This is a genomic window from Bradyrhizobium sp. MI1.11 (genome assembly GCF_055811255.1).
In genome coordinates, this window is sequence record NZ_JBVVPM010000047.1 from 1 (window position 1) to 57671 (window position 57671).

Annotated in this window: 50 protein-coding genes (1 of these 50 running past the window's edge); 18 read left to right on the forward strand and 32 right to left on the reverse strand. The window is 62.7% G+C overall.

Annotated features, from left to right (window positions below; genetic code table 11):
- Nucleotides 1-278: 278 nt before the first annotated feature.
- A complete protein-coding gene (locus AC0L30_RS32425; RefSeq protein ID WP_473406079.1) occupies nt 279-1418 on the forward strand; it encodes an MFS transporter in 1140 nt (379 codons plus the stop codon).
- Between the two features lie 6 nt (nt 1419-1424).
- Here AC0L30_RS32425 and AC0L30_RS32430 read toward each other — a convergent pair whose 3' ends face one another.
- Nucleotides 1425-2414, reverse strand: a complete 990-nt coding sequence (locus AC0L30_RS32430) for a Bug family tripartite tricarboxylate transporter substrate binding protein (protein WP_473406080.1) — start codon at nt 2412-2414, stop codon at nt 1425-1427.
- 297 nt (nt 2415-2711) lie between these two features.
- On the opposite strand from AC0L30_RS32430, the gene AC0L30_RS32435 reads away from it, so the two are divergent.
- The gene (locus AC0L30_RS32435; protein ID WP_473406081.1) at nt 2712-5549 is read left to right on the forward strand and encodes an ATP-binding protein; all 2838 of its coding nucleotides are present in this window, start codon (nt 2712-2714) and stop codon (nt 5547-5549) included.
- Between the two features lie 23 nt (nt 5550-5572).
- On the opposite strand, the gene AC0L30_RS32440 is transcribed toward AC0L30_RS32435, so the two are convergent.
- The 3 genes from AC0L30_RS32440 to AC0L30_RS32450 all read right to left on the reverse strand — a co-directional run bounded on the left by AC0L30_RS32440 (nt 5573) and on the right by AC0L30_RS32450 (nt 9234).
- Nucleotides 5573-6511 (reverse strand): aldo/keto reductase, encoded by a 939-nt coding sequence (locus AC0L30_RS32440; protein WP_473406082.1) that lies wholly within the window; start codon nt 6509-6511, stop codon nt 5573-5575.
- Between the two features lie 84 nt (nt 6512-6595).
- Nucleotides 6596-8092, reverse strand: a complete 1497-nt coding sequence (locus AC0L30_RS32445) for an MDR family MFS transporter (RefSeq protein WP_473406083.1) — start codon at nt 8090-8092, stop codon at nt 6596-6598.
- A complete protein-coding gene (locus AC0L30_RS32450; RefSeq protein ID WP_473406084.1) occupies nt 8089-9234 on the reverse strand; it encodes an HlyD family secretion protein in 1146 nt (381 codons plus the stop codon). The genes AC0L30_RS32445 and AC0L30_RS32450 overlap by 4 nt, the downstream gene beginning before the upstream one ends.
- Nucleotides 9235-9450: 216 nt before the next feature.
- On the opposite strand from AC0L30_RS32450, the gene AC0L30_RS32455 reads away from it, so the two are divergent.
- The gene (locus AC0L30_RS32455) at nt 9451-10011 is read left to right on the forward strand and encodes a TetR/AcrR family transcriptional regulator (protein WP_245286012.1); all 561 of its coding nucleotides are present in this window, start codon (nt 9451-9453) and stop codon (nt 10009-10011) included.
- A gap of 49 nt (nt 10012-10060) precedes the next feature.
- On the opposite strand, the gene msrA is transcribed toward AC0L30_RS32455, so the two are convergent.
- The 6 genes from msrA to AC0L30_RS32485 form a co-directional block, all read right to left on the reverse strand.
- Complete coding sequence (gene msrA / locus AC0L30_RS32460) at nt 10061-10576, reverse strand: peptide-methionine (S)-S-oxide reductase MsrA (RefSeq protein WP_007601292.1); 516 nt, start codon at nt 10574-10576, stop codon at nt 10061-10063.
- Between the two features lie 152 nt (nt 10577-10728).
- Nucleotides 10729-11151 carry an OsmC family protein gene (locus tag AC0L30_RS32465; protein WP_007601290.1) on the reverse strand — a complete coding sequence of 141 codons (423 nt, stop codon included), beginning with the start codon at nt 11149-11151 and terminating at the stop codon, nt 10729-10731.
- A gap of 196 nt (nt 11152-11347) precedes the next feature.
- A complete protein-coding gene (locus tag AC0L30_RS32470) occupies nt 11348-12196 on the reverse strand; it encodes an enoyl-CoA hydratase/isomerase family protein (protein WP_473406085.1) in 849 nt (282 codons plus the stop codon).
- Between the two features lie 61 nt (nt 12197-12257).
- Nucleotides 12258-13571: an epoxide hydrolase family protein gene (locus AC0L30_RS32475; RefSeq protein WP_473406086.1), complete on the reverse strand. Its 1314-nt coding sequence runs from the start codon at nt 13569-13571 to the stop codon at nt 12258-12260.
- Between the two features lie 261 nt (nt 13572-13832).
- Nucleotides 13833-14558, reverse strand: a complete 726-nt coding sequence (locus AC0L30_RS32480) for a VOC family protein (protein WP_473255836.1) — start codon at nt 14556-14558, stop codon at nt 13833-13835.
- Nucleotides 14559-14591: 33 nt separating this feature from the next.
- Complete coding sequence (locus AC0L30_RS32485; protein ID WP_007601283.1) at nt 14592-15263, reverse strand: sensor histidine kinase; 672 nt, start codon at nt 15261-15263, stop codon at nt 14592-14594.
- 331 nt (nt 15264-15594) lie between these two features.
- Between AC0L30_RS32485 and AC0L30_RS32490 the strand changes: the two genes are divergently transcribed.
- Complete coding sequence (locus AC0L30_RS32490) at nt 15595-18438, forward strand: ATP-binding protein (protein WP_473406087.1); 2844 nt, start codon at nt 15595-15597, stop codon at nt 18436-18438.
- A gap of 118 nt (nt 18439-18556) precedes the next feature.
- Nucleotides 18557-19264: a hypothetical protein gene (locus tag AC0L30_RS32495; protein WP_219683101.1), complete on the forward strand. Its 708-nt coding sequence runs from the start codon at nt 18557-18559 to the stop codon at nt 19262-19264.
- A 25-nt stretch (nt 19265-19289) separates the two neighbouring features.
- Here the strand turns inward: AC0L30_RS32495 and AC0L30_RS32500 are convergent, their stop codons facing one another.
- Nucleotides 19290-22172 (reverse strand): ATP-binding protein, encoded by a 2883-nt coding sequence (locus AC0L30_RS32500; protein WP_473406088.1) that lies wholly within the window; start codon nt 22170-22172, stop codon nt 19290-19292.
- A gap of 353 nt (nt 22173-22525) precedes the next feature.
- Here AC0L30_RS32500 and AC0L30_RS32505 point away from each other — a divergent pair, with 353 nt between their 5' ends.
- Complete coding sequence (locus AC0L30_RS32505) at nt 22526-23509, forward strand: helix-turn-helix domain-containing protein (protein WP_473406089.1); 984 nt, start codon at nt 22526-22528, stop codon at nt 23507-23509.
- A gap of 83 nt (nt 23510-23592) precedes the next feature.
- On the opposite strand, the gene AC0L30_RS32510 is transcribed toward AC0L30_RS32505, so the two are convergent.
- Nucleotides 23593-25914, reverse strand: coding sequence for a molybdopterin guanine dinucleotide-containing S/N-oxide reductase (locus AC0L30_RS32510; protein ID WP_473406090.1), 2322 nt, complete (start codon nt 25912-25914; stop codon nt 23593-23595).
- A gap of 272 nt (nt 25915-26186) precedes the next feature.
- Between AC0L30_RS32510 and AC0L30_RS32515 the strand changes: the two genes are divergently transcribed.
- Nucleotides 26187-26579, forward strand: coding sequence for a RidA family protein (locus AC0L30_RS32515; RefSeq protein ID WP_473406096.1), 393 nt, complete (start codon nt 26187-26189; stop codon nt 26577-26579).
- 81 nt (nt 26580-26660) lie between these two features.
- On the opposite strand, the gene AC0L30_RS32520 is transcribed toward AC0L30_RS32515, so the two are convergent.
- Complete coding sequence (locus AC0L30_RS32520; RefSeq protein WP_007601275.1) at nt 26661-27605, reverse strand: LysR family transcriptional regulator; 945 nt, start codon at nt 27603-27605, stop codon at nt 26661-26663.
- A 232-nt stretch (nt 27606-27837) separates the two neighbouring features.
- Here AC0L30_RS32520 and AC0L30_RS32525 point away from each other — a divergent pair, with 232 nt between their 5' ends.
- Nucleotides 27838-28773: an MBL fold metallo-hydrolase gene (locus tag AC0L30_RS32525; protein WP_007601274.1), complete on the forward strand. Its 936-nt coding sequence runs from the start codon at nt 27838-27840 to the stop codon at nt 28771-28773.
- Between the two features lie 15 nt (nt 28774-28788).
- Nucleotides 28789-29790, forward strand: a complete 1002-nt coding sequence (locus tag AC0L30_RS32530; RefSeq protein WP_007601273.1) for an alpha/beta hydrolase — start codon at nt 28789-28791, stop codon at nt 29788-29790.
- Nucleotides 29791-29840: 50 nt separating this feature from the next.
- Here AC0L30_RS32530 and AC0L30_RS32535 read toward each other — a convergent pair whose 3' ends face one another.
- From AC0L30_RS32535 to AC0L30_RS32590, 12 genes are all read right to left on the reverse strand, one after another.
- Entirely contained in the window at nt 29841-30875 is a 1035-nt protein-coding gene (locus AC0L30_RS32535) for a Gfo/Idh/MocA family protein (RefSeq protein WP_219683107.1), read from the reverse strand.
- 6 nt (nt 30876-30881) lie between these two features.
- Nucleotides 30882-31331 (reverse strand): type II 3-dehydroquinate dehydratase, encoded by a 450-nt coding sequence (gene aroQ, locus AC0L30_RS32540; protein WP_007601266.1) that lies wholly within the window; start codon nt 31329-31331, stop codon nt 30882-30884.
- Nucleotides 31332-31344: 13 nt separating this feature from the next.
- The gene (locus tag AC0L30_RS32545) at nt 31345-32091 is read right to left on the reverse strand and encodes an amino acid ABC transporter ATP-binding protein (protein WP_473406097.1); all 747 of its coding nucleotides are present in this window, start codon (nt 32089-32091) and stop codon (nt 31345-31347) included.
- A gap of 62 nt (nt 32092-32153) precedes the next feature.
- A complete protein-coding gene (locus AC0L30_RS32550) occupies nt 32154-32981 on the reverse strand; it encodes a transporter substrate-binding domain-containing protein (protein WP_007601263.1) in 828 nt (275 codons plus the stop codon).
- Between the two features lie 51 nt (nt 32982-33032).
- On the reverse strand, nt 33033-33689 hold the full coding sequence (locus tag AC0L30_RS32555; RefSeq protein WP_473406091.1) for an amino acid ABC transporter permease: 657 nt from the start codon (nt 33687-33689) through the stop codon (nt 33033-33035).
- 12 nt (nt 33690-33701) lie between these two features.
- Nucleotides 33702-34370, reverse strand: coding sequence for an amino acid ABC transporter permease (locus tag AC0L30_RS32560; RefSeq protein ID WP_007601261.1), 669 nt, complete (start codon nt 34368-34370; stop codon nt 33702-33704).
- Between the two features lie 51 nt (nt 34371-34421).
- On the reverse strand, nt 34422-35276 hold the full coding sequence (locus AC0L30_RS32565; RefSeq protein ID WP_219683113.1) for a shikimate dehydrogenase: 855 nt from the start codon (nt 35274-35276) through the stop codon (nt 34422-34424).
- A gap of 15 nt (nt 35277-35291) precedes the next feature.
- Complete coding sequence (aroE, locus tag AC0L30_RS32570; protein WP_007601259.1) at nt 35292-36119, reverse strand: shikimate dehydrogenase; 828 nt, start codon at nt 36117-36119, stop codon at nt 35292-35294.
- A 3-nt stretch (nt 36120-36122) separates the two neighbouring features.
- Entirely contained in the window at nt 36123-37349 is a 1227-nt protein-coding gene (locus AC0L30_RS32575) for a CaiB/BaiF CoA transferase family protein (protein WP_007601258.1), read from the reverse strand.
- On the reverse strand, nt 37346-37816 hold the full coding sequence (locus AC0L30_RS32580) for a MaoC family dehydratase (protein ID WP_007601256.1): 471 nt from the start codon (nt 37814-37816) through the stop codon (nt 37346-37348). Before AC0L30_RS32580 ends, AC0L30_RS32575 begins: the two co-directional genes overlap by 4 nt.
- Before the next feature lie 13 nt (nt 37817-37829).
- Nucleotides 37830-38216, reverse strand: a complete 387-nt coding sequence (locus tag AC0L30_RS32585) for a VOC family protein (RefSeq protein WP_354170479.1) — start codon at nt 38214-38216, stop codon at nt 37830-37832.
- A gap of 1 nt (nt 38217) precedes the next feature.
- Nucleotides 38218-39162 carry a ketopantoate reductase family protein gene (locus AC0L30_RS32590; RefSeq protein ID WP_007601252.1) on the reverse strand — a complete coding sequence of 315 codons (945 nt, stop codon included), beginning with the start codon at nt 39160-39162 and terminating at the stop codon, nt 38218-38220.
- 102 nt (nt 39163-39264) lie between these two features.
- Here AC0L30_RS32590 and AC0L30_RS32595 point away from each other — a divergent pair, with 102 nt between their 5' ends.
- A complete protein-coding gene (locus AC0L30_RS32595) occupies nt 39265-40248 on the forward strand; it encodes a LysR family transcriptional regulator (RefSeq protein ID WP_007601251.1) in 984 nt (327 codons plus the stop codon).
- A 746-nt stretch (nt 40249-40994) separates the two neighbouring features.
- Here the strand turns inward: AC0L30_RS32595 and AC0L30_RS32600 are convergent.
- Genes AC0L30_RS32600 through AC0L30_RS32610 form a run of 3 tightly spaced genes read right to left on the reverse strand, consistent with a single transcriptional unit; the run spans nt 40995 to nt 44743 of the window.
- Nucleotides 40995-41345, reverse strand: coding sequence for a phasin family protein (locus tag AC0L30_RS32600; protein WP_473406092.1), 351 nt, complete (start codon nt 41343-41345; stop codon nt 40995-40997).
- A 17-nt stretch (nt 41346-41362) separates the two neighbouring features.
- A complete protein-coding gene (locus AC0L30_RS32605; RefSeq protein ID WP_473406093.1) occupies nt 41363-42226 on the reverse strand; it encodes an alpha/beta fold hydrolase in 864 nt (287 codons plus the stop codon).
- Between the two features lie 9 nt (nt 42227-42235).
- Nucleotides 42236-44743 carry an alpha/beta hydrolase gene (locus AC0L30_RS32610; RefSeq protein WP_473406094.1) on the reverse strand — a complete coding sequence of 836 codons (2508 nt, stop codon included), beginning with the start codon at nt 44741-44743 and terminating at the stop codon, nt 42236-42238.
- A 133-nt stretch (nt 44744-44876) separates the two neighbouring features.
- Between AC0L30_RS32610 and AC0L30_RS32615 the strand changes: the two genes are divergently transcribed.
- The 5 genes from AC0L30_RS32615 to AC0L30_RS32635 all read left to right on the forward strand — a co-directional run bounded on the left by AC0L30_RS32615 (nt 44877) and on the right by AC0L30_RS32635 (nt 48255).
- Complete coding sequence (locus AC0L30_RS32615; RefSeq protein ID WP_007601247.1) at nt 44877-45803, forward strand: alpha/beta fold hydrolase; 927 nt, start codon at nt 44877-44879, stop codon at nt 45801-45803.
- Nucleotides 45800-46393 (forward strand): hypothetical protein, encoded by a 594-nt coding sequence (locus AC0L30_RS32620; RefSeq protein WP_007601246.1) that lies wholly within the window; start codon nt 45800-45802, stop codon nt 46391-46393. The genes AC0L30_RS32615 and AC0L30_RS32620 overlap by 4 nt, the downstream gene beginning before the upstream one ends.
- Nucleotides 46394-46482: 89 nt before the next feature.
- Nucleotides 46483-47130 (forward strand): CoA transferase subunit A, encoded by a 648-nt coding sequence (locus AC0L30_RS32625; protein WP_007601245.1) that lies wholly within the window; start codon nt 46483-46485, stop codon nt 47128-47130.
- Between the two features lie 4 nt (nt 47131-47134).
- Nucleotides 47135-47785, forward strand: a complete 651-nt coding sequence (locus AC0L30_RS32630) for a 3-oxoacid CoA-transferase subunit B (protein WP_007601244.1) — start codon at nt 47135-47137, stop codon at nt 47783-47785.
- Nucleotides 47786-47796: 11 nt separating this feature from the next.
- The gene (locus AC0L30_RS32635; protein ID WP_473406095.1) at nt 47797-48255 is read left to right on the forward strand and encodes a MaoC family dehydratase; all 459 of its coding nucleotides are present in this window, start codon (nt 47797-47799) and stop codon (nt 48253-48255) included.
- A 17-nt stretch (nt 48256-48272) separates the two neighbouring features.
- On the opposite strand, the gene fabI is transcribed toward AC0L30_RS32635, so the two are convergent.
- The 4 genes from fabI to AC0L30_RS32655 are packed head-to-tail and all read right to left on the reverse strand — an operon-like array spanning nt 48273 to nt 53489.
- The gene (gene fabI / locus AC0L30_RS32640; protein WP_007601242.1) at nt 48273-49061 is read right to left on the reverse strand and encodes an enoyl-ACP reductase FabI; all 789 of its coding nucleotides are present in this window, start codon (nt 49059-49061) and stop codon (nt 48273-48275) included.
- Nucleotides 49058-50272, reverse strand: a complete 1215-nt coding sequence (locus AC0L30_RS32645; protein ID WP_219683120.1) for an acetate/propionate family kinase — start codon at nt 50270-50272, stop codon at nt 49058-49060. Before AC0L30_RS32645 ends, fabI begins: the two co-directional genes overlap by 4 nt.
- 5 nt (nt 50273-50277) lie before the next feature.
- Nucleotides 50278-51240: a phosphate acetyltransferase gene (locus tag AC0L30_RS32650; RefSeq protein ID WP_007601240.1), complete on the reverse strand. Its 963-nt coding sequence runs from the start codon at nt 51238-51240 to the stop codon at nt 50278-50280.
- Nucleotides 51241-51263: 23 nt separating this feature from the next.
- The gene (locus AC0L30_RS32655) at nt 51264-53489 is read right to left on the reverse strand and encodes a DUF3141 domain-containing protein (protein ID WP_007601239.1); all 2226 of its coding nucleotides are present in this window, start codon (nt 53487-53489) and stop codon (nt 51264-51266) included.
- Nucleotides 53490-53755: 266 nt separating this feature from the next.
- Between AC0L30_RS32655 and AC0L30_RS32660 the strand changes: the two genes are divergently transcribed.
- The 3 genes from AC0L30_RS32660 to AC0L30_RS32670 all read left to right on the forward strand — a co-directional run.
- Nucleotides 53756-54289, forward strand: coding sequence for a GNAT family N-acetyltransferase (locus AC0L30_RS32660; RefSeq protein WP_473367543.1), 534 nt, complete (start codon nt 53756-53758; stop codon nt 54287-54289).
- Between the two features lie 1529 nt (nt 54290-55818).
- The gene (locus AC0L30_RS32665) at nt 55819-57084 is read left to right on the forward strand and encodes a glycosyltransferase family 2 protein (RefSeq protein ID WP_007601236.1); all 1266 of its coding nucleotides are present in this window, start codon (nt 55819-55821) and stop codon (nt 57082-57084) included.
- On the forward strand, nt 57081-57671 hold the 5' portion of the coding sequence (locus AC0L30_RS32670) for an HlyD family secretion protein (RefSeq protein WP_007601235.1). 462 nt of this gene lie beyond the right edge of the window; 591 of the gene's 1053 nt are visible here — the first part of the coding sequence; the start codon lies at nt 57081-57083; the stop codon falls past the right edge of the window. The genes AC0L30_RS32665 and AC0L30_RS32670 overlap by 4 nt, the downstream gene beginning before the upstream one ends.

Consider the following 57671-nt stretch of genomic DNA (forward strand, 5'->3'; position numbering starts at 1 on the left):
TTTGCGGCCAACGATTGACAGAGGAGCGACACAGGCGCGGTCCCGTAGCCCGGATGGAGCGCAAGCGTAATCCGGGACGGTGCCGAATGCCGCGCGAGCGGCCCCGGATTGCGCTGCGCTCCATCCGGGCTACGAAGCCTCACTCCTTGGTTTGCACTGGCGTTCCGTCCGCCCCACGGGCCGCCTGCGACAATCCGAGTCCGCCGCGGACATAAAGACGCGACAATTGCGAGGCTTTTCGGTTGCCCCTGCCCTGATTCCCTCTCCCCGGAGTTCCCATGTCTTCTGCCGACAGGCCGGCGACACGCCTTGCGACCAGGCTTGCCTTCCTCGTCGCGGGCTTCGGCATCGCGTGCTGGGCACCGCTGGTGCCGTTCGCGAAGGCGCGGCTCGCCGTCGACGACGGCATCCTCGGACTGCTCCTGCTCAGCCTCGGCATCGGCTCGGTCGTCGCGATGGTTCTGACCGGCGTGCTGAGCGCGCGCTATGGCAGCAAGCCGATCGTCATTGCGGGCGGGCTCGGTCTTGCCCTGGTCCTGCCTCTGCTGACAATCGCGAGCTCGTCCATGACGCTCGCGCTGGCACTCTTCGCATTTGGCGCCGCGCTCGGCTCCATCGACGTCGCCATGAACATCCACGCGGTTGAGGTGGAGCGCGCCGCAGGACGTCCGCTGATGTCCGGCTTCCACGCGCTGTTCAGCATCGGCGGCTTCGCCGGGGCCGCGCTGATGACCGCACTGCTCTCGCTGCAACTCGGCGCGCTCGCTTGCACGCTGATCTGCTCCGTCCTGATGCTGATCGCGATGCTGGCGGCGTGGCCGCGGCTGCTTCGCTCTGTGCAGGTGCAGGAGGGGCCGTTGTTCGTGCTGCCGCATGGCGCCGTGCTCCTGCTCGCGCTGCTTTGCGCCATCACCTTCCTGGTCGAAGGCGCAATGCTCGATTGGGGCGCGCTGCTCGTCATCGGCGCGGGCCTCGTCTCCGAAGCGCAAGGCGGGATCGGCTATATCGTGTTCTCGGTTGCGATGACGATCGGGCGGCTCGGCGGCGACGCCGTCGTCGCACGCATCGGAGACCGCACGACATTGTTCTGGGGCAGCCTGATTGCGATCGCGGGTTTCGTGGTCCTGCTCACGGCTCCCGTCGTGGCGGTCGCCATAGCCGGCTTCCTGCTGATCGGCCTCGGCGCATCGAACCTCGTGCCGGTGCTGTTCCGCCGGGCGGCGAGGCAGACGGTGATGCCCACGGGGCTCGCCGTTGCGGCGATCACGACCGCCGGCTATGCTGGCGTTCTCGTCGGCCCCGCCGGTGTCGGCTTCGTGGCACGCTTTGGCGGATTGCCGATGGCGTTCTGGCTCCTGGCCGCGCTGATGGGCCTCGTCACGCTGACGGCGCGCATGGTTACGCGCGCCGACGGCTGAGCGGCCTCACAAATTGCTCAGCCCGATCGATTTGATCAGGGGCGCGAGGCTTGCGGATGTGGCCTCGACGATGCGCTGGAATTTGTCCGGACTTGAATCGTTGTCCGGCTCCATGCCCTGGGCGCGATAGCTCGCCAGAAGCGCCGGTTCGGCCATGGCGAGCCGCGTCGCCTGCGCGATTCGGTCGATGATCGCATCATCGGTGTCCTTCGGCGCGAACAAACCGAACCATCCCTCATACCGGATGCCGGGCATGCCGGATTCGACGGCCGTCGGGATCTCCGGCGCGCCGCTCAGCCGCGTTTCGGTGGTGACCGCGAGCAGCCTGACTTTCCCCGCTTGAGTCAGCTGCTGCAATTGAACGGACATGACGGCAATGACGAGCGATATCTGGCCGCTGACGAGGTCGTTGGTCGCTTGCGCGATGCCCCGATAGGGCACGTGGACGATGTCCAGCGCGCCGGCCTGCTGCTTGAAGGATTCGCCGACCAGATGGTTTCCGGTGGCGATCCCCGGCGTGCCATAGGACAGCTTTCCCGGATTGGCTTTCGCATAGGCGATCAACTCGCGCAGGTTTGCGGCGGGCACCGAAGGATTGACGGCGAAAACCAGCGCGCTGTTGATCAGCCGGTAGATGGCGCGGAAATCGCCAACCGAATATCCGGGATTCGCCGACGTCATGGGAATGATGACCTGCGTGCTGCCGTTACCGAGCAGCAGCGAATAGCCGTCGGGCTCCTCGCGTGCGACCGCCGCGGTCCCGATGGCGCCGCCCGCACCGCCGATATATTCGACGAAGGTCGGCCCCAGCAGCGACGGCATCCTGTCAACCCAGGGGCGCGCGATCTGGTCACCGGATCCGCCGGGTCCGTAGGGAATCACCAGGCGAATGGGACGAGACGGATAGTCGGCGGCTTGTCCGCTGCGGGGAAGCGCGGGGAGCGCCGCTGCGCTTGTCAACGCGTGCACGAATTGTCGCCGCGTGAAAGAGGCCATGCTGGAAATTCCGGAAGTCGGCAATCGATGTGGTGGCGGGACCGGCTCCCGGACCATGCCATCGCAGCAATCCGGCATCGCAGTCAATGCTCCATCCGGACGAGCCTCGGCGTCATCGCATTGTCACATCGGCCTAACTCTTTACTTTCCAAGCATTATTCGGGCGAGCGAGCCGACCCAAGCCGTCCACGCAGGGCTGCCAGCCCTGCCCACTGCTTTCGGCCAGTTTACTGTACGCCTCGTTCTGGTAGACCAAAAAGTAATACCTTTTGACTCCCTTCGAGGGGGCGATGGCGCGTGCCAGATCGTAGCGAAGACTCGGCCATTTCCTTTGGGCCATTTCGACTGTTTCCGAAGTCCCGGCTCTTGGAGAAGGAGGGGGCGCCGCTTCATGTCGGCGGCCGCGCGCTCGACATTCTCATCTTCCTTGCCGGACGCCCCGGAGAAGTCGTCGACAAGAGAGAGCTGGTCAAGCGCATCTGGGCCGGCGTCAATGTCGACGAGGGCAGTCTGCGCTTCCATGTCGCGGCGCTGCGCAAAGCGCTCGGCGATACCGGCAAGTCGGCCCGTTACGTCGTTAACGTGCCGGGCCGCGGCTATTGCTTTGTCGCCTCGTTCGCTCAAGCAGCTGCGCCAGCCGCCCCGCTCGCGGCCGAAACCGCCCCTCCCCGCTCCCTGCCCGCTCAGCTAACCAGGATGGTCGGCCGGGAAGATGTCATCGAGAAGATCTCGAACGGACTTTCCCTCTATCGCTTCATGACCGTCGTCGGCCCGGGCGGCATCGGCAAGACCTCGGTCGCCGTCACCGTCGGGCATCGCCGCTCCCAGGATTTCGGCGGGCGAGTCTTCTTTGTCGATTTCGGTCCGCTGAGGGATGCCAGTCACATCGCGACCACCATTGCTTCGGCGCTCGGACTGACCATCAGCGCGGAAGATCCGACGCCGGCCCTTCTGACTTTCCTCAAGATCGGCCCGGCCCTGCTGATCTTCGACAGTTGCGAACATGTGCTGGATCAATTGGCGCCTCTCGTCGAGCACATCGTTCGCGAAGCACCGCAGCTTCGTGTTCTCGCAACCAGCCGCGAGTCGTTCCGGAGCGAAGGCGAGCGGATTTTCCGGCTGTTCCCACTGGATTGTCCGCCCGAGCGCGAAGGGCTTGCTGTCGACGAGGTTCTTGCCTATCCCGCGGCTCAACTCTTTGTGGACCGCATTGCGCAGAGCTCGGGACCGTTTCAGCTCAGCGCAGAAGAGGCGCCCCTCGTCGCGAGCATCTGCCGGCGCCTCGACGGCATCGCGCTGGCGATCGAGCTCGCGGCGGGCCGCGTCAATGCTTACGGCATCGCCGGCACGGCATCCCTGCTCGACAGCCGCTTTTCGCTGCAATGGCGCGGCCGGCGCACCGCCGTGCCGCGGCACCAGACGCTCGCTGCGGCGCTCGACTGGAGCTACGACCTTCTGCCTCCCGTGGAGAGCGCCACGCTGCGACGCTTGTCGGTCTTTGCCGGGCCTTTCGCGCCGGAGGCGGCGGCAGCGGTCGCGTCCGGTGACGGCCTCAACGCATCCGAGACCCTCGAAGCAATCGACAGCCTGGTGACCAAGTCGCTGATCTCGCCGTCCGGCTCGCGGACGCTGCGCTATCGGCTGCTCGACACCACGCGCACCTATGCATACGGAAAACTCAACGAGCTCGGCGAAGCCAGGCAGTTCGCGCGGCGTCATGCCGAGCATTTTCGCGATTTATTCCAGCGCGCGGAGGCGGATATTTCGACGCCGCTGCCCGAATGGCTGAGCATCTATGGCGCGGAGCTGGACAATGTGCGCGCGGCGTTGGACTGGGCCTTCGGGCCCGACGGCGAGGCGACACTCGGCATCGCGCTGACGGCGGCCGCGATCACGCTGTGGGTGCGTCTTTCACTGTTCGCGGAATGCCGTGAGCGCAGCAGAACGGCACTCGCAGCGCTCGGAGACACCGCCGACGATGACCGCATCCGCATGCAGCTCCTGTCGGCACTCGGCTGGTCGCTGATGTATGGCGAGGGCCGCGCGCGCGAGGCGCGGCCGATCCTCGAGACGACCCTCGAGCTGGCTGACAGGCTCGACGACAAGGATTTCCGGCTGCGCGCGCTCTGGGGCTTGTGCATCGACCAGTTCAACAACGGACAGTTCGGCAAGGCCCGTGCGCTCGCCGATCGCTTTGCGAACGCAGCGGCGAACTCGTCCGACAGGACCGACGTCATGCTGGGCGACCGCCTGATGGCCGTAGCGCTGCACTATCTCGGGGATCAGAACGAAGCTCGGCTACGCATCGACCGGGTCAATGCATCGCTGCATGTGTTGGCGGAGAAGCCGAAAATCTTCCCGCTCGATCTGAGAATCTCGACCCAATATTTTCGAGCTCGCATCCTGTGGCTTCAGGGCCTGGCCGATCAGGCTCAGGCCCTCACCGCCAGGAACATCGAGGAAGGCCGCGCCAATGGCCACGCGCTGACCTTCTGCAGCGTACTCGGACAAGCCGCCTGTCCGATCGCATTCTGGTCCGGCGATTTCGACGCCGCGGAGCGTCACGGCGCCGAGCTGCTCGAACACACCGAGCGCCACGCGATCCGGCTGTGGGGCCTGTGGGCTAGGGCCTTCAACGCCGCAGTCATGGTCAAACGCGGCGACTCGACCGGCCTTCCGCTGCTGCGCGAGGAGCTCAATCGCGCCGGCGATGCGCGCTTCCTGCCGCGTTTTCTGCCCCTGCTCGGCGAGCTCGCCGCGTGTTCCGGAGAGGCCGACCAGGTCGATCGCGGCCTCGACGTGATCGAGGATGTCCTGACCCGCTGCAACGACCGGCAGGAGCTCTGGTATCTGCCGGAGCTGATCCGCATCAAGGGAGAGTTGATGCTCAGGAGCACCCGGCATTCAGGAGACGCCGAGCCGCGCTTTCGCGAGGCCATGGACATTGCCGGCCAGCAAGGCGCGCGCTTCTGGGAGCTGCGAAGCGCGGTCAGCCTGGCGCGGTACATGATCGGCGCTGGCCAGACCAAGGAGGCCTTGGCAATTCTGGAACGCGCATGCCGGCCGTTCACCGAAGGTGCCGGCATCGCCGAAATCCGCAGCGCCCACGATTTGATCGAGCAGCTCCGAGCTTGACGAGTCGGCTGGCCGGCGCCGATTCATCCGGCGCGCGGAATGAATCCGGGCACGCCGGTCTCGACGACCGTGTTGAACCTGATGTTTGTCGTGATCTCGTCCCTCATCTCTCGCATGGCGTCTTTGGGCAAAGCCGAAATATCGAAGTTCTCCTGGATGCGCCGGGGATTGGTCGAAGTCGTCAGGAAAGCGGTGCCGCGCTGGACGGCCCACGCCAGCGCAATTTGGGCCGGTGTCTTGTGCAAACGCTCCGCGATGGCAGTGATCACCGGATCGGCCAGGACGTTCGGCTTCATCGCGTGCCCCAGCGCTGCAAACGCCTGCAAGACGATCCCGTGCTCTCGACAGAAGTCGAGCAGGTCCCACTCGGGAAGATACGGATGCGATTCGACTTGCACCATGGCGGGCCTGATCCGCGCGACCGAAACGATCTCGCGCAGCTTGTCCAGGGTGATGTCCGACAGACCGATCGACTTGCAGTGCCCCTCGTCGACCAGGCGCTCCAGCGCCCCCCACGTCTCCGCCAGCGTAACCCCTGAATCATAGATGACCCGACCGTGCTCATCTCTCGGATCCTGTTCGTCGCCGGGTTGAACGGCAAAGGGCGTATGGATGATGTAGCAATCGATCTCGTCGACTTGCAGCCGCCGGCGACTGGCGTCGAAGGCAGGCCTGACCCGTTCCGGCCGATGATTGGTGTTCCATAGCTTCGTCGTAACAAACAGGTCCTTGCGCTGAAGCATTCCCTCCTTGAACGTCTCCTGCAGCGCATCGCCGACCGCTTCCTCGTTGCGATAGCGCTCCGCGCAATCAAGGTGTCGAAATCCGGCCTCCAATGCAGCCTTGGTGGCCTGCCTGGTCACGAGCGGATCCGGAATGAGCGTGCCAAATCCCACCGCGGGAATCGTCCCGGATTGATGAGTTGGAATCCTCGTATAACGAAGCGTATCTGACGAAGTCATGCTCATACTCCTTTGTTTGTCCTCGGCTCCCTCAAAAGCGAGGGACGAGGTATTCGATGCGATGTCATTCCACGGCTCCAGGCGTTAACCGGTCGGCCGCGGCTTACGGAGAAAAAACACGAGCGGAATCACGACGAGCATGGCGAGCATCAGGATCTCGAACTGGTCGATGACCGCGACGGTCGCCGCCTGACGCGTGACCATGCCGTTGAGGGCGGCAAGGCTTGGCTTCGCGATCGGCCCCCCGACGAATGCAGCGACTCGGTAGGGCGTGAGGTTCTTTGCGAGTGCGACGTGCACAGCCTGCGTGTTGGCGTAGAAGAAGAGCTGGACCACCGCGATACCGATGGTGCTGCCATAGAGGCGCGACAGGTTGATCAGCGCGCTGCCTTCCGGGCGGAGCTTCGGATCGAGCGTGCCGAACGCGGCCCTGGCGAGCGCGGGCAGCAACATGCCGAGGCCCGCTCCCTGGAGCAGGCCGGCCTCGACCACCGGCCGCCAATCCATCGCCGGTGAATAGCCAAGCATCAGCCAGTTGGCATAGACCACCAGCGTCATTCCACCCACGAGGAACGGCCGGTAGTCGATCTGCGCCGGGACCAGGCTCGTCAGCACCAGCGCTCCCACCAGCGCGACGCCGCGCGGAACGGTCATGTATCCGGTGGTGTCAACGGGGTAGTTGAGCAATTCCTCCAGCATCGGGGACGTCAGGGCCAAGGTCGGCAGCAGCACGAAGCCAACCGCGAAGGAGATGACCGTCGAGAGCACGAGATTGCGGTCCCTGAACAGCGCCGTGCGGAGAAAGTGCTCCTTTGTCGTCATGACGTGCACGACGAAGAGATAGAAGCCGAGCACGGAGGCGCCCGCCTCGATCCAGATTTCCGTCGAGGCAAACCATTCGAGGCGCTCCCCGCGATCGAGCAACATCTGCAACCCTATCATGCCGACGGAGAACGTCGTCAGGCCGAAGAAGTCGAAGGGCTGGCTCCGCTCCGCCCGCTTCTCGCCGAGCAGCTGAGCCATCGTCAGGAAAATGAAGCCCGTCATCGGCAGGCTGAAATAGAAGATCGCGGGCCAGCCGTAATATTCGCTGAGCCAGCCGCCAATGGCCGGGCCGCTGCTGATGCCGAGCAGGGAGCAGACGGTCCAGGCCAAGTTCATGCGCGCAGGTCGCGCCGGCGGTGTCGCCTCGAGCAGGATCGCCAGCGAGAGCGGCGCCAGCGGTCCGCTCGCCGCGCCCTGGAGGATTCGCGCCAGCACGAACTGAATCGACGTCGTCGCCAGCGTGTCGAGGGCGAGACCCAAGACGAAGATCGTGACAGCGGCCTGATAGACCACTTTGCGGCCGTAGCGTCCCGCCAGCCATTGCGTGATCGACATGGTCACGGCGCTCGCCGCGATATAGGAGGAAAACACCCAGCCGACCTCGTCATTGGCCATCAAGAGCGTCGCTTGAATATGGGGTAGCGCCGCGTTCGGTATCGAAATGTTGACGGCCTGCATGTAGGTCGCCATGAGTGCGGCCGCGGCGATCGCGTGATGACCGCCGGGCGCCGTGGTCGATGGAAGGGGCGTACTCATTTGCCCTCCGTTGCAGGCGCCGGTTGGAGCAGATGCGGCCAGCTGCGGCGATGGCCTGTATCGACCCGCGCCGTCACGCTGATGCCCGAGAACAATGGCCGGTTCGGATCGAGATCGTCGAGTTCCAGGCGCACCGGCAATCGCTGCACGACCTTGACCCAGTTTCCCGTCGCATTCTCGGGCGGCAGGAGCGAGAAGTCAGAGCCGGTCCCCGGACTCATGCTGACGATGTGCGCCTTGAACTTGCGATCCGGATAGGCATCGACGTCGATCGTCGCCTCCTGGCCCGGGCGCATGTGGGTCAAGCCGGTCTCGCGGAAATTCGCCTCGACCCAGACGTGCCGGCTCGACAGCAGCGAGAACGTCGTTGCCCCGGCATTGACGAAGCCGCCGATCTGGAGATCGTCCACCTTGGTCACGATGCCGTCGTCCGGCGCCGTCACGGTGGCGTAGGAGAGATCCAGCCGCGCACGGTCGAGCTGTGCCCTGGCCGCGCGAACGGTCGGATGACGGTCGACATCGATATCGGCATCGCCGTTGAGGGCAACGATCGTGTTGGCGATCTGCTGTTCGATCGACGCCATGCGGTGGCGAGCGACCTTCATGTCCGTCTCGGCCCGCTCATACACCGCGCGTGGCGTGAAGTCGGAGGCAACCAGCATCTTCTTGCGATCGAACTCGCGCTCGTCGAAGGTAGCCGTCTCTTTGGCCGACTGCAGCTCCGCCTGCTGCTGACGATGGGTCGCCTTGAGGGACTCGATCTGGAGCCGCGCACTTCCGAGGCGCGCCTCGGCCTGGTCGACGGCAATTTGATAAGGCTCCGGGTCGATGCGAAACAGCACCTGCCCCCGCCGGACGCGCTCGTTGTCGCGCACGGCTATCTCGACCGCCTGGCCGGAAACGCGCGCGTTGACGGTCACCTTGGCGGCACGCACGAAGGCGTCGTCGGTCGAGACATATTGCTCCTGCGCCAGATAGATGAAGGCGCCAACCACGGCCACCGCCATCGGCAGCGCGAGCATCAGCGGCCGTCGCAGCCGCTTGCCGAGCCCTGCCCCAAACCATTGCGCGGCAGCCTCGCTCGGGCGGAAGCTGCTGCCATCGCCGAGCCCGCCGGCGATTGGCGCGAAATCGAAACGCATCGGAAGATCCTCGGGTTCAATCTATTTAATAACGATCGTTACAAATATTGCACTCCAACGCGGCGATCAAGGCTGCGACCCTTGATTTTTATAACGATCCATACAAATATACGTGTAGAACAGGGCAACCGGGGTTCTGACGATATGGCACGGAAAAAGAGCGAAACGAGCCCGGCGCGCCGGGGACGGCCACCGGCCTACGACGCAGAGACCGCCTTGAAGCGGGCAACGGAGACGTTCTGGAGGACGGGCTATTCCGGTACCTCCCTGGACAAGGTCGCTGCCGCGACCGGGATGAGTCCGCCGAGCCTCTACGCGGTGTTCGGCAACAAGCATGCGCTCTACCTCGAGGCGCTCGCGCGTTATTGGGAGATCAGCCTTGCCGCGACGCGTGAGGCTCTCGCCGGGGACCATCCCTTGGACGAAGCGCTGATGCTGGCCTATGACGCGGCGCTGTCGATTTACTTTTCCGGCAAGGGAGCCGCGCGCGGCTGCTTCGTGGTGGGGACGGCGGTGACCGAAGTCGCCGAAGATGCCGCGATCCGGAGCAGCGTCGCGGCGGGACTGCGGATGATAGATGCCGATTTCGAAGCCCGCTTCCGCCTTGCGCAGGACAAGGGCGAGTTGAAGCGCGACGCCGATCCAGCGGCGCTTGCCATTCTCGCTTCAGCCACGATGCACACCATCGCCATTCGCGCCCGTGCCGGCGCCCGCCGCTCCGAGCTGAGGGAGATGGCCCGAAAAGCGGTCGATGTGCTCTGCGGATGCCGGCGGTGATCTCGCGGATTTCGGGCATGGCTCTCCCCGACAATAACGACGACCAGCTCTAGCCTGCCGCTGCAGCCCCGCGCCGCGGCAGTTTCCAGTCGGGGCGGATGAAGTGGCAGGTGTACCCGTCCGGATAGCGTTCGAGATAATCCTGGTGCTCCGGCTCGGCTTCCCAGAACTCGCCCGCGGGCGCGACCTCGGTCACGACCTTGCCAGGCCAGAGACCGGACGCCTCGACGTCTGCAATCGTATCCTTTGCGATGCGCTTCTGTTCGTCGCTGGTATAAAAGATCGCCGAGCGATAGCTCGTGCCCAAATCATTGCCCTGGCGGTTGAGCGTGGTCGGATCGTGGATCTGGAAGAAGAACTCCAGCATGGTCCGAAAGCTGGTCTTGGCGGGATCGAAGGTGATCTCGATCGCTTCGGCATGACCTTCATGATTGCGGTAGGTGGCATTCTTCACAGCGCCGCCGGTGTAGCCGACGCGGGTCGAGATCACGCCCGGCTGCCTGCGGATCAGATCCTGCATGCCCCAGAAGCAGCCTCCGGCTAAAACTGCGCGTTCCGTTGTCATATCTCCACTCCCAATTGATCCGTCTGTCCGTTCTGAATCCGTCGCATCCTATGCTTTTGGCGGCTCAGCCGAAAGCCAGGCATTTGTCCATCCAGCTCCTCTCGCGAGACGCAAGCTTCCAGAACCGGATGGAGACACAATGAGAGCGCGCCCTACGTCAGTTTAGCGTCAAGCGTGATTGCGGCGTTGAGCACTTTCGACACCGGGCAGTTCTTCTCGGCCTCGCCCGCGATGCGGGCAAAGCCGGCATCGTCGAGGTTCGGCACCTTGGCACGCAAGGTCAGCGCCGATTTGCTGATCTTGAAACCCTTGCCTTCCGGTTCGAGCGTGACCGCGGCTTCCGTCGAGAGTTCGTCCGGCGTGAAGCCGGCGAGCTGCAGGCCGAAGGCCAGCGCCATGGTAAAGCAACCGGCATGGGCCGCAGCGATCAACTCCTCGGGATTGGTGCCCTTCTCGTTCTCGAAGCGGGTCTTGAAGGAATAGGGCGTCGCAGCGAGCACGCCGGATTCGCTCGATAGCTGACCGGTCCCGTCCCGACCGGTGCCCTTCCAGACTGCTGTTGCCTTGCGGATCATCTCAATTCTCCTGGTTGATTTTTTAGCACCGGCGCTCGGTACCGAAGGAAAGCGACATTGGCACGACCGCTTGTCGCCAATTCCAACCGGCCGAGCGCCGCAGCGGTTCCGTCAAGTCCCGTTCCGAACGGGACTTGATTCTTGCTTTGACGCGTTTTCTTCACGCGAACCGGTATCCACTTTGCTCGAAAACGCTCTAGTTACCGATCTGTCCGACGTGGAAGCCGAGCCGGTTCTCGACGTCACCGGCGCGGTGGAAGCCGCGCGACATCAGCGCCTTGATGCGGGTCTGGCTCGCGGGGCGGCTGAGCGAGGCCAGGAACGCGTCCCATTCCGGCTTGATCTCGACATCCGGCGGCAGGCTCGCGACGTCGACGAGGCGCTTGGTCTCGGCAATCGCCTCCTTGTCGAAGGACGCGATGCGCATGGCCAGCGCCTCGACGAAGCCGTCGAGCTCGGCATCCGGCAGCGACCGGTTCACATAGCCGTAACGTTCGGCGAGATCACCGTGGATGTCATCGGCGCCGAGCAGAACTTCGAGCGCGCGGCCGCGGCCCATCAGGCGCGGCAACCGCGCCATCGGCCCGCCGCCGGGCACCAGGCCCGCACCGACTTCCCATTGCGACAGTATCGCCTTTTCGCGGCTGGCAAAGCGCATGTCGCTCGCGAGCGCCAGCTCGCTGCCGACGCCGGTCGCGCGGCCCCGGATCGAGGCAATCGAGACAACCGGCGCGCGGCTGAGACGCACCAGCATGTCGGGCAGTGCCTGCAGGCCGGTCGGCCCGGGCGGGATACGAAGCGAATCCTCCAGCGGCGCGAGGAAGTCGTAATGCGTGATGAAGAAGCCTTCCACGGCGCTGTCGAACACCACGACCTTCACCTCAGGATCGGTCTCGATCGCCGTGACGACGTCGTCGAGAAGCGGAAGCTGCTTGGGGCCGAAGATATTGACCGGGGGCATGTCGAAGGCGACACGCCAATACGACGGCAGCCGACGTTCCAGGCGGATTTGGTCGGTCGTGAAGGTGCGTTCGGGGCGGTTCATGATTGCATTCCTGTCTGTGGGGAAAAATGAGAACGCGCGGAAGTGCGCGTCCCCGCAGGTCTCAGATCGACTGACGCAGCGGTCGGAAGGCGGTGCGCATTTCCGCGCAGAACAGCGCGGGCTGCTCCCAGGCGGCGAAGTGGCCGCCCTTGTCGAGGCGATTGTAGTGCATCAGCTTCGGATAGGCCTTCTCGGTCCAGCTGCGCGGCGCGGCGTAGATCTCGTCCGGGAAGACGCTGACGGCGACCGGGATCTTGATGTGCTTGGGCTCGAAGAACACCAGCTTGTTCTCCCAGTACAGCCGCGCCGAGGACACCGCGGTGTTGGTGAGCCAATAGAGCGTGATGTTGTCGATCACGTCATCGCGCGACAGCCCTTCCGTCTTGCCGTCGAACACCCGGGCGATCATCGCGGTGCTGCGCGCATCGTGGTCGAGCATCCAGGACGCGAGGCCCGCCGGCGAATCCACCAGGCCATAGAGCGTCTGCGGCCGGTTCGACATCTCGATGGCGTAGCCGAGACCGTGCTTGTAGAAGTCATCGAGCTGATCGTAAGCGTAGCGCTCATCGGCCGAGAGGTTCGACGGCCGCGATCCGCCGGGCTGAAGCGCCTTGGCGATGTCGTCCGGAACGGTCGCGGGCATGTTGGTATGGATGCCGAGCAGCTCGGGCGGCGCAATCACTGCCATCTGCTCCGTCACGGCATTGCCCCAATCGCCGCCTTGCGCGACATAGCGGTTGTAGCCGAGCCGCTTCATCAGCACGATCCAGGCGCGCGCGACGCGCTGGGGATCCCAGCCCAGCTCCGTCGGCTTGCCGGAGAAGCCGTGGCCGGGCAGCGACGGGATCACGAGATCAAAGGCGTCCGCCGCCGTCGCGCCGTGTGCGGTGGGGTCGGTGAGCGGGCCGACGATTTTCATCTGCTCGATGATCGAACCGGGCCAGCCATGCGTGACGATCATCGGCAGCGCGTTTTCGTGACGCGAGCGAACGTGAATGAAGTGGATGTCGACGCCGTCGATCTCGGTGACGAATTGCGGCAAGGCATTCAGCCGCGCCTCCATCTTGCGCCAGTCGTAGTCGTTCTGCCAGTAGTTCACGAGTTGCTGCACCGTCGTCAGCTGCACGCCCTGCGATTGATCGACAACGATCTCACGATCCGGCCAGCGCGTCGCCCCGAGGCGGCGGCGAAGATCGACCAGATCCTGCTCGGGCACGCTGACGTGGAACGGGCGAACCGCCCCACTCACGCCAGCCTTGGCGGAATGCAGCGGCAACAGGCTCGATACGCTTGCGGCAACCGCGGTCATCGCGGCCTGGCTCAACAGTTGACGGCGGTCTGGATTGAGAATGTCGATACGTGCTTGCGTGGTCATGTTCGATCTCCCTGGCTTTGGTCGGTGACGCTGACCGAATTCGACATCAACGCCTCGGTTCGTCATGCAGAGAGATTGGCGCAGGCCCTGGCAATTTGCTCGTTATGGGTTGTTAGACCGCGTTAGCCGTTGCGAGCCGCGCGACGCCGAGCAGAGCAAGCGGCGATCCACGATGGTCGCCGCCAAAGCAACACGGCGCGCGATGAGCTCAGTCATCGCGCGCCGCGTCGGCTTGCATCAGTCGAGAAGCCGCCGTCCAGCTCAGGATGGCAGCGGCTGGCCCGCCTGCTCGCGGACGATATAATCGGCGTACCAATCGGCCCAGTTCTCATCGTGCCCGCCGGTCCGCTTTTCGTGCTCGCCATGTGCCGCCGCCGCGCGGCGCAGTGCTGCGGCCAACGCAGCCTGCGAAGCGAATGTCGTGCCGTCGCCCGCGATCCGTCCCGGCAATCGCGTGGTGACCTCCTGGAACAACCAGCCATTGCCGTCGGGATCGCTGAACGAGGCAAATGAGCCGTAGCTGCCGCGCTTCGGGTCAGCACCGCTAACCCGAACGCTGCCGGAGAGATAAGGCTCGTCGGTTCCGGCGTGGACATCGCCGGCACCATGGAATGGAGCGCTGACCTCGATGCCGCGGCCGAGCAGATCCTTTCGCGCCGCCTCCAGATCGGAGACGATCAGGTACAAGCCTCGCGCCGAGCCCGGCGCTGCCGCGGTCACGTTCCTGCCGAAGATCACCGAGCAGGCCGAGCCTGGCGGCGTGAACTGGATCACGCGCCAGTCATTGCCGGAGGCAAAATCGGCGTCAAGTCGCCAACCGAGACGCGCGTAGAAGGCCTTGGCGCGATCGACATCGGACACGGGGATCACGATCACCTCGAGCCTCTGATCAATTCTAGACGATGTCGAAGACTTGCTCGCAGACTTGTTGGAAGGGTTCTTAGAAGACTTGGCCGCGGCGTCGCGGTCGATTTCGGTAGTGGCCATGTCGAACTCCCTGGGTTGGATCGAAGACGAACTTCAAGCAGCTGCGATCGGCATCACGATCGTTACACGTGTGCCGTCTTCTCCCGCCTCGCCCTGCAGCCGGGCGCGAATGCTGCGTGCGAGTCCTTCGAGAATCCGGCTGCCTGTGCCCTGAAGCGGCCCGGTCGCGCCGATCCCGTTGTCTAATACCGTGCAGAACCAGGCGCCGTCACGATTGGCTATCTCGATGCGGATCATTGCATCATTCCTGTTCGGGAAGGCGTGCTTGGCCGCATTCGTCACCAGCTCCGTCAGCATCAGCGCGAGCCGATGGCATTGCGATGCCGGTAGGGTCCCGTTTTCGATCGCCGCCTCGCAGCGGATGCCCGCGGGCTCCAGCACGGCCTCGGAAATCGCTCCGCACAAATTTTCGAAGAAGGCCGCCACCGGGATCGCCGTATGATCGTCATTGTCGGACAAGAGTTGATAGAGCCTGCCGAAGGCGACGATGCGCCGCTCGAGCCGGTCCGCGGCAAGCGACACGTCCCTAGTGCCTGCCCGGGTGAAATCGCGGCGGACTGACGCACCCAGTATCGTCAGCGTGTTCTTCATCCGATGGTGGGATTCCCGCAGCACGAGCTGCCAGTCACGCGACTGATCGTCTAAACTGGCCACAAGCTGAGATCGAACGACGTCGTCATTCGGCCGAGCGTTGATACCGGACATCGTCGCCTCCCCGTTGGAATTAACGTCAAACTCGGAACGGATACTGGATGCAGTTCGCGTGCATTGCTCGTTAGACGTTGCAAGATTTTGTTATGATGAGGGTGCGACGACCGGGACTCCAAGCCGTGAGCTGGGCGGTCAAGCACGCCGCCGGGCTGCCCCTATCGCTTCGCAAGATGCTCGCGTTTGAGTACAATTTGCGACGGATCGTCGCGCGCGACGGCCAATTGCCGGCGCCCCACGCGATTTCGCCACTTTCGGCCAGTTTACTCGGGGTTCCCTTCTGCTAAATCAAAGTGCAGAGTTCAGCTCTCACTGGAATGATTGGCCCGTGCCGGACACTAACGACCAGGAGTCGGCCATTGCTTTCGGGCCATTCCGGCTGTTCGCAAAGACGCGGCTGCTCGAGAAGGACGGCGCCCCGGTTCACCTCGGCGGCCGTGCGCTCGATATTCTCGTTTTTCTGGCCGAGCGCGCCGGGGAGGTTGTGGACAAGCGTGAGTTGATCCGGCGCGTCTGGGCCGACGTGAATGTGGACGAAGGCAGCCTGCGCTTTCACATCACGACACTGCGCAAGGCCTTGGGCGATCCGGGCGAAGGCTCCCGCTACGTCGTCAACGTCCCCGGGCGGGGTTATTGCTTCACGGCCGCGCTGCTCCGGGCTGCCCCATCGGAGAACCGGACCAGCCTGCCCGTCGCTGCGCCGCGCTCGCTGCCCTCGCCGCTCGCGAAGATGATCGGGCGGGACGATGCGGTCGCGAGAATTTCCGCCGAGCTTGCCTTGCATCGCTTCGTCACGATCGTCGGCCCCGGCGGGATCGGCAAGACTTCGGTCGCACTGGCGGTGGCGCATGGCGAACTCCAGGCCTTCGACGGCCAGGTGTGTTTTGTCGATTTCGGCGCACTCAGGGAGACGCGGCTCGTTGCGGGAACGATTGCGGCCGCGCTGGGCCTTACAGTCAATTCCGACGACCCGATGCCGGGGTTGCTGACATTCCTGCGCAGCCGGCGGATGCTGCTGGTCTTCGACAGTTGCGAGCACATCCTCGACGATCTCGCCCCCCTGGCCGAACGCATCGTCCGGGAAGCGGGCGGGCTGCATATTCTCGCCACCAGCCGCGAATCCTTCCGCGCCGACGGTGAGCGTGTCCATCGGCTGTTTCCACTGGATTGCCCGCCACAGCGCGACGGGCTCGGCATCGCCGACATCCTTGCCTATCCCGCAACTCAGCTCTTCGTGGAACGCATTGCAGAGAGCCTGAGCGAATTCGAGCTCAGCGAAGAGGATGCGCCGCTCGTCGCCGAGATCTGCCGTCGGCTGGACGGCATCGCGCTCGCGATCGAGCTCGCGGCCGGGCGTGTGAACGCCTACGGCATTGCCGGGACCGCCTCGCTGCTCGACAGCCGTTTCTCGCTGCTATGGCGCGGTCGGCGCACCGCTGTGCCGCGGCACCACACCCTGAGTGCGGCGCTCGCCTGGAGCTATGATTTGCTGCCGGCAACCGAAAGCGCAACGCTGCGCGGATTGTCGGCATTCGTCGGACCGTTCACGCTGGAAGCCGCGCTTGCGGTCGCGTCCTGTCAGGGAATTGGCGAGGCAGAAGCCGCCGAGGCGATCTCCAATCTGCTTTCCAAATCGCTGATCGCGACCTCGCCTGCGGAGCGGCGGCTGCGCTATCGCCTGCTGGATACGACGCGTGCCTTCGTAGCGGACAAGCTCGTCGAGAACGGCGAAGCGGACCGCGTCGCACGCGCCCACGCCGAATATTTCCGCGATTTCCTGCGCGACATCGCGCTCAAATCCACGGGCATGCAGACGGCCGGCGGCTTCCTTCCCTATGCCGACCACCTGCCCAATGTTCGGGCCGCGCTGACCTGGAGCTTTTCGGACGGCGGGGACCGAACGATCGGCGTGGATCTTGCGGCGTCAGCGGCCCAGTTCTTCCTTGAGCTGACATTGCTGACGGAATGCTACCGCTGGACCCAGCAGGCGCTGGCGTCCCTCGACGCGAGCGCAGTGGATGGCCGCAATGAAATGATCCTGCACGCCGCGCTCGGCGTCTCCGCGATGTTCACGCAGGGCAATACCGAAGCGGTCCGCTCGGCGTTCACGCGCAGTCTCCAGCTTGCCCGAGAGCTCCAGGATCTGCACTGGCAGCTCTGGCTGCTGCGCGGATTACACATCTACCTGACCAGGGTCGGGGATTTTCACGGAGCACTCGGAACCGGCGAACAGGGCGAGAGCGTCGCGCGGAAGCTGAACGATCCCGCCAGCACGCTGAACGTCGAATGGATGCTGGGCGTCGCCCATCATTTAATCGGCAACCAGGACAAGGCGGTGCAGCTCTGCGAGAGCGCGATGTTGCATAATCCCGGCTCGCGGCGGCTGAATATCGGGCATCTCGGCTATGACGACCGCATCGTCGCACTGGTGGCGCTCGCGCGCGGGCTTTGGCTCACCGGCCGGCCCGATCGTGCGATCGAGGCGTCCCGATACACCATTCGCGAAGCCGAGCTGCTCGAGCAACCGCTCACTCTCGGTATTTCCTTGATCTGGACCATCTACGTGTTCCTCTGGGTCGGCGACCTGGCGAATGCGGAAATCCTGATCGAGCGGCTGATCGATCATTCGGCGCGGCACTTCCTCGGGCCCTATCATGCGGTCGGCATCGGCCAGAAGGGTGAGCTGCTGCTTCGCCGCGGCGACGTCACCGCCAGCATCGAGCACCTCCGCCGCAGCCAGGCCACGCTGTACGCGACGCGACACCGGATCATGACGACGGTGTTTGCGACCGCGCTCGCGGAGGGACTCGTGGCGCAGAACCAGGCCGACGAAGCCTTGCAGACCATCAATGATGCCATCGCAGAGATCCCCGATCATGGCGAATCCTTCGACATGCCCGAGATGCTGAGGGTCAAGGGCGATATCCTCGCCCGATCGGGCAATGCCGCGGAGGCCGAAAGCTGCTTCCGGGACTCGCTCGATCTGTCACGCCGCCAATGTGCGCTCGGCTGGGAGCTGCGGGGGGCAATCAGTCTCGGCCGGTTCTGGCGCCAGGCCGGAAAAGCCGGAGACGCGCGCGCCCTGATCGCCCCTCTCGTCACGCGGTACCAGGAGGGCTTCCAGACCCGTGATCTCGTCGCAGCCAGGGAGCTCCTTGCGGCGCTGAATTGAGTGTATCTTCAACGGGATACCGCAAGAATTTCCGCTCGCAACTCCTAACAACTTCTAACACGCCAAGCCGCATCCGCCCCGCCATGGTGCTGGCACTTCACGGTGGATATGGCGGGACATGGCGCTTCTTGACGATGTAATTGATGCCAGCGGCGGAATGGCCCGCTGGAATAGCTTGAGCCGGTTCACACTTCACCTCTCCGTTGCCGGAACGCTGTTCTCCAGCACCGGACATGCCAGCGAATTCAAGGACGTGACGGCGGAGGGCTCGACCCGCACGCAGTCGGTCCGCTTCACCGGCATCACCGGAGGGGAACATTCCGGCTCGTTTCAGCCGGACGCGATCACGATCGAAAGCCTCGAGGGTGAGGTCCTCAGGACCTGGCGCAATCCAAGCGTTGCGTTCACCGAGGCCGGTTCGCCTACGCTGGCGGACGAACTGCATCTCGTCTTCTTCTGCGGCGTCGCGATCTGGAATTATCTGACCAATCCATTCCTGCTCGCCCATCCCGACGTGGTGGTGGAGGAGCTGCCACCGTGGCAGGAGAACAACGAGTCATGGCGGCGGTTGCGGGCGCAGTTCCCTCCGGGCCTGATCACGCTCGCGCCCGAGCAGATCTTCTATTTCGACGATAACGCGTTGCAACGTCGGACCGATCACGATCTGTTCGGGATGAAGGTCGCGCACTACTCCTGGGCCCATGACAGCTTCGGCGGCATCGTGGTGCCGACGCTCCGACGCGCGCAGACGCTGCGGCCCGACGGAACAGTGGTCGCCAAGCCCGTACTGATGGACGTCGAGATCTTTGACGCCGTCTTCGAGTAGCGGCCCGCGCGATTCGCTTCGAACTTCACCGGGCCGCCGGCTCGTTCAGCATGCGCCGTGCTGCAATGAGATCGGCGGTCTCGAACCCCTCCGTGAACCGGGCATAGGTTTGAGCGAGCTGTTCGAGCGGATTTTGCACACGCTGCCGGACTCGAAGCCGCGCCAGCGACATCTCGGCTCGCAGCCGCCAGGACAACGCGCCCTGCTGTTCGGAGAGCGAGATCGATGCGACAAGATCCGCCTCGGCCGCGTCGGGATTGCCGCCATGGGCCTCCAGCTCTCCCCGCAGACGGAGCAGCTCGGGCATGTCGAAGGCGCCGCCTTCCTGCTCGACCCGCAGAATGGTTTCGTGAAGAACCTGAATGCCTTCCGTCAATTGTCCCAACGTGACCAAGCCTCGAGACAGGTCCGCGGCGAACGCTGAGGCGTAGAGCTCGTAGCGATCGGCATGCAGGCGGGGAAGCGCGCTCCGCAACAGGTCGACGCCGTCGGCGATCTCGCCCCGAGCGATCATGCTCTGCGCTCGAAAACCCGTCGCGACGGCTTCGTAGGGCCCGAGTCCGTGCATGCTCGCATGCGCGGCCAGACGACCGATCATGGCCTCGACCGACGACCAATCGCCAAGCCAGCCGAACACCGAAGCGGACCAGCATAATGCGATACAGTGCATGACCACGTCATGCGGCGCTGAAGCGCCGACCAGCGGCCGGATGCATTCAAGCGCACGATCGGGAAAGCCGCGCAGCCATAGCACGCGCGCAAGCGGAATCTGCGGTGTGCGTGAATAGGCGAAATGCCCGGGTTGGGTCCCGCGGAGCGCAGCGTCGTCGCGCAGGCCCTGGTCGAGATGGGCTTGCGCCGCGGCCTGGTCTCCGGCGAGGTGATATGACACGCCGAGCAGCGCTTTGCTCCCGGCGATCCCCGCGGTATCGCCGATGACGCGGGCAATCCGCTCGGCGTGAAGCGCAGTCGGCACGAGATGCCGATAGCGACCGGTCCGGCGGTAGAACATGTTGAGCCGGGACAACAACCTGAATGTGTTGGCGTGATCGGAAAGCGCTTCCGCTATTTCCAGCCCGCGCCTGAGCGCCGCTTCCGCCTGCTCGCTGTTGCGCTCGGTGAACATCAAGGCGTGACCGAGCGTCGACTGAAGTTCGAGCTCCCATGCGCCGCCCCGGTCGGCCTCGTCGAGCATTGCGAGGGCGCGATCGGACCAGATGCGCGCCTCGTTGAGCAAATTGAGTTCGACGAAGAGCCTTGTGCAGCTGCCGGCGAGCGGCACGCGCAAGCCGGCGCCCTCGTCGTTGGCATAAGCCCATTGCAGCGCAGCCCGGGCATCGGCGAGCAGGCTCGCGCGTTCCTGCAAACGTGAGGCATGATTGCTGCCCTCATCCTTCATGCCCGCTTCGAGCGTGCATTGGACATAGAGAGCGTGACGGCGCGCGATCTCGGCCAGCTGTCCGCCATCGGCCAGTTTCTGCAGGGCATAGGCGCGCGTTGCGTCGAGCAGGCGATAGCGCCGCGATGCGCCGTCCGGCTGGGTAGAAATCAGCGACTTCACCACGAGTTGCTCCAGGGCCTCGACGGCGCGATCCTCCGGCATCTCTGCCCCGGCCGCGACCGCTATCACACCCTTCAACGTGAAGTGACCTGCGAAGACGGCGAGGCGCTGAAATACGATCCGCTCGCTCTCGCCGATCAGACCGAAACTCCAGTCGAGCGTCGCACCGAGCGTCTGCTGCCGCGGCGGCGCCGTTCGCCGCCCGCGCCATTCGAGCTGCAACCGATTGTCGAGCAGTGCCGCCATCTCGCGCAGTCCATAGAGACCGACGCGTGCGGCAGCCAGCTCGATCGCCAGTGCGATGCCGTCGAGCTTGCCGCAAATCCGGGCCAGGACTTCGGCATCCTCGTCGGTGATGTCGTCGCGATGCCCGGCCGCGACGGCGCGATCGACGAACAGGCGCACAGCGGGATAAGCCAGCACCTCGCCGGCGCTGAGGCGGGTGCCCTGCGGCGGACCAGGAAGCGAAACGAGCTCGAAAATCTGCTCGCCTTCCACCAGCAGCGACTCGCGGCTGGTTGCGAGGATGACGATGCCGGGCGCCTCCCGGTAGATGTTTTCTGCAAGCCGCGCGACCTCCTCGATGACGTGCTCGCAGCTGTCGAGCACGAGAAGCAGCCGGCGGCCCCGCAGGAAATTGACGATGCTGGCCGAGGGATCATCATGGTGCACGACGAGGCCCAAGGCGGCGGCAACCGTGCTCGCGACCAGGGCCGCGTCCTTGAGCGGACCGAATTCGAGAAAATGGACATTGCCGTCGAAGCTATCGCACATCTCATGCGCGAGCGCGGTCGCAACAGTCGTCTTGCCGATGCCGCCCGGCCCTCGCAACGTGACGAAGCGATCGCGGAGCAAGCGGGCCGCCAACTCGGTTACAGCGTCTTCCCGCCCGACCATCCGATCCAATCGGCGCGGCAGCGGCGGTGCCGGCGCGGTCCTTCCGGGCGCATGCGACGGCGGCGCAGCCAGCTCCGCGCGCTCGCCACGCCGCACGGGCGCCACAAAGCAATAGCCCCGGCCCGGGATGTTGGTGATGTAGCGGGCACCATCCTTTCCGTCGCCGAGCACCTTGCGCAGCTCCGCGACATGGACGCGCAGGCTGACCTCCTCGACGGAAAGTCCGGACCACGCATAGCCGAGAATTTCGTCCTTCGGGACCACTTCGCCGGCGCGACTGACCAGCAGGCGCAAAATATCCGTCGCGCGGCTGCCGAGCCTGACCGGCAAGCCATCCCTCTCCAGCAGCCGCGACCGAAGCGAAAATGGCCCGAACGCGACGGCATCGAAATCTGGGATCGCCGCGGCGTCGCTGCTGCGGGGGCCATGTCCTGCCGAGAGCTCGGTCACTTCTGACTCATCCTGACGGCCGCTCCATCGAAATGCGGCGCGACTATACCCCGCGCCAGTGCGAGGTCCAGCGATGGCAAACCACGGAACTCACGCCGCCGCGTCGATCTCCACGCGATGTCCGGCGCTCTCCTATGTCGGGCCGGGGATGCGCAAATATCTGATAAATTGTACAAAAAGGACGCTTCCTGAGACGGGATGCCGCACCTGATGCGCTCCCACAAAAACTAACACATCCTAATCACCACTAACGAGCTTGCAGGTCAGCTCACGCCTATCCTCTCAACATGGAAAGCAGGGCTTTGCGCGTTTGCTGGTTGCAAACAGCGGAGAACGCCCGGAGAGGACGAACGATGTTGACCAATTTGCAGGCAAGTGATGCCTGGATTGAATTTCCGGGCGCCTCGGGGGATTGCGAGATACCTCAGGCAACACAAGCGATCATTCGCGAGCGTCAATGGCGTCAGGTCGATCCGCGCGCGGGGGTGGCCGCCAAGGACATCGCGATCTCGCGATGGGAAGACCCGCGGAGCACCTCGTCGCACGAAGCGACGACCCCTGAGGATCGCTATTTCGTCGGCATCGCCCTCAAGACCACGCGCGCGAAACTGACCCGGGATCGCCAGGTCATTTTCGACGGGACCATGCCCGCGGGCACACTGTATCTCACCGCGCCGTCGAAGCCCCTCGCCGTGCAATTCCAGTCGCCATGCGCCTTCTTGCACTTTTACATCTCCGCGGATCAATTTCCGGCACAATTTTCCGGGACCGAGGGATTGAATGACCTCGTCCTGTTGCGCGATCCGCTCGCAGCCGAGCTTGCCAAGGCGCTGATCGAACTTGGCGACGCCGCGGACCACGAGTTCACGCGCTGCATCGGCCAGACCCTTGCGATGCATCTCGCACGTCTGGAATTGCCACGCGCCAGGGTCAATGCCTTGCCGAAATGGCGGCTGCGGCGGGTCGAGCAATATGTCGCCGATCATTTCCACCGCTGCATTAGCCTGTCCGAACTCGCCAATGTCGCCGGCCTGTCCAGAATGCACTTTGCGGCGCAATTCCGCGCCGCGACCGGTTACCGGCCCCGAGAATATCTGCTCAATCACCGGATCGAGCACGCCAAGACGCTGCTGGCCACCACCGAACGGCCGCTGGCGGAGATTGCGCTTGCGGTCGGCTTCAGCACGCAGGCGCATTTTTCGACCGTCTTCAAGCGCATCAGCGATCAATCCCCGGCACGCTGGCGCCTCGCCAGCAAGGGCGAACGGCGAGATGTGCAAGCACTCCCGCCGCGTCATCCTTTGACGGAGAGGGACTGGATCAGCGCAGCCGCGTAAGCATCCGCTCGCGCCCTCATCCTCCCGGGCCTGCGAGCCACTCGGGGCCGTCCCTGCCCCCACACAGGACGGCCCCTTTTTTTCTACACCGGATCGAAAGCCCGGATCGGCGGCAGATTGCCGGTGAACTTCTCGACCTCGACTGTCGTGAGCTGGCCGGTGCAGCCCTGCGCAAAGGACGAGGTGCCGACGTCGCGGGTCAGCACGTTCGGATTGCCGTGCACGCAGAGCGGCGCGTCGTCTTCGGGGTCCATCGGGTCGTACCAGGCGCCGGTCGGGAGCTGGACCACGCCGGGCGCGATACCGTCGGTGACGTGGACCGCGGCAAGACAGGCACCGCGCGCGTTGAACAGCCGGATGATGTCGCCGTCCTTGATCCCGCGCGCGTCAGCGTCCCCTGGGTTCATGCGCGCGACCTCGCGGCCGCGATGCTTGGCGGCGAGCGAATGTCCACCGAAATCGAGCTGGCTATGCAGACGCGTCACCGGCTGGTTGGCGACCAGAAAACACGGCGCCCCCGGCTTGGGCATGTCGGACTTCTCCAGCCAGACCGGATGGCCCGGACAATCCGCATCGCCATGACCTGCGATCTTGGCGGAGAATATCTCGATGCGGCCGCTCGGCGTCGGCAAAGCGTGATTGACGGGATCGTCGCGGAAGCGGCGCAGCCGGCCGCCGTCGTCAGGCTGCTGCGGCACGACCAGGCTGCCGCGCCGCCAGAACTCTTCGAAGCTCGGCGCCTCCAAACCGCGCGCTTCGAGCGAGGCGCGGGTCGGCTCATAAAGATGTTCCAGCCACTGCCGTGACGTCCGCCCCTCGGTGAAGGGTTCGCGCGCGCCGAGACGGTCGGCGAGATCGGCAAAGATCTCGTAGTCGTCGCGCGCAAGGCCGAACGGCTCGGCGATGCGGTGCATCGCGACCATGAGGGGATCGTTGCTGGAATAGCCGATGTCTTCGCGTTCGAGCGTCATCGTCGAGGGCAGCACGATGTCGGCATGCCGGGCCGTAGCAGTCCATGCGAGCTCGTGCACGACCAGCGTGTCGACTTTCGCAAACGCCTTGCGCAGGCGATTGATGTCCTGGTGGTGATGGAAGGGATTGCCGCCGGCCCAGTAGACGAGGCGGATATCCGGATAGGTGCGCGTCTCGCCGTTGTAGCGATAGGTGCCGCCGGGATTGAGCAGCATGTCGGCGATGCGCGCCACCGGAATGAAATCGCGGACAGCGTTGCGGCCCTGCCCCAATGTCGGCCCGGGCACGTCGTTGACGCGGCGGCCGTAATAGCCGATCGCCCCCAACGAATAGGCGTAGCCGCCGCCGGAGAGGCCGATCTGGCCGAGCGCTGCCGCCAGCACCATGCCCATCCACACCGGCTGCTCGCCATGCTCGGCGCGCTGGAGCGAATGGGAGACAGTAATGAGCGCACGCTTGCCGGCGAGCCGGCGCGCAAGTGTGCGGATCGTATTTGCGTCGACGCCGCAGATCGCTGCGGCCCATTCGGCGTGCTTGGGTTGGCCGTCGCTCTCGCCTGTGAGATAGCGCAGGAAGACGGGCCATCCCTCGGTGTAGCGATCGAGGAAAGCCTGGTCGTGCAGGTTTTCCGCGACCAGCGTATGAACGATGCCGAGCATCAGCGCGGTGTCGGTGCCGGGCACGCACGTCATCCATTCGGCGCCGGCCTCGACGGGCAGGTCTTCGCGCAGTGGGCTGACCAGGACGAACTCGCAGCCGCGGCGGCGCGCAGCTTCCATCGCGCCGCGCTCGACATGCTTGCTGATCGAGCCGCCTGCGACCATCGAGTTCTTCAGCGCCATGCCGCCGAACGCCAGCACGATGTCGGTATCGGCCGCGATCTGCTCCCAGGTGACGTTGCGCTTGGTGATGTCCTCGTAGCCTGCCAAGATCTGCGGCAGCAGCACCGAGGACGCGCCGGAGGAATAGGAGTTCACCGAGCGCACATAGCCGCCCAAGGCGATGTTGAGGAAGCGATGCACCTGGCTCTGGGCGTGGTGGAAGCGGCCCGCGCTCGACCAGCCATAGGAGCCGCCGAACACCGCGCCGGGGCCGCGCGTCTCACGGATGCGTGCCAGCTCGTCGCCGAGCAGATCGAGCGCCTTCTCCCAGCTAATGGAGACGAATTCGTCGCGGCCGCGGCGATCGTCCGGACCGGGACCGCGTTCGAGCCAGCCGCGGCGGATCGCAGGTTGGGTGATGCGCGCCTGATGGCGCAGCGCGCCGGGAAAATTCCCGATGATGCCGTTCGGATCGGGATCGCCCGCATAGGCCCTGACCTCGAGCCCGGCCTCGCCTTGACGTGCCGAGAACACGCCCCAATGCGAGGTGTGCGGCTTGAAGCCGTCGGACAGGTCGAGGCCGGGGTCGGGGAAGCCAATCGTATCGTCCATCGTCACATTCCTTGTTCCGGTCGCGGCACTGTCGCGGCCGCACCGATGATCCGGGTCGCAGTATAGCGATCCGCGCTTCGATGTCGTCGGGTCAGGGCCGGCGAAAATGCCGGGCGCTCGTGCAAAGACAGATTGACGGGTCGACCGGCGGCGATCTTTCGTCCAATTTGTACTTTTATTTTCAACGCTTTAGTCGGTTGCATTCAGATCCGCGCGGTCGGTCTTTCGGTAAGACTTGGCGCGAGATCTCTTGCAACGACACTGACATTGAAATGTGCGATATGCCGCCCGTCACACACAACATCGGTCCCATCATGATCAAGCGCGAATTGCCCTACGAAGGTCTGCTCCACGAAGTGGTCGAGCACAATGGCGTGCTTTACATCGGTGGAATCGTCCCCGAGGACACGAGCCTCGACATGTCGGGCCAGGCCAACGACGTCCTCGGGCAGTTGGCGCAGTTACTCAAGACCCTCGGATCCGATCTGAGCAACGTCTTGCAGGTGACCATCTACATGGCGAGCCTCAAGGAAAAGGCAGAGTTCAATGCGGCCTGGAAGGCGCATTTTGCAGAGGCTCATCTGCCGGCGCGCGCGGCAATCGGCGTGGCCGATCTCGGTCCTGGCGTCAAACTCGAGATCACGGCCATCGCCGCTCGACAATAGTGGCACGGAATCCGCTGATCGAGAGGTCCCGACGATCATCAAGCCTAGATGCGCGACGTGGTGCGGTTGAGGCAAGTCGAATCAGGAGGCGGCCGCTTGGTACAGGCACTCACGTAACCAAGCATGAGCTCCGTCCTCCTGATTGCGCGGATGCCACAGCGCAACGATGCGCGCCGGCGGCAGATCGAGCGGCGGCGATGTAAGATCGAGCTCGTGGGAAAATCGCATCAGAAAGCGTCGCGGAAGGGTGCAGATGCAGTCGCTGTGGGCAAGGATGACCGGCGCCAGCGCATAGGTTTGAATCGAGACGGCGACGCGTCGGGAACGGCCTAGCCCGGCGAGTGCGTCGTCGACCAGACCAGAAAAGCCGCCACCGTCGGCGGAGATCAACAGATGGTCGAGCGCGCAAAAACGATCGAGATCAAGCGGCCCGTGGCCGCGCGGGTGACCTTTGCGCTGCGCGGAGAGGAAGCTGTCCTCGAAAAGCGGGCGCTGCATCAGATCGCCGTGTGCCCCATCAGCCCCCGTCACCAGAATGTCGATCTCGCCCCGTTCAAGCCGATCGACAACGTCGCGCGTCGGATGGACGAAGGCTAGCCGCGCCCGTGCGGCCGTGGAGGTCAACCGCGCGACGAATCCGGGCGCCAGCGTCACGGCTGGATTCTCGTGGATGGCAACGACAAAGGTGCGCTGGCTGTGGACCGGGTCGAATACGGCCGGTCCCTCGACCATGCGACGGAGCTTGCCGAGCACGTCTGCCAGCTCCGCCTGCAGCTCCACCGCTCTCGTCGTCGGCACCACGCCGCGGCCCGCCGCCGCGGGCACGAACAAGGGGTCGGCAAAGACCTGTCGCAGACGGTTCAATCGAGCCGATAGCGCGGGCTGACCGATGTTCAGGCGCGACGCCGCGCGCGTGACGTTCCGCTCGCGCAGCAGAGCCTCCAGGGCGAGCAATAGGCCGAGGTCGATCTCGGCGAGATCGGTGTCGTCGGCCAGCCGACCTGGACCGTGTTCCGCATCCGGCATCGGTCCTCCTCCGTTCAAAGCACATGATCGCGGCCGAACGAGCCGCGATGAGAGAGGTAGAGCCAAAATGGCGGTCTGAAAAGCTGGGCTGACCGCCTTTCGATATCGACGTCGTCGATGGGACCTATCGAGCCCACGGCCCTCCCGGCGGCGTGGTGCGCTTCGTACTTCCCGGTCACCGCGGCGCTGGCAATCAGGCCGGCTCAGCCACGACCTGGAGTGGAGGACCTTGATGACGCAAGCGACGAAAACCTATCGCGTTGGCGATGCAGCCGTCACGCGGATCGATGAATTGCGGCTTGCCGCATTCAAGTTCGGCGCCCTCTATCCTGACGCCGAACCGGATGCGCTTGAGCGCCATCGCGACCGGCTCGAGGCGGGCTCGTTCGATCCTGCAACCGGCACCTTCATTCAAAGCATTCACAGCTGGCTGGTCAAAACCCCGCACCACACGATCCTGATCGACACGGCGACCGGCAACGACAAGAACAGGCCCGACATCCCGCCGCTGCATCGTCTGAACGAGCCGTTCCTGGCGCGGCTGGCGGCGGCGGGCGTCACCCCGGAACAGGTGGACTACGTTCTGCTCACGCACGTCCATGCCGACCACGTCGGCTGGAACACGCGCCTGGTCAACGGTCGCTGGATTCCGACATTCCCGAACGCAACCTACGTCTTCTCCGGGATCGAGCAGGCCTATGGCGAGAGCCTCGCGGCGGGCACGGAGCCCACAGGGGCAGCCCGCCCCGACCCGGCGCTCGGCCCGGCGGCGCGCAAGCCGGCCGACCGCGTCTATGACGACAGTGTGCGGCCGGTGATCGAGGCCGGCCTTGCCAAGCTCATCGCAGTGAATGGCGACGAGCTCCTTGAGGGCATCTCTTTCATCCCGACTCCCGGCCACAGCATCGATCACGCGTCGATCCGTCTCGTATCCCGCGGCGAGCAGGCGCTTTTTGCCGGCGACGTGATGCACCATCCACTGCAGGTGTATGAGCCTTCGCTCAATTCCTGCTTCTGCGAATTCCCTGAGGCCGCCTCGCGCTCTCGCGCCGCCGTCCTCGAGGACGCAGCCGAGCTTGGCGCAACCGTCTTCACCACCCATTTCGCACAATCGTCCGTCGGGCGCATCGACTGCCGCGGCGATCGCTTCGCCTGGCAATTCGTCTGATAAAGGAGACCGATCATGGACCAGCAAACTTACGCGCAGGCAGACGGATCCGACATCGTGGTCGAGGATCTCATGATCCCGAGCGACACGGCCGGCATCTCGCTTCACTTGCGCAACAAGCGAACAGCGGCGCTCAAGACGTTTTCCGCCGAGCGAACCATCCTGATGATGCACGGCGCGACCTATTCGTCGGAAAGCCTGTTCGATGTGCCGCTCGATGGCATCTCCTTCATGGATTATCTCGCCGGGCACGGCTACGACGTCTTTGCACTCGACGTGCGCGGCTATGGCGGATCGACGCGTCCGCCCCAAATGGACGCGCCGCCGGAGGATTCTGAGCCGATTGTGCGCACGGAAGTCGGCGTGCGTGACCTCGCCAGCGCAGTCCAATACATCCTGAAGCAGCGCAACATCACGCGGCTCAATCTGGTCGCGATGTCCTGGGGCGGCTCTGTGGCCGGTGCCTACACGGTAAGCAATAACGATAAGATCGTAAAGCTGGCGCTCGTCGCGCCACTGTGGTTGCTGAAGGGCCCGGCTCCGATCGATGCGGGCGGCCGCCTCGGGGCCTATCGCCACGTCCCTGTTCTGGACTTCAGGGAGCGCTGGCTTTCGGCAGCACCGGAAGCAGCGCGATCAAGTCTCATCCCGGAAGGTGGGTTCGAACTCTGGGCGGACATCTCGCTCGCAACAGACCCACAGGCCAGCGCAGGAGCTCGTCCGCTCATGCGTGCCGTGAACGGCCCGATCCTGGACATCCGCGAGTACTGGGCCGCCGGCAAGGCCCTTTACGAGCCCAGCGAGATTCGCGTGCCGGTGTTTCTGGTCCACGCCGAATGGGACCGCGACGTGCCCATCGGCTCGGCACAGGACCTCTTCCTCTCACTGAAACAGGCGCGATATCGGCGATGGGTCGAGATCGGCGAAGGCACGCACATGGTTCTGCTGGAGAAGAACCGGTTGCAGGCGTTCGACGCGATCAACCAGTTTCTCTCGGAACAGTATGAGCATGACTAGCGCGATCTTCGCGCGGATCCCGCCGCGAGAACACAGGCGCCTCGCCCGAATCAAACCGACACGAGATCTCCGGTTTCCGCTGCGCGCTTGACCGCGTCGATCACCCTGAGCGTTTTTAGCCCTTCGTGCCCACTCACCACAGGCGTGGCCGTGCCGCAGATAACACCACAGAAATTTGCGATCTGCAGGCCAAGCGGGTCTTCCTTCTCATATCTTAGCTGCTCGCGCTCAATCGGCGCCCACCAACTGGCCTTGCTCGGATGATGCCATAAATCGAGTTGCGGAATAGCCAGCGATGCCCGCGTGCCGCCGATCTGGTAACACGCCTCCTGCGTACGACTGTAGGCTGGGTTCTCACCGGCGGTGAATTCCCAGCTCCAAGGCGACTGGATGGTATCGGAGACATTGACCGTTCCCAGCGCGCCGGAGGCGAAATGCAGGATCACCACCGCGGTCTCTTCAACGCCATTTCCGCGCAGCCGATTGGATTGGGCAGCCTGCACCGCGACGATATCGCCGCACAGATACCGCAACAGGTCGATATCGTGGATGAGATTCAGGAAAATGGGGCCCGCTCCTTTCTCGCGGCGCCAGGACACTTCAAAATAATCGTCCGGCTTGATCAACCAGAACATGCCATGCACCGATACGATCTGACCGAGCCCGCCACTATCGATCTCCGCCTTGGCGCGTTGGATCATCGGGCTGTGGCGGCGGTGGTGGCCGGTTAGCAACGGCACGCCCGCCCGGTCGGAGGCTTCGACCAACGCCTGTGCAGCAACGACATCATCCGCTAACGGTTTCTCGATCAGCGCCGGGATGCCCGCAGCGATACAATCCATGCCGTTCGCCACGTGCATCTGGTTGGGGGTGGCGACGACCACCCCGTCGGGCCGACTTTCGGAGAGCATGTCCCGAAAGGACGGAAACCAGTTCACGTTCAGCGAAACCGCCAACTCTCGTGCTGCCGGCGTCGGATCGACGATCGACGACAGCACCGCCTCCGGCCGCGCGAGAATATGTTCAATATGTCGCTTGCCGATGAGACCCGCTCCCATGACCGTCAGGCGGATGGGTGCACTCATGCGATTCTATACCTTCTTCTCATCGAGCAGCTTGGCCACGCGACGCAAGCCGAGCAGATAACCCTGAGTGCCGAAGCCTGCAATAACGCCATCAGCTCGTTTGGAAACGAACGAGTGGTGGCGGAATTCCTCGCGCTTGTGCACATTGGAAATGTGCACCTCGATCACTGTCCCCTCGAACGTGTTCAAAGCATCCAGGATGGCGACTGACGTATGGGTGAAAGCCGCGGGATTCATCACGACGCCGACAGCCGTCTCGCGTGCCTCGTGGATCCAATCGATCAACTCGTATTCTCTGTTCGACTGGTGAAAGCGTAGCTCCAGAGCGAGCTCCGTGGCTAGCCCCCGACAATCTCGCTCCACATCCGCAAGCGTCTCGTGGCCATAGATGTGGGGCTGACGCTTGCCGAGCAAATTGAGATTTGGCCCGTTGAGGACGTAGACAAGACGACTCATGGAATAACTCCGTTCAGTGATGGGCTAGGATCTCGCCAAGGAACTGCTTGGTGCGAGCGTGCTGCGGATTGCGGAAGAAAGCGTCGGGCACACCTTCTTCGATGATCTGCCCTTCAGCCATGAAGATGACGCGGTCGGCGACCTGGCGGGCAAAACCCATCTCGTGGGTGACGCAAATCATGGTCATGCCGTCGTTGGCGAGACCGATCATCGTGTCGAGCACTTCCTTGACCATTTCCGGATCGAGAGCCGAGGTCGGTTCATCAAACAGCATGACCTTGGGCTGCATGCAGAGAGCACGCGCGATCGCAACACGTTGCTGCTGACCGCCCGAGAGTTGAGCCGGATACTTCTCGGCCTGCTCACCAATGCGCACCCGCTCGAGATATTTTCGCGCGGTCGCCTCCGCATCGGTCTTGCCGATGCGGCGCGCGCGAATGGGCGCGAGCATGCAGTTCTGCAAGACCGTCATATGCGGAAAAAGGTTGAAGCTCTGAAAGACCATGCCGACATCCTGACGCACGACATCGATGGCCTTGATGCTGTCGTCCAGCCGATGACCGTTCACCACGATACTGCCCTGCTGGATCGCCTCCAGGCGGTTGATACAGCGTATCAGCGTCGACTTGCCCGAACCGGAAGGACCGCAGAGCACGATCTTTTCACCTCGGCGCACAGTGAGATCAACGTTGCGGAGAGCCTGGAACCCGCCGTACCATTTCTGCACGCCCTTCATTTCGATCAGGATCTGGTCCTGCATGGATTCGACCTCCGTTATCGGACGACGGCCAACGCGCCCAGCGCGTCGGCCGCTTGCAGTGACTATTGAACTGTGAACGGAACTCCGGGGACTGAGTCGGGGAAGATTGGCACGGGCGCCTTCATCCACTTGGCGTAGAAACCGGCCAATTTGCCATTGGACTTGATCTGGTCGATGAATTTGTTCGCCGTCTCGTTCCACTCCTTCTCTCCCAGGCGCGTGCAGGCCCCGTTGTACAAGGCGGTGAAGTGAAGCTTGGGCTCGAACCCAAGTTCCGGCTTTGCAGCGTTCAGACGCTGCGGGTAGAAACTGTTTGCGCCGACCGCCTGCACCTGACCCGAGAGCAGCGCCTGGATCGTGGCGGCGTCATCATCAAACCTGCGGATTTCGGCGCCCGCAGGAGCATTATTGGTGACTTGGGTGTCCTGCGTGGAGGAGCGTGGGACGCCGATAACGTACTTCCCCATATCGGCATTACTGTTGATCGGAGTTGCCTGGGCAGCGACCAGTGTAATCTCATTGGCAACATACGGTTTGGAATATTGTACCGCCTTCGCGCGCTCGGGCAGCATGGCCATGGTCGCGAACAGAATGTCCACCCGGCCTGTGGTCAGCGCCGGAATACGGTTGGCCACCGCCAGCGGGACGAACTCGGCCTTCACGCCGAGATATTCAGCGAAGGCGCGCCCCATGTCGGCATCGATCCCATCCTGCTTTCCCGAGCTATCGACATAGCCCCAGGGCGGATTATCGCCCTGAATGCCGATGACGACGACGCCCTTCTTCTTCACGTCCTCCAGCGTGCCCGCCTGCGAGCCGCCTGCGACAACGATGGCCGCGAGCGTCAGCAGCGCAATGCCGAGCTGGCGACGATTGAGCGAAAACAACATGAGTATCTCCTCCTGGTGATGGCTGTGTTTGATTGAGTAGGTGCGCCGAACCTACCTTTGACCGGCCAGGGCGAGCCTGGCCTCCACCCGACTGCCCCACCATGAGAGTGGCCAGCAGAGGATGAAATACATTGCGCCGACCACACCGAAGACGAGCAACGGCTGGTAGGTCTGGTTCGATACGATTTGACCGGCGCGGGCGAGTTCGATGAAGCCGACGATGGCAACGAGCGAGGTGCCCTTGATGAGCTGCACGAGATAGCCGATGGTCGCCGGCAGCGCGATGCGAATGGCTTGCGGCAGCACGATGTCGCGCATGCGCGCGGAATAATGCAGACCGAGCGCCATTGCGGCCTCGGTCTGACCGCGAGGCACGGCCTGGATTGCGCCGCGCCAGATCTCGCCGAGAAAAGCCGAGGCGTTGACGGTGAACCCGATCGCGACCGCAACGAATGCCGACAGCTTCAATCCGAGGAGCGCCAAGCCGTAGTACACCACGAACAGTTGCAGCAGCAGCGGTGTCCCCTGGAAGATTCCGATATAGATCCGGACTATCCATTCCACACTCGTGCGACCGCAGGTGCGCAACAGTGCGACGACCAGGCCGGCGGTACAGCCACCGACGAATGCAACCAGCGTCAGGAGTACCGTCCATTGCAGACCACGCAGGAGGAAGCCGAACTCGGGAAGGCCGAAATGCGGTGTCATGATCTGTGCTCCTCAGCGCGTCGGATATGAGAAGAAGCGGTGAGAGATGATTGCGAAGCCCGCCATCAGCAGCCAGGAGATCGCGAGGTAGAGGAAAGTGACGAAGAAATAGACCTCGAAGCTGCGGAATGTGTCGCTTTCGATGCGCTGCGCAACCGACGTCAATTCATAGGCGGACACAGCCGAACAGATCGACGAGGTCAGCGTCAGCATGATGAACTGTCCCGTGAGCGAGGGATAGATCGCGCGAAGCGCGGGCTTGAGTACGATGGAACGGAATACCTGCCCTTTGTGCAGTCCGAGCGCGTAGCCGGCCTCGATTTGCCCTTTGTGAATCGATTGCACGCCGCCGCGGATGATCTCGATGGCGTATGCCCCTCCGTTCACACCGAGCGCAATAATGGCGGTGGCAGTCGGATTGAGCTTTACCCCGACGAGTGGCAGTGCAAAGAACAGAAAGAAGATCTGCACCAGGAACGGCGTGTTGCGCACGATTTCGACGAAGCCGATCACGATGGCGCGCAACCAGGCCGCCTTCGCATCGCGGGCTGCGACGCCCGCGACGCCGATGATCATTGCGAGCGTCATGCCAGCAAGCGCCAACCCCAACGTCCCCACGCAACCCCACAGCAACGCGGGCATTGCGTGCCAAACCACCGAGAAATCGAGCGTGTAGCCCATCTTGCGTTTCCTCTCGGGCGTTGTGCGTACCGCTCGCCCATCGGCCGGATGTCATCCTCCCAGGGATGCGAAAGTTGCGAAGAAGACGTCTGGATCAGGCGAGACGCCCGTGAACAGGCGGAATGCTTCGGTGCCCTGGAAGATTGCCATTCCGCCACCATCGACGGTGCGGCAGCCGAGGGTACGCGCCGCGCGCAGCAGCGCGGTCTCCAGCGGGAAGTAGATGATCTCAGCGACCCAGAGACCGGAACAGAGCATTGCCAGCGGCAGCGGCGTTCCCGGATACTTGTCCATGCCAATGGGCGTCGCGTTTACAATTCCGTCTGCGGCAGCCACGGCCGCTGCGACATCCCGGCCGACCCTCAAGCGCCCTTTGACAAATCGAGAGGACAAGCCGTCGACCACGCTCTGCGCCTTGGCCAAGTCGACGTCTATGATGGTCAGTTCCTGCACGCCAAGCTTCATGAGCGCGAAAGCAACCGCCGCGCCCGCGCCGCCTGCGCCGAATTGCACGACACGACCGAGTGGTGCACCTTGCATGCTGCGGCGAAAATTCTCGGCAAAGCCGAACCAGTCCGTGTTATGGCCGGTCATCCGGCCCTTTCTGACGACCACGGTGTTCACAGCGCCAAGCGCCTCCGCGTCGGGCGAAAGCTCGTCCAACAGTGGAAGGATCGCCTGCTTACAGGGATGGGTCACGTTCAATCCGTCAAAGCCCATCCGCCTTGCGGCCGTGAGCAATTCCGGTAACGCTTCGACCCCGAGGTTCAACTCGACCAGATCGATCTTCTTGTAGAGATAGCGGATGCCAGCGGCGTCTGCGGCCGCTTCGTGCATGGGCGGCGTGCGAGACGCCGAGATGCCGCTGCCGATCAGGCCGACGAGAAAACTGGGTTTGGGATGCATTGTCGGCGTCGTCCGTCAGCTCAATGGGACAGTCAATTCGGCGATGATCTGGGCCGTGCTCGGTCGGACGCCACGCCACCAGACAAAGGCTTCCGCCGCCTGCTCGACCAGCATGCCGACGCCGTCAGCCAACTTGGCCACGCCTTCAGTGCGGGCCGCTTGCAGAAAGGGAGTCAATCCTTTGCCATAGGCAAGTTCGTACGCCAGCTCCGCGCCCTGGAAGACATTGCTCGGAAGCGGCGGCATTTCACCTCGCAGGCTGGCAGAAGTCGCGTTGACCACGACGTCATAGCCCTCGGCAAGGTCGGCCAGTTCAGCGTAGCCGCTCACGATCAGGGGACCACAGCCGGCAAACTCTTCGGCCAATGCCACGGCTTTGGACAGCGTTCGATTGACGAGAACCAGCTCGGACGGTTGCTGGCGCAGAAACGGCAGTAACGCGCCACGTGCCGCTCCCCCAGCGCCGAGCATCAGGACGCGCCGGCCAACCATTTTGACGCCGAGATTGGCAGTGATGTCACGCGCCAGGCCGATTCCGTCGAAATTCTCGGCAATGATCCGATCGCCCTCGAACTTCAGGCAGTTTGCGGCACCTGCGCGTTGGGCGCTCTCTGAGAGCTCATTTGCATAAGCGAAGGCATCGAGCTTGAACGGGGCGGTGATGTTCAGCCCCTTGGCGCCCTCCGTCCGGAATTGATCAACCCGTGCGCTGAAGCCATCGATGGGCCCCTCGATCGCCTCATAGACGAGATCCTGTCCCATCATTTTGGCGAAAGTGCCATGGATGAAAGGTGACTTGCTGAAGCCGATCGGATTGCCAATCACCGCATAGCGATCGCTCATCGCTCACTCCTGCACTGCAGCTTCGTTGTAGAGCACGCCGTCGCGCACCATCGCGTCGACGGCTTCGGCCGACAGTCCCAGCGAGACAGCAATGCGACGATTGTCCTGTCCAAGCAGTGGCGCCGGAGTGCGCACCGTGGTGTCGCAATCGGAAAACCGGAACGGCAGGTTCGGCAGCGTTACCTTGCCGAGCACCGGATGCTCCTGCTCGACCAGCATGCCGCGCGCATGGATCTGCGGATCCCTCACGACCTCTTCGATGGTCTGCACGGGAGCGGACGGCACACCTGCTTCCTCGAGTGCCGCAAGACACGCATCTCGAGACGGCTGCGATAGCGTCCAATTGCGCACAATCTCCATGGCTTCAGCATAATGGGCGTTCCGCGCGGCGGGCTTGGCGAAACGCTCGTCCAATGCCAGCGTGTCTCCTCCAATCAGGCTCGCCAATCGTCGCCACGCATCATCGACTTGCGCAGCGATGACAAGATTGCCGTCCTTGGCCGGAAAGACGCCGTAAACTGTCGAATCCGGCTGTCCGCTGCCGGTTTGCTTCGGCAGGTCAGCGCCGCCCGAGAGGAAGTAACGCTGAACCGCATAGTCGTGCATCGAGACCATGCAATCGTACAGCGCCAGATCGATATGTTGGCCGCGCCCGGACGACGCACGGCCAACCAGCGCCGCATTGATAGCAGCGACGCCATGAATGCCAGTGTACATATCGGCCAGCGGCATCCGCAGCAGCGGCGGCGGTTCGCCGGGATTGCCCAGTTGCGCCAGCGCACCCGACATCGCCTCTGCGATCAGGCCGAAGCCCGGACGATCGGCATAGGGACCGGTATGGCCATAGGCGGAGACCGAGCAATAGATCAGCCTCGGATTCCGCGCTGATAGTGCTTTGTAACCGAGACCGAGACGTTCGAGTGCGCCGGGTCGGTAATTCTCGATGAAGACATCGGCCGTGTCGACCAGCTTCATCATCATGTCGAGACCACGCTCGTCGCGCAGGTCGATGCAAAGTCCCTGCTTCCCCATATTCTGCTGCAGGAAGTAGCCGGATTGTCCGTCCTTGAAATATCCATGGGCCCGGCCTGCGTCGCCCCCCTTTGGGCGCTCCACCTTGATGACCTCCGCGCCCATCGCGGCGAGGCAACGGCCCATGAACGGGCCGGCCAGGAAATGGCTGTAGTCGATGACGCGAATGCCTTTGAGCGGCAGATCTTGCGCGGTCATGCCTGCTCTCCTGCAGCGCTGGTCTTCGGGCGCATCGGGATCATCAGCCGATGCTCACCTAGCTGAACGACCTCGCCGCGCTGATTGATGAGTTCCGAAGGCAGCACAACGATGCCCCACCCATCCCTCTTTGTGCCGCGCATTGAACCAACGCGGAACTTCACATGCACGGTGTCCCCGAGCTTGATCGGCAGCTTGAAATCCCATGTCCAGCCCAGCGACATTCCCGGGAGGAACCGGTAGGCGGCACGCGTTTTCAATCCGTCAGCGAGCGACAGACCAAACAACCCATGCGCGACGCGGGTGCCGAACGGCGTTGTCTTCGCGTACTCCTCGTCGACATGGACCGGCGTGAAATCGCCCGTCAGTTCGGCATAGGCATTCACCATTGCTTCGGTGACCGTCACCGAGGGGGTTACGCATTCATCGCCGACCTTGGCATCGTCCCAGTAGCGCTCATCTGTCATGTCGCGTCTTCCTCTAGGCACGGGGATTGATCGCCAGGGCGGCTTCCACGGCGCCTGCGCTGGCTTGCAAGATTTCGACGTTGAGCCCGCCCGGCAGCTCGAGCCAGTTCGGCCCGGCGGGCAACGCTTTGGCGCCCCAGGCGGCGGCACGGGTGAGCACACCCTCGTAATCGTCGACCATGATGCCGAGATGGGCGAGACGCCCCTCTGGTCCGACGAAATTCGGATCTTCGATGAGTTGCACGCTTCCGAGCACCCAAACCTGACGCGGGCGCGTACCATCGGCGGGTTGCTCATCGCGAATGGCGAGACCAAGCACCTCACGAAAGAAGTCGACGTGACGATCAACGTCCGGCACGCGGATCGCGACGTGTTCGACATAAGCGCGGGGCAATGACATCTCAGGACTTTCCAGGATAGTCGCTGCGGGCGTATTCGATGCCCTTGACCAGCGCGACGAGGGTGGAATTGACGGGGGTCGGCACGCTGAGCTTGGCGCCCCAGCGCACGACGGAGCCGTGGATGTAGTCAACCTCGGTGAGATTGCCGGACTGCAAACTCTGCAACATCGACGTCTTGAACTCGGGCGGCAGTCCAGCGGACGCCATCGACCAGGCGCGTCGCGGATCGGTAATCGAGATCTTCACGCCAGCAGCTTGCGCGACCGAGATGCCCTCCGAGATTGCGGCCAGCGCGCAATCTTCCAGAACCGGCAGCGAATACAGGCCGCCATAAGTCAGCCCGGTCACGGCGGTAATTCCTCCTCCGGCGACGTTGATGAACAACTTGTCCCACATCGTGCCCAAGATGTTGTCGCTGAGCAGCGTGAGAATGCCGGCGCGATTAAAGGTCTCGGAGATTCGCTGCGCACGTTCTGTCAAGCGCCCATCAAGCTCGCCGATGATGGTCTCCTTGCCGATGACCCCGGAACGAACATGACCAGGGCCGAGCAGCACACCGCCGACGTAGGTCTTGCCCGCCACGACCCGGTCACGACCAACCTCCTCCGACAGGATGTCCTCGTGACCAAGACCGTTCTGAAGCGACATCACGACCGTCCGCGGCCCGATGATCGGCGCCGCGGCACGGATGGCATCCCGCGTGTGGTAGGATTTGACGAGGATAATGACGAGGTCCGCTTCTACGCCGACCTGAGCCGCGGAGGTGCAAGCAGTGACCTTCACGACGGTCTCGGCGCCATCTTCGAGTATTCGCAGGCCACCGGCATTGATTGCGCCGACATGAGCCTGGAACGGATCGATCAGCCAGACCTCGGCCCCGCCGCGCGCCAACGTACCGCCGATGGTCGAGCCCAAGGCTCCCGCTCCGATAAAGCAGATCCTCATCCGAACGCTTCTCCCGCGCCATTCTCGGCGTTGGAAGCATCGTAGCTGGCGGCTCGATATTTATATATGTTATGATTCTTATATCCGTTATTGTGAATCGCAATGAAGCACCAGGATCACACCGAGACCAACCTGCTGGACCCGCGCCTTCTCAGGCTCTTCGATGCATTGTTCACCACTGGCAGCGTCACCAGGGCAGCCGAAAAGCTCGGCCAAAGTCAGCCGACCATCTCGATCTGGCTGGCCCGCCTGCGTGCGGAACTGGACGATCCGCTCTTCATCCGGTCAGCGAAGGGCATGCTGCCGACGCCGCGCGCCGAGGCTCTCATCGGCACCGCGAGGCAGGCGCTGGAAATGCTGCGTCGCCTTGCCGAGCTTCGCACCGATTTCGATCCGACAACCGCAAAGCGCCGTTTTGCCATCTGCATGACGGACGGAAGCCACGTCACGCTGCTTCCGTCCATTCTCGCCCACGTCCGCCGCGTTGCCCCAGGCGTTCGTATCGAGGCGACACAGATTGGCGCCGACACTCCACGCATGCTGCAATCCGGTGAAGCCGACATGGCGCTCGGCTACATCTCGGATCTCGATGCTGGACACTTCCAACAGGCGCTGTTTCCGCAGGATTGGGTCTGCCTCGCGAACGCAAAACATGCTCGGATCCGCGACCGCATCACGGCAAAGGATTTCAGGCGTGAGGCTCACGTCCTCATTCGCTCCGGCACTGGACATCAGTTGCTCGCGGGCGCGCTGCAGGAGCAGAAGATAGTCCTCGACGTTGCACTGGAGTTGCCCGGCTTTTTGGGGCTACCCGCAATCGTCGGAACGACTGACCTGCTTGCTACCCTGCCAAGGCACATCGGCGAAACCCTGGCTCACTATTACGGACTGCGCGTGCTCAACTGCCCGCTGCCGATTGCCGGCTTCACGGTGAAGCAATATTGGCACGCCCGCTTCCATCACGACCCGGCAAGCCAATGGCTGCGTGGCCTCTGCGCGGAGCTTTTTCAACAGCAGGAAGTACGCGGTCTGCATCGTTCCGGTCGGCCGAAGAAACGAGTGCCTCGCGATTTGCAGTCGCAATGAGCTTGTTGAGATCGGCTTTCGGGTAACTTGCCCTACGACCGAAGCTTAACGCCCGGCTCTGCGCACCATGTCGAATGGGGTGAGATACAGGACAAAGGAAACTTCACCCGCAGCGATCTGCCCGTGCGCCGTCCCGCCACGAAAGATATCGCGCGAGACCCGTTCTATTCTCGGCCACCATTTCGCGAAGGTATTGGGAAGCAAGAACTCTTATTTGGTGGACGCACCAGGGCTCGAACCTGGGACCCGCTGATTAAGAGTCAGCCACGGGTCAAATACAATCAATGACTTATGGATCGCACTGCTGCGCTTATCCGACCGCAAATGGGCATTTGTCGCACACCACATTCCACTCCCACCTACAGGATTGGAGCCGGTCGAGATCCCTTGACGAACCTAAGAGCTGATCCGGTTCGGCTGGAATCGCAATCGCGCCAGCGGATTTACCGCCGCGCCAGATCGGTGGCGTTGCGATGCGTCGGGGGTTCGAGTCAGGAGGCCGCTACCGCTTTTCCCCACATGACGCCAATCTGCGATATTTCCTCCGATCGTCCGCCTAAACGGTGGGTTAGATCAGGGTAGGTGCTCGCGCACGGGCAAGGCCTTCCGTCATGAGACGGCGGAACCTCGGAAAACCCCCAAATGCAGAGCTGCCTGGTGGGGTTTCATCACGTCACTCATTGATCCTAGTTGCTCAATAAACAATTCCCAGCTTTGCAAGCGACAGCGTCCGCGACGAGCGTGGCTCAATTCTTTGGTGCAAACGCTTCGGTCGCCGCCTTCATGGCAGACTCGCTCATGCTTTTGCTTTGCTCGGTGAGCAATCGCATTTGCGCCTGGAAAAAATCAGATTGAATCTCGAGCGCGTCCTGCATGTCCTTGGCCTGCATGAGTTTGTCGCCGAGGCCGAACGTCGCCATGACGTTGCGTTGCATGTAGCCGCAGAACTCCTTGGCGTGGTTTGCTATCGGCAGCTTCGAGGCGTTCAGTCCCATTTCCAGCTGCTCGAAATACTCCGCGTTGGCCTTACGCAGGCGAAGAAGCGTCTCGGCGAGCATGGTGCGGATATCCGCTGCGGATGGATTGATATCGGCCATGGTGTCATTCCTCCTTGTTATGCCGCAAGTCCCCCGAACCACGCACCAAAATAGCCGGCGTAGAGCGCGGGCATTTCGAGATTCATCGAATGTCCGATACCGGGCACGACGACGAGGCGGCAGTCCGGCATTGCCGCGGCCATCGCATGAAGATCCGCGGGAGGGATCCAGCCGTCCCGTTCGCCCCACAATACCAGGTGCGAATGCCCGATCTCCGGCATGCGGCTCTCCAATTCCCGACTCTCCCGCTCGCGCGTGAGATTGACGGGCGTCCCGATCCAGATCCCTTCGGAGACGCCGAAGGTTTGTTCGATGATCCGGTCGAACAGCGCCTGGATGTCCGCGCCCCCTGGACGGAATTGCGGGACCTTATTCGGCGCCATGCTTTCCGGCACGAACAGCGATGAGGCCGCGGTCGCCATCACCGACCGGGTCACCTCCTTGCTCGCCATCATGGCGCGGAACAGCCCGATCTGGTCGGCATTAAAAGCCATGCCGAGCGGCGTGACCGGATCAAGCGCAAATACCCGCCCGAATCGCCGTGGCTGCATCAGGAGCATGCGGGCCGCGATGATGCCGCCGGTTGAATGCGTTGCAAGATGGCAGTAGTTGATGTCCAGGGTATCGAGCGCAGCCAGCATGTCCTTTGCGTGCTGCTGCATCGTGTAGTTGGTGTAGTCAACCGCAGGTTTCGGCCGGTCGCTGTCGCCGCAGCCGCGCCAGTCAATGCCGATGACGCGAAGACCAGAAGGAAACAGCGGCGCAGCGAGTTCGATCCAGTCCTTGCTGGCGAGATTGCCGTGGATGAAGACGACGGTAATGTCGCCTTTGCCCCACTCTCGCCAGCCCAGCTGGATTTCGCCCGCCTGCACCATCGGCATGGACCGGTCCTACTTGTTCAGGCCGGCGGTGGGCGCGGCGCCGGCCGGCGTCGGTGCCACCGCCAAAGCAGAAGCCACCGAGCCCTTGATCATACGATCGGTTCCGACCGGCGACGACGTGTCGACGCTTCCGCGCGTCACGAAATCCACCACATCCACCGGGTATTCAACCGGGTTATCCGTGTGGATGAAGTGCCCGGTCTCCGGATAAATCTTGAGGATCGGCCGGTTGCCCGCATTGGTCATGCGTGTCATGAAGGGCGTGATGGCATCGCGTCCGAGATCCGTCAGTCCATTGAACGCCGGCGTCGGGATGAACGGCTCCTTGTCGCCGAAGGCGAGAAAGATCGGAGCCTTGATCTGCGTGAGCCGCTCGTACAGGTTTTTCGGATCATCCTGCTGGAGCTCCGCTCCGATCGTGTAGACGTCGTAGATGAACACGTTGCACCACTGCTCGAGCTCCTTCGGATTGCCTTTAGTCAGCCCAACGCGCTGCTCGGTGTGGAAGCGGGCATATTCGCTGTCGCTGAAGAAATAGCCGCTCTTCGCCGCAGACACCGCGCCAGTCTCCGGATCGCGTTTCTTGAAATAGAAGAAGTCGCGGATGTTCTGCTCGTCACGCGCCTTCTCGGCGGCCAGAATGCCGGTCTGGTCCCAGGTCGCCCTCCACTTGTCGAAGTCATGATCGAAGGCCGGGTCGAACAGCGGCGCCTTTTTGCCCTTGGCGATGGTGATCTCGCGAGGATATTCCTCGAGACCTGATGGCGCCTCCAGCGCGAGACCCTGCACTGCATCCGGCCAGGTCAGGGCATAACCCATCACGAACTGACCGCCGAGCGAATGGCCGAGATAATACGCCTTCTTGACGCCGAGCTGGTTGACGACGAGATCGTAGATGACCTCGCGCATGTCCTGCATGGTGCGCGCCGGACTCTTGTCGAGATTGCCGGGTCCGGACATACCGTAATGCGGCAGGTCGGGCACGATCACGCGCAAGCCGCTACGCAGCGCATACTGCATGATGTTGCCGTAGTGCCCGCCGAACGCGCCTTTGCCATGGACGATCACAAGGATCTTCGGATCCTTCTCCGTGCCGGCGTATTCATCCATGTAGCCGATCTGCCAGGAATTTCCGCCCTTGTCTTTGGCATTGGCGTATTTGACCGGATAGGGATAGGTCACGAACTCTTTCCAGAACGACTTTTTGGGGTCGATGTTCTCGGCGACGCCGGGCACGCGATAATTCTTGTCAACGAATTTCTGCGCGCGGTCGAGGCTCGCCACATCATCCATGAAGGCAACGAACTTCGGGTCGTTCTTGCGCTGGTTGATGATCGGAAACACACCATAATGTGCGACCGGGCTTTCCTGAGCGATAAGGTCCGCACCGGGTACACGGTCGACAGCCTTCTGAGCCAACTTGAAGTTCAGCCACAGGTCGTTGGTAATGTGCATCACCAGCGTGCGCGCCTGGATCCGGCCGAGATAAGCATTGATGTTGTGGGTCTCGCCGACACGGTTGCGCCAGACCAGGTCGACCGCATCGTAAAGCTTGGCACGGTTGACGACGTTCAAAGCCGCCTTTTCGTTCGGGGGGTCCCAATAAAAAATTTCGGGCTGGACGGCGCCCCAATTCTGGGTCGTACGGAACGCAAAGTCATAGCCGGTCATGCCGAGGATCGACCAGCCGAACGCCACGCCCGGCATCGGATGCTTCTCTTTGGGCAGCTTGTAATAATCACCATTCGTTTCCTGCCACACCGGATCGGATTCGATCGCCGCGGTCATCATCTGGAATGTCCAGTTGCCGACAGGATCTTCCCCATCCGACTGCGTGGTGCCACCGATCGGCATCATTGCGCCGATATATTCGGGATGCATCACGCCCCAGACATAGGTCTGCGTGCCGCCCATGGAAACGCCGGACACTAGGGCCACGCGCGCGACCTTCAGCCCGTCGCGCAGCATGCGATAATTGGCCTGGACCATGTCATAGTAGCTGTACTGCGGAAACTTTACGCCGAGACCGTCCGAAGGTTTGCTGGCGCCCCAGGTTCCGAGCGGATCGACCATGATGACATAATAACGATCCGTATCGATGGGACGGCCGGGACCAATAATTGGCACGGTGCCTGACAAGGCTGCTCCTTTGACCCACTGCTCGTACATGTCGGTGGCATCGCCGGAATAATATGAGTTGATGACGACGGCATTGGTGATCTCACCGGCGGCGTTGCGCCGCGGCGTACCGACCGCGATATAGGCGGTGTGCAATTTCCCGACGCCCAAAGATTCGAGCGTGACGCCGCCCTCGCCGCCATTCTCCCACTTCGAGGGATCGGCCAGATCGTACTTGCCCCCAAGTCGAAAATTCGCGATCTCGTAGGTCTTCTTCAGCCCGTCATGCTGCATCTGCGACGAGCGGCGCGTGAAGGGCTGCGCAACCGCGAGCGATGTCCCGATCAACAGCAACAGCAGGCTGATGAGATATCGCCGCATGACATGTCTCCCGACCATGGCGAATTCCTCCGGCAGGCTTTGATTTTGCCAAACGCTAGGAGAGGACGCGGCGCGACCCTTGATCTAGCGCAAGGGAATTCGCACTGCCCGCGCGAGTGTCTTGGCACCGAATTACATGCCGGACGCCGCGATGCCTTTCCTCACGCACGGCTCCTACCGGATCCGGTATGAGCTCGACGGTCCTGTGACGGCGCCAGCCTACGTGCTGGTCAATGGACTGACTCAATACTCCGAACTGTGGACCGCTTACCGAGACGCGCTAATCGCACGGGGATTTCGCGTTGCGACATTCGATCTGCTCGGCCAGGGCGCCTCCGACAAGCCGACGCTCTTCATCAATCAGGACGACCATGTCCTTGCGCTGCATCGCCTGATCGAAATGCTCGGTGAAGGTCCGGTCTTCCTCAGTGGAATCAGCTTCGGTGGCCTGATCGCGCTGCGCTACGCGATCGAGCATTGGAGGCGCCTCTCGGGTCTGGTGCCAATGAGTTGCTTTGCCGAGCTTTCGCCTCAACTTCTCCTGATCGGCAACGCACTACGCACCGGCCTAATTCTGGGTGGAACCGGCTATCTCCAGGATCTGCTGCTGCCGATGAATCTGTCCGATGAATGGTTGAAGCCGCTGTTGGATAAGCTCGACGGTGTCAAGCGGCAGGGCTGGCTGGTCAATGACCTCTACGCGCTGCAGAACCTGATGGAGTCGTTCCTCGACTTCCAGCCGCTGACGCCGCAACTCGCCTCGATCGCCGTCCCAACCATGATCCTGAACGGAGAGTTCGACTTCCTGACGCCGCGCGCCCTACACGAGACGCTGCGAGTCGGAATCCCCAACAGCGCGCTCGTGATCATCCCGGGCGCCTATCACGCTTTCACGTTGGAAAAGGGTGCGCTCACAGCCGACCTGCTCGCGCGCTTCGCCGATGACGTGCTGGCCGGACGCTGGCAAGGTAACAAAGCGGTCTGGATTGCGCCCGAAGACCCTGGTGGTGAGCTCACTCCATTTCCCGCCAGCTACGACCATCTGCGTGCCATCCCCGTCCAGAGGACCCGGGCATGAGCGGACTTCTCGGACCACTCGACTCCGAAGGCCGAGTGCCGCACAGCCAGCAGACTCGCGTCGCCGCTTTCCTGATCTCGGCCCATGGCGCTCTCGCAAGGCAATTCGCCCTCGCCCTGCCGGCGAAGTTCGAGGCCGGCTGGCAGACAGAATTGAACGCTCAGTTCTACCGAGAGAGCGAGATCGTGTCGCTTCTGATGCGCGCAACCACATGGGTGCCGGACCTCGCCCTGGGCTATATGGCCATATCCTGGGAGGCCGCCTGGCTTCCGACGCCGAACGAAGGCATTGCCGATCGCATTCTTTGGCAAGCAGTCCACCTCGCCACGCTCGCGCATGCCGTCCACGCCGGGATCCGGCCAGCGGCGTTACTACCGCTTGAGGCAAACCCGAATGACCCCTTCGTGATGGCGCTACGCCGCATCGAGTTCGAGAGCGGACGTCTGTTGCAGGCGCAAATCCTGTTCCTGAAAGGTCCCGACCTGTTACCCTTCCGTGGCACCGTCAGCACAGTCCTGGAAAGCCGACACACCGAACTGCGCAAGCTCTGGCACGACGCGCTCGCGAGCGTGGGAATCGTCCGCGAATGATGCGGAGCCTTGACGCAGATCAAAGCAGCGCGATTTCCGCCCTCCAGCATTCATCGACGCCCTGCACGCGCCGACCGGAGTTCTCCCTCATGAAGGCCATCTCCCTCGAAGAAGCCGTCGCAATGATCCCGGTCGGCGCGAGTGTCATGGTCGGCGGATTCATGGGTGTCGGAACACCGGAGCGCCTGCTCGACGAGGTGGTGCGGCAGAAGAAGGGCGGTCTGTCGCTGATCTGCAATGATGCGGCGATCCCCGGCAAGGGCGTCGGCAAGCTGTTCGATGCTGCGCTGGTCGCGCGATTGACCGCAACGCATATCGGTCTCAATGCGAAGGCACAGCAGCAGATGCTGGCAAACCAGATCACCGTCGATCTGGTACCCCAGGGAACCTTCGTCGAGCGCATTCGTGCGGGTGGATGCGGGCTAGGTGGAGTTCTGACGCCAACCGGCGTCGGCACGCTGGTTGCGCAGGGCAAGCGCGAGATCGAAGTCGACGGAAAGCCTTTTCTGCTGGAGACAGCCTTGCGTGCACAGTTTGCGCTAGTGCACGCCTTCCTTGCCGACTACCTCGGCAACTTGGCGTACGCACTGACCTCGCGCAACTTCAATCCAGTCATGGCGATGGCCGCCGACACCGTGATCGTCACCGCGGAGAACATTGTGCCAATCGGCGTGATCGCGCCCGACCACGTCGTGACCCCGGCGCCGCTCGTCGACTACCTCATTACAAACGGGTGACGACATGGATCCGCAGATCATCATCGCCCGGCGCGTCGCCAAGGAGCTTCGGAGCGGCGACCTCGTCAATCTCGGCATCGGTATCCCGACGCTCGTCGCGAACTACGTTCCAACGGACCTGAAGGTATTCTTCCAGTCGGAAAACGGCCTGATCGGAACGGGGCCTATCCCCGAGCAAGGCCTGGCGCATCCGACGCTAACGGACGCAGGGGGGCGCCCGATTAGCGCGCTGCCCGGGGCCTCGACCTTCGACAGCGCGATGTCGTTCGGACTGATCCGCGGCGGCCATGTCGACGTCACGGTGCTTGGCGGCCTTCAAGTCGATGCCCATGGCCATCTCGCCAACTGGATGATCCCGGGCAAGATGGTTCCCGGCATGGGCGGCGCCATGGATCTCGTGAGCGGCGCGAAGCGGGTCATCGTCGCCATGCAGCACGCAGCAAAGGGCAAGTCGAAGATTGTTGCGAAATGCAGCTTGCCGCTCACCTCGGCGCGGCCAGTGAATCTAGTCGTCACCGACATGGCTGTGATCGGCTTTGCCGATGGCACGGCGACGCTTCTTGAGACCGCGCCGGGCGTCACGATCGGCGAAGTGATGGCTGCGACTGAAGCCGACCTTCTCGTCGGCGACCATGTCCCGGAGATGATGATCTGAAGGTGAAGGACATGCGGATATTCGGCAATTTTGATGAGATAAGATCTGCGGTCGGTACCGAAATCGGCGCTAGCGACTGGATCGAGGTAACGCAGGACCGGATCAACAAGTTTGCGGAAGCGACCTGCGATGAACAGTGGATCCATGTCGACCAGGAGCGCGCGAGGAAAGAAATGCCCGGCGGCACCACCATCGCCCATGGCATGCTGTCCCTGGCGCTGGCACCGATGTTCATCCGCTCGGTGATGGGGTTAAAAGGCCTCCGAAACACCCTGAACTACGGCGCCGACAGGATCAGGTACCTTTCGTCGGTCCCGGCGGGCTCAAAGCTGCGTGGCCGCGTCAGCGTTGCTGAGACGGAGGATGTCCCTCCCGACGGGCTGCGCGTGAACTATCATCTGGTCATCGAGATCGAAGGCGGCAATCGACCGGCCTGCGTGGCCGAGCTAATCGCCCTGCACTATCGCTGAGTCGCATCCCGTCCCCTTCAGTCGATGATGTGATAACCACCATCAATATAAAGAACGCTTCCTGTAATGAGCTTGGCGCCGTCGAGCGCGAGAAATGCCGTGGCGTTGCCGACGTCTTCAATGCTGACCAGGCTGCGCGACGGGGCCTTGGATTGCGCCTTGTCCATCAGTTCGTCGAACTCTGGAATGCCTGATGCCGCTCGCGTAGCCAGCGGCCCGGGCGAAATCGCGTGCACGCGGATGCCCTTCGGCCCAAGCTCGGCGGCGATGTAGCGGACGGAGGCTTCGAGCGCCGCCTTGGCCACACCCATCACATTGTAGTTTTCGACCACCATCTGGCTGCCGTAATAGGTCATCGTGAACATGGTGCCGCCGTTCTTCATCAGCGGCTCGGCCAAATGCGCCATGCGCATGAAGGACCAGCAGGAGACCTCCATCGTCTTCAGGAAGCCGTCGCGACCGACGTCCACCACACGTCCGTGCAAGGCTTCCTTCGGTGAGAATGCGATCGAGTGCAGCAGGAAATCGAGCTGGCCCCAGTCCCTCTCGACCCGGGCAAATACTTCTTCGGTCTGCCCCTCCGTCATTACATCGAGTGGCATGAAAATAGACGCCTCAAGTGCCTGGGCAAGAGGCTCGACGTGCTTCTTCGCGCGGTCGTTCAGGTAAGTGACGGCTAGATCGGCACCAAGCGCACGAAAGGCCTTGGCGCATCCCCATGCGATCGACTGGTCGTTGGCGATGCCCACGACGAGGCCTTTTTTCCCCTTCAGGGCAATCTTGGTATCCGGAAATACGGGAATCATGATGCCCTCTCCTGTCTTTGATCGGTCGATGTTCTGTTCATCAGCACTGAGAGAGTGTGCTGCGCGATCATCAGCTCCTCGTCGGTCGGCACCACATAGACTGGAATGCGACTGTCGGGACCCGAGATCAGCTGTGAGTGGCGCGTATTCTCGGCTTGATTGAGGGTGACGCCCAGCCACGCAAGCTGGCCAGCGACATGCGCGCGAATTGTTGCGGAGTTTTCGCCGATACCAGCCGTAAACACAAAGGCGTCCAGCCCCTGCAGCGCTGCGGCAAGCATGCCGGCACTGAGGCCTATGCGATAGCAGAAATATTCGACGGCCAGTCTGGCTCTCGGATCGTCACTGCTCTCCAGCACGCGCATATCGTTGCTGACGCCGGATAACCCCTTCAAGCCGCAATCGCGGTAAAGGAAGTTCTGGATGTTGGAGGCAGACATCCCCTTCTCGGAAATGAGATAGAGCACCACCCCAGGGTCGATCTGACCAGGGCGGGTTCCCATCGGAAGCCCGTCGAGAGCGGTGAAGCCCATAGTGCTTTCGACGCTTCGTCCCACGCTGAGAGCGCACATCGAGGCGCCGCTTCCGAGGTGAGCGACGATAATCCGCCCATTCGCAACTTTCGGCGCGACCTTTGGCAAGGTCTTCGCAATGTACTCGTAAGAGAGACCGTGAAAGCCGTAGCGGCGCACGCCCTCGGCATAAAGATGATGTGGAATCGCATAATGATCGGCCACCGCGCTATGTGTGCGATGAAATGCGGTATCGAAACAGGCGACCTGCGGAAGCTCCGGGAAATTGCCGAGAATCGAGCGGATCGGCGCCAGATTATGGGGTTGATGCAGCGGCGCGAGCGCGATGTACCGCTCCAGCCGGGTCACGACACCATGATCGAGCTGGATCGGCCGATCGTAGTCCGGGCCACCGTGAACGACGCGATGACCGACCGCGATCGGGTGAATGCGTTGCTCGTCCCGCAACCAGGCGCCGGCAATGTCCATCGCGGCCGGAACATCCGGCACCGCCTCGATCGGATAGGCGCGATCCGCAACCGGATCGCCGGTGGAGCCACTCGCGCGCAAACGCGGGCGGCTGCCGATCCCATCCATCTGCCCTTTCAGCTGTCGCCGCAATATTCCGTCCCCCTCGATCGAGTAGACCTGGAACTTGACGCTGGAGGAGCCGGCATTGACCACAAGGATGGTGTCCATGGCGTTCACGCGGCAATCGTTGGAGCACGCCGGCGCCGGGCATGGGCATACAGCGCTGCGACCGCGCACGAGGCCATCCGCGCACGCGCCGAATCCGCGCGTGAGGTCAGGACGACCGGGACCCGGGCTCCGAGCACGATGCCCGCGCCGTCCGCCTTGGCGAAATAGGCGAGGTTCTTTGCCAGCATGTTGCCGGCCTCCAGGTCGGGAACGACGAGGATCTGCGCGCGACCGGCGACCTCGGACTTGATCCCCTTGATGCGCGCCGCCTCCAGGTCGATGGCGTTGTCGAAAGCCAGCGGTCCGTCGAGGATCCCTCCGGTGATCTGCCCGCGATCCGCCATCTTGCAGAGTGCTGCCGCCTCGATCGTAGACGGAATTTTCGAGGTCACGGTTTCAACCGCCGACAGGATTGCCACGCGCGGTGACTTGCCGAATCCAGCTTCCACGTAAAGATCGATCGCGTTCTGGATGATGTCGCGTTTGGCGTCCAGATCAGGGAAGATGTTGATGGCCGCGTCCGTCACGAAGATGGTCTCGGCATAGGCCGGCACGTCCATCACGAAGACGTGGCTGATACGGCGGTCGGTGCGCAGGCCTCCGGCCTTCGCGGTGACCGCGCGCATCAATTCGTCGGTGTGCAAGCTGCCTTTCATCAACAGCTCACCTCGGCCGGCGTGGATCAGCTCTACCGCCTTTGCAGCGGCTTCATCGCTATGCGCTGCGTCAACGAGCTCGAAGGCCGCGATGTCGAGACCATGCCTGGCGGCCGTATCCCGGATCTTCCTTTCAGGTCCGACCAGGAGCGGCCGGATGATGCCGGCCTGTGCACTATCGACAGCGCCGCGCAATGAGCTTTCATCGCAGGGATGCACGACGATGGTTGGGGCCGGCGGCACGGCCTGCGCGGCCGCTATCAGACGGTCGTACTTGCTCGGGGACTGTGCCTGCGACGTGTCGGCTGACATGAGCCGGTTCCTTCCAGACAGCGTTACGATGCCTTCGCCTTGGGGTCGAAAGGGGCAACGTTCGACGCCCTCCCCGACGTTTCGGCGTCGAGACCGAACAGCTGCGCAACACGCTGCAGGCGGCTGGCGCGCTCGCCTGTGATGTCCTCGCTGGCCGACAGCACCTCGCTCATCGTCGTGAAAGCCGCGCGGCGCTGATTGACATCGTCGGGAAGCAACTTCGGGATAACGGCCAGCGCCGCCTCGCGATCGAGCAGCAGCATGAAGAACTGCTCGCGAACCAGCATCTTAAATTCGGCAAGCGCTAATCGCGCTCCGCTGTTGTCGTGACGAGCCTGACGCAACGCCTCGATGCTGCGTTCATCCACCATTCCTCTCGCCGAGCCGATATAAAGCAGGGCACGGATGGCCGCCTCGCGAAGCCCGCCTTCGCCAATCCTGGATCGGAGCTCGGCGATCCGTTTGTCGAGCATGGCACGGTGTTCGGCCGGCATCTCGCGCCCGCGCGACGGTTCAGCTTTCGGATCTATGCCGACCGCCGCCTGTAGCGCCGGGGAGCCGTAGACGTTGAGGAAGATCGCCTCGCTCATCGCTTCCTGCGAATCGCGCCAGCTGTCCAGCGCATGAACGATCTGCTTAGAGACCTGCTCCTGAAATGCCAGGAACGGATTGTCGTTCGAAACCGGCTTGCGGTTCTCTTCTAGCCCTTCCGCTGCCGATTTCACCGCCGTCATCCATGGATTCTGACTGCTGAAGGCCTCATACTGCGTCCGCAGCGGGTGCAGGTTACGCATCAAATCTGCCGTCTGCGGCGCCACCATGCCCTTGATCCAGGGCTGCACGAACTTGCGATAGGCGGCAAGATTAAGCTCCGAGACGCGTTTGGCCGCGGCAAAGCGCCGCTCGTCCTCAGGCGAATTGCCGCCCATGGCACGAATATCCTCGAGCGTTCGGGCCTCGCAGCGCATCACCCATTGGCCAACAACGAGATCGGAACTGGTGGTTTCCTCGTCCTTGGCTTCGAACGTCGCTTCGTAAAGGCCGGGCGGTAGTACATCGATCAGATCGATGTTGCTGGAAAATTCAGCGTGCTCCTTCTTGGCGACGCCGCCCGAGACGAAGATGCCGAGATGGCCGACGCTCTCGTGAACGGTATAGACGATCGTTTGCCCATAGGCCCTGATGTCATCCACGTCGGCGTAGCATTCGAGGATCCAACCCAGCGCCTGCTGCGGCGGAGTGATGTTGTCGCCCTTGGAGCAGAACACCACGATCGGCGAACTGATGTTGCGCAGGTCTACCTTCTGCCCGTCGGATAGGGTGATATTGCCAGCGGCCAAGTTGTTGCCAACGAAGAGTTCGTCGACAATGAACTGAATCTCCTCGGCGTTGAGATTGACGTGCCCACCCCACCAGCGCTCGAACTCGAGGTAGCGATCGGCTTCGGTATCCACCTTCGAATAGACATTGTACTGCTTGGTCCAGAGCGTGTTCGACGGGTTTTGGCCTTCGAAGTTCTGGACCAGCCAGGCACCATCGAACTTCCCACCGCCGAGATCGCTAACGAGCGCAGTTAGCCAGCTTCCGCCCAGCAGGCCGCCCGAATATCGCATCGGATTTTTACCATGCACGCCGGCCCAGTACGCGAGCGGGGCTCCGGCGATGATCAGTGGACCGAACAGATCCGGCCGAACCGAAGCCAGGATCATGACCGCCCATCCGGCTTGGCAATTGCCTATGACGCAGGGTTTCCCGTCAGCGTCCGGATGGAGACTGATCACCTTTTCGATGAACAGTGCCTCGGCACGCGCGATACGCTCGATCGTCTGGCCCGGCACCGGCTCCGGCAGGAAGCCGATGAAGTAGCAGGGATGTCCCGCCTTCATCGCGACGCCGATCTCGCTGTCGGCCTTGAACCCGCCGATCCCTGGACCGTGCCCGGCGCGTGGATCAATCACGATGAACGGCCGCCGTGTGGAATCGATCTCGACGCCGGCTGGCGGGATAATGCGGACAAGCGCGTAATTGACGGGTTCGTCCAACTTGCGGCCATCAATGATCAGTTCGGCCGCATATTGCAGAACGTGTGGCGCGGTTTGGGCGACGTGCTCCCGATATTGGTCGCCGCGCCGGCGCATCACATCGAGAAAGAGTATGCTCCGTTGCCCCGCATCGACCATGTATTCAACGGCCGAGGCGACGAGACCGGACATCGAACCGCCGGGCGTTCCAGGCACTTCCATCTGCATGCTCCGACCTCAATGTCGTATGAATGCATCCAAAGCCCGCCGCAACTGCAGGCCTTTGATATAGGTCAATGCTGGACGGCGAGTACGCCGACCCAGTCGTGTCACGTCGGTCCTCCCGCCGGAATGTGTCGAGCTGACTGCCGAGATTCAGGCCGCCCGCTTTTTTGCGAGGTCCCTTGATACAAATCAAACGGGCAGCCGACCGCCCCATTCATAGACGAGCCTCAGGCCGACGTGTTTTCCGGCCGCCTGAGCCGAGACCTCGCATGCCGGACATCGCTAAATACAGCGCGACGGAACCCTTGCGGGACGGCAGCACGTCCGAAATCCGAGCGCTGCGGCCGGCCGACGAGACGGCCGTCCTCGACGCGCTGGATCAGACCAGCAAGCAGTCGTTGCAGCGCCGTTTTTTTGGGATCAAGCGTCATTTCTCGGACAAGGAGCGCGCGTTCTTCATGGATGTCGACTTCATGAATCACGTCGCGCTGGTGTGCGAGGTCGGGCAATCCGAGCGTACAATGATTGTCGGAGGCGCTCGATATGTCGTGTTTGAGCCCGGACGAGCCGAGTTGGCGTTCGTCGTCATCGACGCTTGGCAGGGCCGAGGCATCGGCTCCATCTTGATGCGCCACCTTGGCGAGATCGCCTCCAATAACGGATTGCGTGAGCTGACTGCGGAGGTCCTGCCCGAAAACAAGTCAATGCTGGCGGTGCTCGGCAAGTTTGGCTTCAGGCGGGACGGGAACCGCGACCCCCACACGATGCATTTGGCGCTACGCCTGGACAATGAGGGGCGGTGATCAATGAGCGGTAAATGGTTCGGGCCCGCGCGCTCAAACTCAACGCTGGTTCATTGACCACAAGAACTCCAGCAGGATTATGCCGCGAGGTGCATCCGTCGGCGTTACGGAAAGCGTGGGCCGCACGTACGAGCAACGTGTTGCTGTAAGGCCGATCCGAGAATGCCGGACTTACCACCAGAGAACACGCTCTCGCGCATCGCCAAGCCGCGAGTTCTCTCGCGCACGAGCCGTCATGAACCTTGCTGATGTCGCAGTCGAAGAGGCACATTATGAAACCCTTTACTCTGCTGCTCGCTTCAGCATCTATGTTCGCATGCGCTGACGATAGCCACGCAGTCGTGAGAATTGCCAATGACCGCGGTGGCTTGATTCAACGTTACCTTGATCGATATGAGGAGTTGAATGAGACTGGCCAGACTGTGATTATCGATGGCCTCTGCGCGTCCGCCTGCACGATCGTATTAGCAAAGATCCCATCAGATAGAGTTTGCGTGACAGAAAGGGCAAACCTTGCTTTCCACGCAGCTTGGGATCTCAGCGCCGGCGGACGCCATATTACAAATCGAGAAGCTACACGGATGATCTATTCCATGTACCCCGCTCCAGTTCGGAGTTGGATCTCAGGCCGGGGTGGTTTGTCGCCTCACACAATCTTCCTTCGCGGTGCGCAGTTGCAGACGATATTTGCGCGCTGCTATTTGGACTCTGCAGTCTTCTTGCGGTCATAGTCCTAACCCCGCGTCTCGGCCTGCAGCGATGGCCGCATGCAAGTCACTGAAGTCGCTTTGATCTATCTCAATTCTCTGACAGGAGCGGGTATCAGTTTGAGGGAGTCGCGTCCATCGTTCCGCCGCGCCGGCCGGACGGTTGGGCGCTTCCAGGGAGCTCGATATGATCAAATCGCTCGGAATCGCCGCATTCGCCTTCTTCTTCGCAGTATCGGCTCAGGCGATGACGCCTGCCCCGATTGCACAGCCCGAAAGCCTGATTACGGAAGTCGCTGCTGCCTGCGGCGTCGGTAGGACACGTATCAATGGCGTGTGCGTCGCACGGACGACCGTCCGTCAAACCCGTCGGGCGGTCCGCAGATGTGTGAGAGGGACAACGTGCTGATTGCTTGTCCTCAAGGACAATACGCAAAGTGGTTCATCGTGATTAGATTTGGGGAGTACCGACCCCAACGGTACATCGACGCCCCCCACCGGCCTCAGTCTTTCCAGACTGGGGCCGTCTTGCGCCTGAAAGGTTGGACGGACCGGTCACCTTGTGGGTTTCATCGAACCGGGAACAACTCCAACCGCAAAGCTGATGCCGGCACGCCAACAATCAGCCTTCGAGAGCCGGTCATCGTCAACCGACGAAGCCGACGATGCAGATGAATAGCGCAGACACAAAAAGCAAATGTTTACGCAATTTACCCCGCGACCATCAACGCGATGGTCTTCATTTTCCCGTCTGATAATTGCCTTGCGCGCCTTGTTTGGTCGGATGGTGGGAATGGTCCTGTCGTGGCGGAGGTGGCCGGCATGTCCGAAATGATGGAAGTGCTCGCCGGAACGAGTTTATTTCTACTCGCCTTCTCGCTGCTGATATTCGACATCCCCCGCTACACCTTGTCGCTGGTGTCTCTTGCTCTGTTCAGCTCGAAGCGGCGAAGCGTCGGCGGGACGGTTTGCCAGGCGACGGTAAGCGTGATTATCCCGACATTCAACGGCGGCTCCGGGCTTGCTCCTTCGATCAGCTCGCTGCGCCGGCAAACCCTCCGACCTGTCGAAATCATCGTCGTCGACGACGGCTCCACCGACGCAACACGCGCGGTCGCGGAGCGGGCGAAAGCGCAGGGCCTGGTTGACATGGTCATCTGCCATGGGACCCGCTGCGGCCGCAGCGCTGCCATCAACGCTGCAGCACGGTTTGCCCGCGGCGATCTTCTTTTGACCGTAGATGCCGACACTGTCTTCGAACCGAACGCGGTTGAGCGCCTCGCGGCTGCCTTCGACGATCCGCTCGTCGCCGGCGCAAGTTGCAACATCGCGATCAGTAACGAGCGCGACTCGATATGGACAGGACTTCAAAGCGTCGAATACCTGATGTCGATCACCGCGGGGCGGTCGATCCTCGACGTGGTGGATGCGATCGCGTGTCTGTCCGGAGCCTGTTCCATGTATCGCCGGGATATTTTCGCGCAGCAGGGCGGGCTCGACGTCGGCCCGGGAGAGGATATGGAGTACACCTTGCGGCTCCGCAGACTCGGCTATGTCATTCGGTTCGTGTCCGACGCCTGGGCGGAAACAGCCGGCCCCGCAAGCGGCGTAAGTCTATTGCGACAGCGCGCGCGCTGGGATCGCGATGCTCTGCGCATCCGCTTCATGATGTATGGCGAGCTGAGTTTTCGCCATCCGCTGGAGCGTTTACCGGACACGATCCAACGGCTTGACTTCATCGTCTTTGATCTCGTCCCGACGCTCAGCCTGCCGTTCTACTTGGCCTACATTGTGCTGTTGTTCGGCTCGGATGCCGTGCTGTTTCTGTCGGCGGTCTACCTGTTGTTGCTCTGGATCTCGGTCTTCAATATGGCACTTGTGTTCGCCCTGTTCCATCGATCCGTCGGAACGTTTGGCTGGAAGATGGCTCTGATCTTTCCCTTTTACCAGGGTGTCTATCTGAAGTGCGCGCGGTTCTTTTCCTACTCTTCGGAAATCATCTTTGCCTCGTCGCGGAACGATGATTTCGTGCCGCCGCGCGTTCGCCGTGCACTATTCGGCGATCGGACGAAGGAAGTGGCCAAATGACCGTCACCCTAACACGACTCGATCCCCATATCCCCGATCCCATCGAGAGCCGTCGGCGTGCGGCCGGACGGGCCGTCCGCGCCGCCTATGCGACAATCGTATTCGGCATACTCGCATTCTTTGTCGTCTATTTCGGGAGGCCAATTCTTTATCTCGGCGGCCCGGGCAGCGTGTCCTCACCGAGATATTTGGTTTCACTGCCTTACATCGTGCAGATCAACAGCATCACCGTGCTGAGAGGTGCATCGGTCAAGGCCGGCGACGAAATCGGAAGGGTTCGGTCTCCGCAGCACGATGAGATTGTCGCCACCTATATGCGCTCGCTCGCGGACATCGCCGGTCGCAAAGCGGAACTGCGTGTTAAGGCCCGGGTTGCGCGCGAATCTCTCGACGCGGCGCGCTCACATCTGCGGCTTGCTGAGGAAGCTGTCGAACTTATCGCAAACTCATCGGCCGCGAGCCTGAATTACCGCATAGACATGTCCCGGGAGCGCGCCTTGGCGAACAAAGCCGTGGTCTCGCAGGAGGCGGAAGCCGCCGAAGCCAGCACTCAATTGGCCGCTCTCGACGAATTCAGCCGGCAACTC

What these genes read in the sequence shown, in the direction of transcription:
- AC0L30_RS32530 (WP_007601273.1), top strand. Translation starts at nt 28,789, where the DNA reads ATGGACCAGCAAACTTACGCGCAGGCAGACGGATCCGACATCGTGGTC.
- AC0L30_RS32660 (WP_473367543.1), top strand. Translation starts at nt 53,756, where the DNA reads ATGCCGGACATCGCTAAATACAGCGCGACGGAACCCTTGCGGGACGGC.
- AC0L30_RS32475 (WP_473406086.1), bottom strand. Translation starts at nt 13,571, where the DNA reads ATGACCACGCAAGCACGTATCGACATTCTCAATCCAGACCGCCGTCAA.
- AC0L30_RS32515 (WP_473406096.1), top strand. Translation starts at nt 26,187, where the DNA reads ATGTGCGATATGCCGCCCGTCACACACAACATCGGTCCCATCATGATC.
- AC0L30_RS32635 (WP_473406095.1), top strand. Translation starts at nt 47,797, where the DNA reads ATGCGGATATTCGGCAATTTTGATGAGATAAGATCTGCGGTCGGTACC.
- AC0L30_RS32590 (WP_007601252.1), bottom strand. Translation starts at nt 39,162, where the DNA reads ATGAGGATCTGCTTTATCGGAGCGGGAGCCTTGGGCTCGACCATCGGC.
- AC0L30_RS32665 (WP_007601236.1), top strand. Translation starts at nt 55,819, where the DNA reads ATGTCCGAAATGATGGAAGTGCTCGCCGGAACGAGTTTATTTCTACTC.
- AC0L30_RS32495 (WP_219683101.1), top strand. Translation starts at nt 18,557, where the DNA reads ATGGCGCTTCTTGACGATGTAATTGATGCCAGCGGCGGAATGGCCCGC.
- AC0L30_RS32505 (WP_473406089.1), top strand. Translation starts at nt 22,526, where the DNA reads ATGTTGACCAATTTGCAGGCAAGTGATGCCTGGATTGAATTTCCGGGC.
- AC0L30_RS32630 (WP_007601244.1), top strand. Translation starts at nt 47,135, where the DNA reads ATGGATCCGCAGATCATCATCGCCCGGCGCGTCGCCAAGGAGCTTCGG.
- AC0L30_RS32470 (WP_473406085.1), bottom strand. Translation starts at nt 12,196, where the DNA reads ATGAACCGCCCCGAACGCACCTTCACGACCGACCAAATCCGCCTGGAA.
- AC0L30_RS32585 (WP_354170479.1), bottom strand. Translation starts at nt 38,216, where the DNA reads ATGTCATTGCCCCGCGCTTATGTCGAACACGTCGCGATCCGCGTGCCG.
- AC0L30_RS32610 (WP_473406094.1), bottom strand. Translation starts at nt 44,743, where the DNA reads ATGGTCGGGAGACATGTCATGCGGCGATATCTCATCAGCCTGCTGTTG.
- AC0L30_RS32535 (WP_219683107.1), bottom strand. Translation starts at nt 30,875, where the DNA reads ATGAGTGCACCCATCCGCCTGACGGTCATGGGAGCGGGTCTCATCGGC.
- AC0L30_RS32625 (WP_007601245.1), top strand. Translation starts at nt 46,483, where the DNA reads ATGAAGGCCATCTCCCTCGAAGAAGCCGTCGCAATGATCCCGGTCGGC.
- AC0L30_RS32600 (WP_473406092.1), bottom strand. Translation starts at nt 41,345, where the DNA reads ATGGCCGATATCAATCCATCCGCAGCGGATATCCGCACCATGCTCGCC.
- aroQ (WP_007601266.1), bottom strand. Translation starts at nt 31,331, where the DNA reads ATGAGTCGTCTTGTCTACGTCCTCAACGGGCCAAATCTCAATTTGCTC.
- AC0L30_RS32440 (WP_473406082.1), bottom strand. Translation starts at nt 6,511, where the DNA reads ATGACTTCGTCAGATACGCTTCGTTATACGAGGATTCCAACTCATCAA.
- AC0L30_RS32560 (WP_007601261.1), bottom strand. Translation starts at nt 34,370, where the DNA reads ATGGGCTACACGCTCGATTTCTCGGTGGTTTGGCACGCAATGCCCGCG.
- msrA (WP_007601292.1), bottom strand. Translation starts at nt 10,576, where the DNA reads ATGACAACGGAACGCGCAGTTTTAGCCGGAGGCTGCTTCTGGGGCATG.
- AC0L30_RS32525 (WP_007601274.1), top strand. Translation starts at nt 27,838, where the DNA reads ATGACGCAAGCGACGAAAACCTATCGCGTTGGCGATGCAGCCGTCACG.
- AC0L30_RS32655 (WP_007601239.1), bottom strand. Translation starts at nt 53,489, where the DNA reads ATGCAGATGGAAGTGCCTGGAACGCCCGGCGGTTCGATGTCCGGTCTC.
- aroE (WP_007601259.1), bottom strand. Translation starts at nt 36,119, where the DNA reads ATGAGCGATCGCTATGCGGTGATTGGCAATCCGATCGGCTTCAGCAAG.
- AC0L30_RS32425 (WP_473406079.1), top strand. Translation starts at nt 279, where the DNA reads ATGTCTTCTGCCGACAGGCCGGCGACACGCCTTGCGACCAGGCTTGCC.
- AC0L30_RS32545 (WP_473406097.1), bottom strand. Translation starts at nt 32,091, where the DNA reads ATGCAGGACCAGATCCTGATCGAAATGAAGGGCGTGCAGAAATGGTAC.
- AC0L30_RS32520 (WP_007601275.1), bottom strand. Translation starts at nt 27,605, where the DNA reads ATGCCGGATGCGGAACACGGTCCAGGTCGGCTGGCCGACGACACCGAT.
- AC0L30_RS32575 (WP_007601258.1), bottom strand. Translation starts at nt 37,349, where the DNA reads ATGACCGCGCAAGATCTGCCGCTCAAAGGCATTCGCGTCATCGACTAC.
- AC0L30_RS32620 (WP_007601246.1), top strand. Translation starts at nt 45,800, where the DNA reads ATGAGCGGACTTCTCGGACCACTCGACTCCGAAGGCCGAGTGCCGCAC.
- AC0L30_RS32555 (WP_473406091.1), bottom strand. Translation starts at nt 33,689, where the DNA reads ATGACACCGCATTTCGGCCTTCCCGAGTTCGGCTTCCTCCTGCGTGGT.
- AC0L30_RS32595 (WP_007601251.1), top strand. Translation starts at nt 39,265, where the DNA reads ATGAAGCACCAGGATCACACCGAGACCAACCTGCTGGACCCGCGCCTT.
- AC0L30_RS32615 (WP_007601247.1), top strand. Translation starts at nt 44,877, where the DNA reads ATGCCTTTCCTCACGCACGGCTCCTACCGGATCCGGTATGAGCTCGAC.
- fabI (WP_007601242.1), bottom strand. Translation starts at nt 49,061, where the DNA reads ATGATTCCCGTATTTCCGGATACCAAGATTGCCCTGAAGGGGAAAAAA.
- AC0L30_RS32550 (WP_007601263.1), bottom strand. Translation starts at nt 32,981, where the DNA reads ATGTTGTTTTCGCTCAATCGTCGCCAGCTCGGCATTGCGCTGCTGACG.
- AC0L30_RS32565 (WP_219683113.1), bottom strand. Translation starts at nt 35,276, where the DNA reads ATGCATCCCAAACCCAGTTTTCTCGTCGGCCTGATCGGCAGCGGCATC.
- AC0L30_RS32450 (WP_473406084.1), bottom strand. Translation starts at nt 9,234, where the DNA reads ATGCGTTTCGATTTCGCGCCAATCGCCGGCGGGCTCGGCGATGGCAGC.
- AC0L30_RS32510 (WP_473406090.1), bottom strand. Translation starts at nt 25,914, where the DNA reads ATGGACGATACGATTGGCTTCCCCGACCCCGGCCTCGACCTGTCCGAC.
- AC0L30_RS32430 (WP_473406080.1), bottom strand. Translation starts at nt 2,414, where the DNA reads ATGGCCTCTTTCACGCGGCGACAATTCGTGCACGCGTTGACAAGCGCA.
- AC0L30_RS32445 (WP_473406083.1), bottom strand. Translation starts at nt 8,092, where the DNA reads ATGAGTACGCCCCTTCCATCGACCACGGCGCCCGGCGGTCATCACGCG.
- AC0L30_RS32485 (WP_007601283.1), bottom strand. Translation starts at nt 15,263, where the DNA reads ATGTCCGGTATCAACGCTCGGCCGAATGACGACGTCGTTCGATCTCAG.
- AC0L30_RS32605 (WP_473406093.1), bottom strand. Translation starts at nt 42,226, where the DNA reads ATGCCGATGGTGCAGGCGGGCGAAATCCAGCTGGGCTGGCGAGAGTGG.
- AC0L30_RS32480 (WP_473255836.1), bottom strand. Translation starts at nt 14,558, where the DNA reads ATGGCCACTACCGAAATCGACCGCGACGCCGCGGCCAAGTCTTCTAAG.
- AC0L30_RS32465 (WP_007601290.1), bottom strand. Translation starts at nt 11,151, where the DNA reads ATGATCCGCAAGGCAACAGCAGTCTGGAAGGGCACCGGTCGGGACGGG.
- AC0L30_RS32645 (WP_219683120.1), bottom strand. Translation starts at nt 50,272, where the DNA reads ATGGACACCATCCTTGTGGTCAATGCCGGCTCCTCCAGCGTCAAGTTC.
- AC0L30_RS32580 (WP_007601256.1), bottom strand. Translation starts at nt 37,816, where the DNA reads ATGACAGATGAGCGCTACTGGGACGATGCCAAGGTCGGCGATGAATGC.
- AC0L30_RS32650 (WP_007601240.1), bottom strand. Translation starts at nt 51,240, where the DNA reads ATGTCAGCCGACACGTCGCAGGCACAGTCCCCGAGCAAGTACGACCGT.